The 57,671-nt window shown below is 38.0% G+C and carries 57 protein-coding genes (2 of these 57 running past the window's edge); 22 read left to right on the top strand and 35 right to left on the bottom strand.

The window, feature by feature from the left end; all coding sequences use genetic code 11:
* The 3 genes in view from ACZ5QH_RS09380 to ACZ5QH_RS09370 are tightly spaced (at most 56 nt apart) and all read right to left on the bottom strand, a layout consistent with a single transcriptional unit that may run on beyond the window.
* On the bottom strand, window position 1 holds a 1-nt sliver of the coding sequence (locus tag ACZ5QH_RS09380) for a DUF1427 family protein (RefSeq protein ID WP_081407371.1). Its footprint begins 164 nt before the window's first position; only 1 of the gene's 165 nt is visible here; the start codon is cut by the window's left edge — 1 of its three bases falls inside, at window position 1; the stop codon falls past the left edge of the window.
* A gap of 56 nt (window positions 2–57) precedes the next feature.
* A complete protein-coding gene (locus tag ACZ5QH_RS09375; protein WP_034612928.1) occupies window positions 58–1,932 on the bottom strand; it encodes an amidohydrolase in 1,875 nt (624 codons plus the stop codon).
* A 39-nt stretch (window positions 1,933–1,971) separates the two neighbouring features.
* Entirely contained in the window at window positions 1,972–2,658 is a 687-nt protein-coding gene (locus tag ACZ5QH_RS09370) for a hydrolase (protein WP_004821006.1), read from the bottom strand.
* A 167-nt stretch (window positions 2,659–2,825) separates the two neighbouring features.
* Between ACZ5QH_RS09370 and ACZ5QH_RS09365 the strand changes: the two genes are divergently transcribed.
* Window positions 2,826–3,710: a LysR family transcriptional regulator gene (locus ACZ5QH_RS09365; protein ID WP_034612883.1), complete on the top strand. Its 885-nt coding sequence runs from the start codon at window positions 2,826–2,828 to the stop codon at window positions 3,708–3,710.
* A gap of 118 nt (window positions 3,711–3,828) precedes the next feature.
* Here the strand turns inward: ACZ5QH_RS09365 and ACZ5QH_RS09360 are convergent, their stop codons facing one another.
* Entirely contained in the window at window positions 3,829–4,683 is an 855-nt protein-coding gene (locus ACZ5QH_RS09360; protein ID WP_034612885.1) for a hypothetical protein, read from the bottom strand.
* Window positions 4,684–4,838: 155 nt separating this feature from the next.
* On the opposite strand from ACZ5QH_RS09360, the gene ACZ5QH_RS09355 reads away from it, so the two are divergent.
* Both ACZ5QH_RS09355 and ACZ5QH_RS09350 read left to right on the top strand, forming a co-directional pair.
* A complete protein-coding gene (locus ACZ5QH_RS09355) occupies window positions 4,839–6,242 on the top strand; it encodes an aminotransferase-like domain-containing protein (RefSeq protein WP_303577066.1) in 1,404 nt (467 codons plus the stop codon).
* 129 nt (window positions 6,243–6,371) lie between these two features.
* Window positions 6,372–6,530, top strand: a complete 159-nt coding sequence (locus ACZ5QH_RS09350) for a hypothetical protein (protein ID WP_004721086.1) — start codon at window positions 6,372–6,374, stop codon at window positions 6,528–6,530.
* 42 nt (window positions 6,531–6,572) lie between these two features.
* On the opposite strand, the gene ACZ5QH_RS09345 is transcribed toward ACZ5QH_RS09350, so the two are convergent.
* The 8 genes from ACZ5QH_RS09345 to ACZ5QH_RS09310 form a co-directional block, all read right to left on the bottom strand.
* On the bottom strand, window positions 6,573–7,352 hold the full coding sequence (locus ACZ5QH_RS09345) for a Rossmann-like and DUF2520 domain-containing protein (protein ID WP_303577065.1): 780 nt from the start codon (window positions 7,350–7,352) through the stop codon (window positions 6,573–6,575).
* A 91-nt stretch (window positions 7,353–7,443) separates the two neighbouring features.
* Window positions 7,444–8,478, bottom strand: coding sequence for a hypothetical protein (locus ACZ5QH_RS09340; RefSeq protein WP_004820998.1), 1,035 nt, complete (start codon window positions 8,476–8,478; stop codon window positions 7,444–7,446).
* Between the two features lie 144 nt (window positions 8,479–8,622).
* Window positions 8,623–10,173: an OmpA family protein gene (locus ACZ5QH_RS09335; RefSeq protein WP_464016796.1), complete on the bottom strand. Its 1,551-nt coding sequence runs from the start codon at window positions 10,171–10,173 to the stop codon at window positions 8,623–8,625.
* Between the two features lie 193 nt (window positions 10,174–10,366).
* Entirely contained in the window at window positions 10,367–11,602 is a 1,236-nt protein-coding gene (locus ACZ5QH_RS09330; RefSeq protein ID WP_303577063.1) for a dihydroorotase, read from the bottom strand.
* A gap of 16 nt (window positions 11,603–11,618) precedes the next feature.
* A complete protein-coding gene (locus ACZ5QH_RS09325; protein WP_004721095.1) occupies window positions 11,619–12,635 on the bottom strand; it encodes an aspartate carbamoyltransferase catalytic subunit in 1,017 nt (338 codons plus the stop codon).
* A 94-nt stretch (window positions 12,636–12,729) separates the two neighbouring features.
* Window positions 12,730–13,323 (bottom strand): hypothetical protein, encoded by a 594-nt coding sequence (locus tag ACZ5QH_RS09320; protein ID WP_303577062.1) that lies wholly within the window; start codon window positions 13,321–13,323, stop codon window positions 12,730–12,732.
* Between the two features lie 112 nt (window positions 13,324–13,435).
* Window positions 13,436–13,795: a hypothetical protein gene (locus ACZ5QH_RS09315; protein ID WP_004820990.1), complete on the bottom strand. Its 360-nt coding sequence runs from the start codon at window positions 13,793–13,795 to the stop codon at window positions 13,436–13,438.
* A gap of 347 nt (window positions 13,796–14,142) precedes the next feature.
* Window positions 14,143–14,754 carry a LysE family translocator gene (locus ACZ5QH_RS09310; protein ID WP_303577061.1) on the bottom strand — a complete coding sequence of 204 codons (612 nt, stop codon included), beginning with the start codon at window positions 14,752–14,754 and terminating at the stop codon, window positions 14,143–14,145.
* A 189-nt stretch (window positions 14,755–14,943) separates the two neighbouring features.
* On the opposite strand from ACZ5QH_RS09310, the gene rlmKL reads away from it, so the two are divergent.
* Window positions 14,944–17,148 carry a bifunctional 23S rRNA (guanine(2069)-N(7))-methyltransferase RlmK/23S rRNA (guanine(2445)-N(2))-methyltransferase RlmL gene (gene rlmKL / locus ACZ5QH_RS09305; RefSeq protein ID WP_004721106.1) on the top strand — a complete coding sequence of 735 codons (2,205 nt, stop codon included), beginning with the start codon at window positions 14,944–14,946 and terminating at the stop codon, window positions 17,146–17,148.
* Window positions 17,149–17,166: 18 nt separating this feature from the next.
* Here the strand turns inward: rlmKL and ACZ5QH_RS09300 are convergent, their stop codons facing one another.
* Window positions 17,167–17,631, bottom strand: coding sequence for a hypothetical protein (locus ACZ5QH_RS09300; protein ID WP_224965343.1), 465 nt, complete (start codon window positions 17,629–17,631; stop codon window positions 17,167–17,169).
* A 506-nt stretch (window positions 17,632–18,137) separates the two neighbouring features.
* Window positions 18,138–20,717 carry an ATP-dependent chaperone ClpB gene (gene clpB, locus ACZ5QH_RS09295; RefSeq protein ID WP_004820987.1) on the bottom strand — a complete coding sequence of 860 codons (2,580 nt, stop codon included), beginning with the start codon at window positions 20,715–20,717 and terminating at the stop codon, window positions 18,138–18,140.
* 267 nt (window positions 20,718–20,984) lie between these two features.
* Between clpB and ACZ5QH_RS09290 the strand changes: the two genes are divergently transcribed.
* Entirely contained in the window at window positions 20,985–22,133 is a 1,149-nt protein-coding gene (locus ACZ5QH_RS09290; protein ID WP_303577060.1) for a hypothetical protein, read from the top strand.
* A gap of 57 nt (window positions 22,134–22,190) precedes the next feature.
* Here ACZ5QH_RS09290 and epsC read toward each other — a convergent pair whose 3' ends face one another.
* Window positions 22,191–23,099 carry a serine O-acetyltransferase EpsC gene (gene epsC, locus ACZ5QH_RS09285; protein ID WP_004820985.1) on the bottom strand — a complete coding sequence of 303 codons (909 nt, stop codon included), beginning with the start codon at window positions 23,097–23,099 and terminating at the stop codon, window positions 22,191–22,193.
* Between the two features lie 605 nt (window positions 23,100–23,704).
* Here epsC and ACZ5QH_RS09280 point away from each other — a divergent pair.
* From ACZ5QH_RS09280 to ACZ5QH_RS09270, 3 genes are all read left to right on the top strand, one after another.
* The gene (locus ACZ5QH_RS09280) at window positions 23,705–24,193 is read left to right on the top strand and encodes a rhodanese-like domain-containing protein (RefSeq protein ID WP_004820984.1); all 489 of its coding nucleotides are present in this window, start codon (window positions 23,705–23,707) and stop codon (window positions 24,191–24,193) included.
* Between the two features lie 204 nt (window positions 24,194–24,397).
* Window positions 24,398–25,330: a family 2A encapsulin nanocompartment shell protein gene (locus ACZ5QH_RS09275; protein WP_004721119.1), complete on the top strand. Its 933-nt coding sequence runs from the start codon at window positions 24,398–24,400 to the stop codon at window positions 25,328–25,330.
* Window positions 25,305–27,272, top strand: a complete 1,968-nt coding sequence (locus tag ACZ5QH_RS09270; RefSeq protein WP_303577059.1) for a family 2A encapsulin nanocompartment cargo protein cysteine desulfurase — start codon at window positions 25,305–25,307, stop codon at window positions 27,270–27,272. The genes ACZ5QH_RS09275 and ACZ5QH_RS09270 overlap by 26 nt, the downstream gene beginning before the upstream one ends.
* 312 nt (window positions 27,273–27,584) lie before the next feature.
* Here ACZ5QH_RS09270 and ACZ5QH_RS09265 read toward each other — a convergent pair whose 3' ends face one another.
* The 4 genes from ACZ5QH_RS09265 to ACZ5QH_RS09250 are packed head-to-tail and all read right to left on the bottom strand — an operon-like array spanning window position 27,585 to window position 29,683.
* Window positions 27,585–28,046, bottom strand: a complete 462-nt coding sequence (locus ACZ5QH_RS09265) for a hypothetical protein (protein ID WP_303577058.1) — start codon at window positions 28,044–28,046, stop codon at window positions 27,585–27,587.
* A gap of 10 nt (window positions 28,047–28,056) precedes the next feature.
* Window positions 28,057–28,677 (bottom strand): hypothetical protein, encoded by a 621-nt coding sequence (locus tag ACZ5QH_RS09260; RefSeq protein ID WP_303577057.1) that lies wholly within the window; start codon window positions 28,675–28,677, stop codon window positions 28,057–28,059.
* Window positions 28,678–28,683: 6 nt separating this feature from the next.
* The gene (locus ACZ5QH_RS09255) at window positions 28,684–29,247 is read right to left on the bottom strand and encodes a PAAR domain-containing protein (protein WP_303577056.1); all 564 of its coding nucleotides are present in this window, start codon (window positions 29,245–29,247) and stop codon (window positions 28,684–28,686) included.
* The gene (locus tag ACZ5QH_RS09250; RefSeq protein WP_303577055.1) at window positions 29,240–29,683 is read right to left on the bottom strand and encodes a PAAR domain-containing protein; all 444 of its coding nucleotides are present in this window, start codon (window positions 29,681–29,683) and stop codon (window positions 29,240–29,242) included. Before ACZ5QH_RS09250 ends, ACZ5QH_RS09255 begins: the two co-directional genes overlap by 8 nt.
* A gap of 295 nt (window positions 29,684–29,978) precedes the next feature.
* On the opposite strand from ACZ5QH_RS09250, the gene ACZ5QH_RS09245 reads away from it, so the two are divergent.
* On the top strand, window positions 29,979–30,782 hold the full coding sequence (locus tag ACZ5QH_RS09245; RefSeq protein WP_462934256.1) for a peptidoglycan DD-metalloendopeptidase family protein: 804 nt from the start codon (window positions 29,979–29,981) through the stop codon (window positions 30,780–30,782).
* Between the two features lie 184 nt (window positions 30,783–30,966).
* Here the strand turns inward: ACZ5QH_RS09245 and ACZ5QH_RS09240 are convergent, their stop codons facing one another.
* Entirely contained in the window at window positions 30,967–31,389 is a 423-nt protein-coding gene (locus ACZ5QH_RS09240) for an OsmC family protein (protein WP_004721138.1), read from the bottom strand.
* A gap of 151 nt (window positions 31,390–31,540) precedes the next feature.
* Here ACZ5QH_RS09240 and crp point away from each other — a divergent pair, with 151 nt between their 5' ends.
* Both crp and ACZ5QH_RS09230 read left to right on the top strand, forming a co-directional pair.
* Entirely contained in the window at window positions 31,541–32,251 is a 711-nt protein-coding gene (crp, locus tag ACZ5QH_RS09235; protein ID WP_004721139.1) for a cAMP-activated global transcriptional regulator CRP, read from the top strand.
* 329 nt (window positions 32,252–32,580) lie between these two features.
* Entirely contained in the window at window positions 32,581–33,630 is a 1,050-nt protein-coding gene (locus ACZ5QH_RS09230; RefSeq protein WP_303577053.1) for an NADP(H)-dependent aldo-keto reductase, read from the top strand.
* Between the two features lie 94 nt (window positions 33,631–33,724).
* On the opposite strand, the gene ACZ5QH_RS09225 is transcribed toward ACZ5QH_RS09230, so the two are convergent.
* The 5 genes from ACZ5QH_RS09225 to ACZ5QH_RS09205 all read right to left on the bottom strand — a co-directional run bounded on the left by ACZ5QH_RS09225 (window position 33,725) and on the right by ACZ5QH_RS09205 (window position 38,597).
* The gene (locus ACZ5QH_RS09225) at window positions 33,725–34,510 is read right to left on the bottom strand and encodes a M48 family metallopeptidase (RefSeq protein ID WP_004721143.1); all 786 of its coding nucleotides are present in this window, start codon (window positions 34,508–34,510) and stop codon (window positions 33,725–33,727) included.
* A gap of 111 nt (window positions 34,511–34,621) precedes the next feature.
* On the bottom strand, window positions 34,622–34,927 hold the full coding sequence (locus ACZ5QH_RS09220) for a hypothetical protein (RefSeq protein WP_004820960.1): 306 nt from the start codon (window positions 34,925–34,927) through the stop codon (window positions 34,622–34,624).
* Between the two features lie 140 nt (window positions 34,928–35,067).
* Entirely contained in the window at window positions 35,068–35,859 is a 792-nt protein-coding gene (locus ACZ5QH_RS09215; protein WP_004820958.1) for a M48 family metallopeptidase, read from the bottom strand.
* A 181-nt stretch (window positions 35,860–36,040) separates the two neighbouring features.
* Window positions 36,041–37,360: an adenylosuccinate synthase gene (locus tag ACZ5QH_RS09210; protein WP_004721148.1), complete on the bottom strand. Its 1,320-nt coding sequence runs from the start codon at window positions 37,358–37,360 to the stop codon at window positions 36,041–36,043.
* Between the two features lie 70 nt (window positions 37,361–37,430).
* The gene (locus tag ACZ5QH_RS09205; RefSeq protein WP_004820956.1) at window positions 37,431–38,597 is read right to left on the bottom strand and encodes an ATP phosphoribosyltransferase regulatory subunit; all 1,167 of its coding nucleotides are present in this window, start codon (window positions 38,595–38,597) and stop codon (window positions 37,431–37,433) included.
* A gap of 316 nt (window positions 38,598–38,913) precedes the next feature.
* On the opposite strand from ACZ5QH_RS09205, the gene ACZ5QH_RS09200 reads away from it, so the two are divergent.
* Window positions 38,914–39,423, top strand: a complete 510-nt coding sequence (locus tag ACZ5QH_RS09200) for a hypothetical protein (protein WP_303577052.1) — start codon at window positions 38,914–38,916, stop codon at window positions 39,421–39,423.
* Between the two features lie 71 nt (window positions 39,424–39,494).
* Here the strand turns inward: ACZ5QH_RS09200 and ACZ5QH_RS09195 are convergent, their stop codons facing one another.
* Entirely contained in the window at window positions 39,495–40,037 is a 543-nt protein-coding gene (locus ACZ5QH_RS09195) for a cysteine hydrolase family protein (RefSeq protein WP_303577051.1), read from the bottom strand.
* Window positions 40,038–40,161: 124 nt separating this feature from the next.
* On the opposite strand from ACZ5QH_RS09195, the gene ACZ5QH_RS09190 reads away from it, so the two are divergent.
* Both ACZ5QH_RS09190 and ACZ5QH_RS09185 read left to right on the top strand, forming a co-directional pair.
* Window positions 40,162–40,572, top strand: a complete 411-nt coding sequence (locus ACZ5QH_RS09190; RefSeq protein ID WP_303577050.1) for an Lrp/AsnC family transcriptional regulator — start codon at window positions 40,162–40,164, stop codon at window positions 40,570–40,572.
* Between the two features lie 36 nt (window positions 40,573–40,608).
* Window positions 40,609–41,181: an RNA 2'-phosphotransferase gene (locus ACZ5QH_RS09185; RefSeq protein WP_303577049.1), complete on the top strand. Its 573-nt coding sequence runs from the start codon at window positions 40,609–40,611 to the stop codon at window positions 41,179–41,181.
* Here the strand turns inward: ACZ5QH_RS09185 and ACZ5QH_RS09180 are convergent.
* A complete protein-coding gene (locus ACZ5QH_RS09180) occupies window positions 41,178–41,633 on the bottom strand; it encodes an Lrp/AsnC family transcriptional regulator (RefSeq protein WP_167468978.1) in 456 nt (151 codons plus the stop codon). The two genes, ACZ5QH_RS09185 and ACZ5QH_RS09180, sit on opposite strands and share 4 nt — an antisense overlap.
* 157 nt (window positions 41,634–41,790) lie before the next feature.
* Between ACZ5QH_RS09180 and ACZ5QH_RS09175 the strand changes: the two genes are divergently transcribed.
* Together ACZ5QH_RS09175 and ACZ5QH_RS09170 are read left to right on the top strand one after the other, a co-directional pair.
* The gene (locus tag ACZ5QH_RS09175; protein WP_303577048.1) at window positions 41,791–42,534 is read left to right on the top strand and encodes an AzlC family ABC transporter permease; all 744 of its coding nucleotides are present in this window, start codon (window positions 41,791–41,793) and stop codon (window positions 42,532–42,534) included.
* Window positions 42,531–42,830 carry an AzlD family protein gene (locus ACZ5QH_RS09170; RefSeq protein WP_303577047.1) on the top strand — a complete coding sequence of 100 codons (300 nt, stop codon included), beginning with the start codon at window positions 42,531–42,533 and terminating at the stop codon, window positions 42,828–42,830. Before ACZ5QH_RS09175 ends, ACZ5QH_RS09170 begins: the two co-directional genes overlap by 4 nt.
* Before the next feature lie 50 nt (window positions 42,831–42,880).
* Here the strand turns inward: ACZ5QH_RS09170 and ACZ5QH_RS09165 are convergent, their stop codons facing one another.
* Window positions 42,881–43,177, bottom strand: a complete 297-nt coding sequence (locus ACZ5QH_RS09165) for a hypothetical protein (RefSeq protein ID WP_096733926.1) — start codon at window positions 43,175–43,177, stop codon at window positions 42,881–42,883.
* Window positions 43,178–43,260: 83 nt separating this feature from the next.
* On the bottom strand, window positions 43,261–44,283 hold the full coding sequence (locus ACZ5QH_RS09160) for a type I glyceraldehyde-3-phosphate dehydrogenase (RefSeq protein WP_262085809.1): 1,023 nt from the start codon (window positions 44,281–44,283) through the stop codon (window positions 43,261–43,263).
* A gap of 136 nt (window positions 44,284–44,419) precedes the next feature.
* Here ACZ5QH_RS09160 and ACZ5QH_RS09155 point away from each other — a divergent pair, with 136 nt between their 5' ends.
* The 5 genes from ACZ5QH_RS09155 (at window position 44,420) to csrA (ending at window position 50,804) form a co-directional block, all read left to right on the top strand.
* Window positions 44,420–45,223, top strand: a complete 804-nt coding sequence (locus tag ACZ5QH_RS09155; protein WP_303577046.1) for a PA3715 family protein — start codon at window positions 44,420–44,422, stop codon at window positions 45,221–45,223.
* A gap of 29 nt (window positions 45,224–45,252) precedes the next feature.
* Window positions 45,253–46,029: a PA3715 family protein gene (locus ACZ5QH_RS09150; RefSeq protein ID WP_464016795.1), complete on the top strand. Its 777-nt coding sequence runs from the start codon at window positions 45,253–45,255 to the stop codon at window positions 46,027–46,029.
* A gap of 243 nt (window positions 46,030–46,272) precedes the next feature.
* On the top strand, window positions 46,273–48,966 hold the full coding sequence (gene alaS / locus ACZ5QH_RS09145; RefSeq protein WP_171066878.1) for an alanine--tRNA ligase: 2,694 nt from the start codon (window positions 46,273–46,275) through the stop codon (window positions 48,964–48,966).
* A gap of 63 nt (window positions 48,967–49,029) precedes the next feature.
* The gene (locus tag ACZ5QH_RS09140; protein WP_004721171.1) at window positions 49,030–50,310 is read left to right on the top strand and encodes an aspartate kinase; all 1,281 of its coding nucleotides are present in this window, start codon (window positions 49,030–49,032) and stop codon (window positions 50,308–50,310) included.
* 242 nt (window positions 50,311–50,552) lie between these two features.
* Complete coding sequence (gene csrA, locus ACZ5QH_RS09135) at window positions 50,553–50,804, top strand: carbon storage regulator CsrA (protein WP_004721174.1); 252 nt, start codon at window positions 50,553–50,555, stop codon at window positions 50,802–50,804.
* A gap of 79 nt (window positions 50,805–50,883) precedes the next feature.
* On the opposite strand, the gene rnhB is transcribed toward csrA, so the two are convergent.
* Together rnhB and ACZ5QH_RS09125 are read right to left on the bottom strand one after the other, a co-directional pair.
* Window positions 50,884–51,453 carry a ribonuclease HII gene (gene rnhB / locus ACZ5QH_RS09130; protein ID WP_004820802.1) on the bottom strand — a complete coding sequence of 190 codons (570 nt, stop codon included), beginning with the start codon at window positions 51,451–51,453 and terminating at the stop codon, window positions 50,884–50,886.
* 249 nt (window positions 51,454–51,702) lie between these two features.
* Window positions 51,703–52,080: a hypothetical protein gene (locus tag ACZ5QH_RS09125; protein WP_004820799.1), complete on the bottom strand. Its 378-nt coding sequence runs from the start codon at window positions 52,078–52,080 to the stop codon at window positions 51,703–51,705.
* A gap of 224 nt (window positions 52,081–52,304) precedes the next feature.
* Here ACZ5QH_RS09125 and ACZ5QH_RS09120 point away from each other — a divergent pair, with 224 nt between their 5' ends.
* Complete coding sequence (locus ACZ5QH_RS09120; protein ID WP_004721181.1) at window positions 52,305–52,856, top strand: cytochrome b; 552 nt, start codon at window positions 52,305–52,307, stop codon at window positions 52,854–52,856.
* 99 nt (window positions 52,857–52,955) lie between these two features.
* Here ACZ5QH_RS09120 and ACZ5QH_RS09115 read toward each other — a convergent pair whose 3' ends face one another.
* The 4 genes from ACZ5QH_RS09115 to ACZ5QH_RS09100 all read right to left on the bottom strand — a co-directional run.
* Window positions 52,956–53,309 carry a hypothetical protein gene (locus tag ACZ5QH_RS09115; RefSeq protein WP_303577044.1) on the bottom strand — a complete coding sequence of 118 codons (354 nt, stop codon included), beginning with the start codon at window positions 53,307–53,309 and terminating at the stop codon, window positions 52,956–52,958.
* Between the two features lie 69 nt (window positions 53,310–53,378).
* On the bottom strand, window positions 53,379–54,380 hold the full coding sequence (locus ACZ5QH_RS09110) for an adenosine deaminase (protein WP_234623007.1): 1,002 nt from the start codon (window positions 54,378–54,380) through the stop codon (window positions 53,379–53,381).
* Between the two features lie 121 nt (window positions 54,381–54,501).
* Complete coding sequence (locus ACZ5QH_RS09105; protein ID WP_004820795.1) at window positions 54,502–55,821, bottom strand: NCS2 family permease; 1,320 nt, start codon at window positions 55,819–55,821, stop codon at window positions 54,502–54,504.
* Window positions 55,822–56,705: 884 nt separating this feature from the next.
* Window positions 56,706–57,671, bottom strand: partial view of an efflux transporter outer membrane subunit gene (locus ACZ5QH_RS09100; RefSeq protein WP_303577043.1) — the 3' portion only. The gene runs 432 nt beyond the window's last position; the window shows 966 of its 1,398 coding nt (coding positions 433–1,398); its start codon lies off the right edge, out of view; the stop codon is at window positions 56,706–56,708.

Here is a 57,671-nt window from a genome sequence, read left to right as displayed (position 1 = left end):
TAAATTTCTCCCCAATAAAATTCCACCTAGTTTCAGATGGAATTTTTTAGGTTGGTTTTAAAAAGCAAAACAAGAGCAGCCTAGTGCGCCCCAAAATGATTTTTTATCCTGATCATTGATAGGAACATCAAGCATCCATGCATGCGAATGTCCATGCATGCCACAGCTGCTAGAACATGCACACACTGCTGAATTTTTTTGTAAGGGTTGTAAGGAAGGCGCATTACGATTTTCAGAGTAGCGCCACTGCCCGCCAAATCGCTTGACTGGTGACCAATCAGGCGATGCGGGTGGAATCGGTGGATCTTGTTGCTTAAATTCGGCACCCGCATAAACCACTTTACCGTCCATCACCGTCATGACTGATTCAATAAATTGAATTTCATCGCCCTCAACAGTGAGATAGTCATCTGAAAGTACAACAAGGTCCGCATGTTCACCTGCGACTAAAGCGCCTTTATTACTTTGCTCGCCTGAAAACCAAGCCGATCCTTTGGTCCATAGTCTTAGCGCTGTCTGACGATCAAGTAAGTCTTTCTCATCATATAAAGCAAAGCCACCCACAGTTTTACCTGTGGTTAACCATGCCAAACAGACCCAAGGATTATATGATGCAACACGCGTCGCATCTGTTCCAGCACCCACTGGCACACCCAGCTCAAGCATTTTTTTTACCGGAGGCGTGTCTTTGGCTGCATCGGCACCATAACGCTGAACAAAGATTTCGCCTTGATATGCCATACGGTGTTGAATGGCAATTCCCCCCCCAAGTGCACCGATCCGTTCTATGTTTTTTTCTGAAACCGTCTCTGCATGGTCAATAATAAAACGGGTTTCAAATGGCTTTTTACCATTGACTCGTTCAAAAACATTGAGCAATCGACTAATGCTTTCATCATAGGTGGCGTGAATTCGAAACGGCCATTTCTTATCAGACAAATGTTCAACAATGGCTTCTAATTCGGTTTCCATTTTTTCTGGAAGATCTGGCCGAGGTTCATAAAAATCCTCAAAATCACCAGCTGACCAAGTCAGGTTTTCCCCCGCACCATTCATCATCAATAATGCATCGCCATCACCGGGAAACGTCATTTCTGTCCATCGTTGATAATCTTCTAACTCTTCACCGGCTTTTTGTGCAAAGAGGTTATAAGCAATACGAACGGTCATTTGATCTTTTTCATGCAATTGATTGATCACTGCATAATCATCTGGATAGTTTTGCCCGCCTCCTCCGGCATCAATCGCAGAAGTGACACCGAGTCGATTTAACTCACGCATAAAATGTCGGGTAGAATTCACTTGATCTTCGACAGGTAATTTGGGTGCTTTACCTAGTGTTGAATACAGAATTGCAGCAGAAGGCGTTGCCAATAATAAACCTGTTGGATCGCCTTTTTCATTGCGTTCTATTCTGCCCCCAGGTGGATCAGGAGTATCTTTATTAAAACCTAAGACATCTAATGCTGCTCTGTTCAGCATTGCGCTTGCATATAGATGCAGAATAAAAACTGGGGTATCAGGCGCAGCTTTATTGATTTCAGCTAAAGTTGGTAAACGCTTTTCTGCAAATTGGAATTCAGTCCACCCACCGACAACACGGACCCACTGTGGCGCTGGCGTATTTTCTGCCTGCTCTTTGAGTAAGTTTAAAGCATCTTTAACAGTCGGTACCCCTTCCCAACGCAACTCCATATTATAGTTAAGCCCGCCACGGATAATATGGAGATGGCTGTCATTTAAACCGGGAATAACGCGACGACCATTTAAATCAATCACTTTTGTCAAGTCGTTGGCCAACTTCATGATGCTATTTTCATCACCCGTGGCAAACACTTTTCCATCAGCGATCGCAATTGCATCTACTTCAGGTTGTTTCGGGTCAAGCGTGGTAATTTTGCCGTTCTTAAGAATTAACTGTACATCTGTCATGATCATCTCCATGTAGATGAATATTTATATCCATAAGGTTTATTTTGCTGACACAGGTGCAATAACTTCATGCTGCGTTGTGGTTCTTTCTGGCGCTTTATGTACCATGGTATATGCATAATCTACGCCCATACCGTATGCACCCGAATGTTCACGCACAATGTCCATCACTGCATCATAAGTTTCACGATGTGCCCAATCACGTTGCCACTCAAGTAAAACTTGTTGCCAGGTTACAGGAACCACGCCTGCTTGAATCATCCGTTGCATCGCATAATCATGTGCTTCTTTTGAAGTTCCACCTGAAGCATCGGCAACCATATAAATTTCATAATCACCTTCCAGCATCGCGCCAAAAGCGAATGTAATATTGCAAACTTCAGTCCATAAACCCGATACGATAATTTTTTTACGATGATTGGCTGCCAATGCATCACGAACCTTTTGGTCATCCCATGAGTTCATAGAGGTTCTTTCGAGCAAAGGTGCTTCAGGGAACACATTTAATAATTCTGGAAAAGTGTGTCCCGAAAAACTTTCTGTTTCTACTGTTGTAATAGTGGTTGGAATATTAAAAACCTGAGCAGCTTTAGCCAATCCCACCACATTATTTTTTAAAGTTTGACGATCAATTGACTGTACGCCAAAAGCCATTTGTGGTTGTTGATCAATAAAGATGATTTGACAGTTTTGAGGTGTAAGTTGTTCTAAAAATGCTTTATTCATTTTGATTCGCAACACATTTATAAAGGAATTTATATAAAAGCAAAAATACACGTAAACCACTAGACACTATTTTAAATACAAACTGTATCCTAAAAAGATACAATGATTGATCACTATAGAATGATGCGTTACTTTAATCATTCAAGTGAAGAGTACTTTAAAATTAAATGGATAAATTAGACTGTATCAATACGTTTATTAGTGTCGTTGAATATGGAAATTTCAGCAGCGCATCACGTCACTTAGGCATTACCAGAGATCAAGTTGCGAAAAGAATTTGTCATCTGGAAACTATTTTTAATACAGTCCTGTTCATCCGCAATACTCGCAAAATGGATTTAACTCATTCAGGTGAAAAATTTTATCAACACTCTAAAGTCATTATGAGTGAGTTTGAATGGGCAACCAGTGACTTTACCCATGACCAGAAATATCCCGAGGGTAAACTTAGAATCAATGCACCTCATTCATTTAGACATGCGCATCTTACCGAGATCATTTCTAAATTTATGACACAGTATCCCAACATCAAAATAGACTTGTTTCTTTCAGATAAGTTCTTAAATATCAGTGAAGATCAATATGATATTGTGCTCAGAATCAGTCAAGATATTGATCAGCGTAATGCCCACCTGTTTAGTACCTATCATCGACATTTTTATGCAACTACAGCTTACTTTGAAAAATTTGGCGTACCCAATACAATCGATGAGTTAAAACAGCACAGTCTATTGTTGTATTCACAAACGGATTCAAGCACTAAAATTGTGCTGAGTAAGAATAAAAAAGAAGAAACTATTTACTGTACGCCAAAATTGACATGCAACAGTGGCGATTTCCTTTTAGATTTTTGTAAACAAGATCAAGGCATTATATTTTTACCCGATTTTTTAGCCAAAAAAGATCAAGATGCCGGGAAAATTATGCGTTGTTTAGAGGATTATCATTCAAAGCAACTTTATTTTTATGCAATCACGCCTTCTCAACAAAAGATTCCTAAAAAAGTGAAGCTCTTTTTAGATCATCTCAAAAAACATTTATCTGATCGCTAATATATAAAGCTTTAGACCAGACTTTTACCTAAGAACTAAGTATTCACGGCTCATGTTGTATCTTTATACAATACATAAAGCACTTCAATAAAGCGTTGTGTATGCAAATACTCAGCATCTAAGCTTGCAAACTTGACACAGATTTGAATTTTGGACTAAACACATTGTTCTGTAATCGGGTCTGCATATATTCAGCATAAACCGATAGTTTTTCATAAATATGCTCAGAATAAAACATATCTTCGACTAGGTTTTGCGCTTGGGCTAGATCATAAAGACCTGATAAATTTAAAATTTTAGCATTCATTTCTGAAAATTTACGACATAAAACCACATGAAAATCATCTTTATATTTAAACAAAAGCTTCTGCATGTTTAATTTATGATCATGATGATCTAATTGCAGATTTATACCATCTTGATCATTTTTGGGATTTACCAAGAAAATTCGAACCTTAAAAAAACATTCTATTTCAAACAAATAATCTGGATTGATCGGTTGATCTGTAATTAAAAAGATACGATCAACTTCTGCCTGAGTCAGTGCTTTGAATAACTGAAAATATACGAACTCCTGCGCATCCCATGTTTGATCTTGTAGATCTAAAAATAAGTTTAAACTTTCTAGAACGACATCATCCTTGGTCAAGTTCATGGTTTTTTCAACCTGATAGTAAGGTTTTAAAATATCTTGAACTTGTGCAGTCAGAAGCGTTGAGTAAAGCACTGTTTGATTTAAATTCGCCAAAATAAACGGTGAAAACAAATAAGCCAAACTCAAATGATTTGAAGTAATTGCAGATTGGATAATCGCTGTACTTTTCTTTTTTGAAAATTCACGCAAGACTTTGGCACGCAACAATGTTGCTTCTAAGTTTACAAATCTTTGATTGAGTTGCTCTATCACATTTTCAGAGCAACCATGCTCACATAAAACTTGTGTGAGCACATTCAACTGAGTCGTCACAAACATATCCCTGCCTCATTCTATACTGCATCGCGTGCGACTATTTTGGAAAGAAATCAAAAAGAAATATAGCCACAAAATTTTAGAAAAAATATATAACAGATAGAGCTGTGCTGATTGCTTCTGTTATAGTTATTTTAAATACCCACTTGCATTGACCTATGTATAAATCTGAACAACTGGCCCATAGCCTAAAATTATTGATTGAAAATGGGACGTGGAAAGCACATGAAAAGTTACCCTCACTACGTCAACAGGTTGAACAGTCAGGTTTAAGTCTGATTACGGTGATGAATGCTTATCAAGAGCTCGAAGCGCAAGGCCTGATTTATTCAAAAGAAAAGTCAGGGTATTTTGTTGTAGAACAAAGCTCAGATCACCCCACTACATTACATGTGATTAATGAAACAGTTGAAATTAACTCCGTTGTTTTCAAATATTTAAAATCAACCCAGTCTGAACACATTATCCCTTTAGGTTCTGCCTTTCCCAATAGCCAGTTGCTCTACTCCGCTAAACTGATACAAACACTCGGACAACTTGCTCGACAACGGCGTAGCTATGAACAAACACCCAGTCTACCACCCGGAAATTATCAACTGAGAAAAATTATTGCTCAAAAATATGCTATGCAAGGCATCCCCACGGATCCATCTGATATTGTGATTACGTCTGGAGGTTTAGATGCATTAAATCTTTCATTGCAAGCACTTACACAAGCTGGGGACTATATTTTATTACAGCAGACGATTTTTTATGGGGCATGGCAAGCGGCTGAACGACTTGGATTAAAAGTAATTACCATCCCAGAACATCCTGAACATGGCATTGATTTAGACGCATTCGAACAGGCAATTTTAAAATATCCAATTAAAGTATGTTTGATAATGTTAAACGGTCAGAATCCAATTGGCTTTACTGTGAGTGATGAAATTAAATTAAAATTGGCGAAGTTACTCAACCAATATCAGATTTATTTGATTGAAGATGATGTCTATGAAGAACTTTACTATGATCAGAAAAAACCCCTCTCGATGAAGTATTTTGATCAACAAAATTGGGTACTACATTGTTCTTCTTTTTCAAAAACATTAGGTGCAGGTTTTCGTATCGGTTGGGTCTATGCAGGTAAATTCTCTGAACATATTCAGCACACTCAACTTATGAGCACCCTTTCAGTCAACTCATTTATCCAAAATGCCTTGGTTGAATATCTTTCTCATCGTCATTATGAAAAACATTTAAAAACTTTACGATCTACCTTGCAACGCTATAAAAAACAATATTTTAATTATTTAAAAACCCATTTACCTGAACAATGTCATGTTAATTATTATCCTTCAGGGTACTTTTTATGGATTGAATTGCCTGAACAAGTCGATAGTAATGAGATCTATCAGCACATGTTAGAACACGGTGTTAGTGTCGCACCGAGCAGCTTATTTAATATTAGCAATCAACAAAATCACTTTATTCGGATGAATTGTTCATTTGAAATGAATGAAAAGATTCAAAATGCATTAAACCAATTGATTTATATTATTGGTAAATCAGTGACGACATAAGCTGAATTTTTATAACAGATTCATCATTGCTTACTTATCTGTTATAGTTTTTTTCTAATTTTTTGTATCTACAGTGTGAACACATTTCTATCCATAATGAACCTATATTAAGCAGAAAGAGATTTTGCGATGAATGATGACAAAAGCCCTAAAAAACCACAATATGCTGATAGCTCGATTTCAGACAAAGCCTTTAAACGCATGATCATCTGGTTTTTTATCTACTGTAGCCTGTTTTGTATTGGTGTTATTGTCACAATCGGTGCAGATCACGCTGCTTTAAACTAGATCTCAATTGATTTAAAAAGATACGATTGATAAAACACTCACTTAATCAAGTGAGTGTTTTTTCTGTATCTGTTGGCTTAAAAGTGTATAGGCATCTTTAAGATCTTCCCGCCCCATATCCTGTAACATGTGTTGATGCATATCTAAAATATTCACATCTCCACGTCTTGCAGGACCCGTCTGCATTGTTTCAGGATCATTTTGAGTGGCTTTTTTTGCTGTTTCCAAAATTAATGGATACAGTAAATTAAAATCGACCTGCTGTGCATCGACCACTTGTTTAGCCATGTCATAACAATAATTGGTAAAATTACAGGCAAATACCCCTGCTAAATGTAAGCTCAGCCGCTGCGCTGAATTATATGGATAAACCTGATTACTTAGACTATTTGCTAGCGTCATTAAAGTAGACAAATCATCTTGCAAAGCCGTTTCAATAAACAATGGGGTATTCTGCCAATCCACTTCACGTTCAAAGCTAAAAGTTTGTAAGGGATAAAAAACCCCAGATTTTACATGGTGTTCAGTCAATATATTGAGATTGGTACTGCCAGAAGTATGAACAATCAAAACATCCGAAAGTTGTGAATGAATCGTTTGGATGACTTGAGCAATGGCTTGGTCACTTACCGCAATAATCAATAAATCAATTTCAGGTTCTATACAATGCACAGCATCAATTGCCTGAGCATTCACCTGCTGGGCTAAGCATTGTGCATTGTTTAAATCACGACTATAAATCTGAACAATATGATGTTGTTTTGACAATGCTTTTGCAAAATGTGTAGCAACCCGACCTGAACCAACAATACTAATACGCATATCAACATCTAAAACTTTAAATATATGTACAGCATGCCAATAAAAAAGGGATGAATCAATTCATCCCTCTCAGATTATTTTGATGACTACATCAATTTAAGGCATTGTTTAAGTAAATAATTCGCTCAGCGGTACGTTTATTAAAACACTTGGTATATTGCATCTCTTTATTTTGTTGAGACATCGCATCATCCCAATATTGACGTTGTTGCTGATAGGTTTCAATTTCACTGTCTGGAATATCACCAAAACTTTTCTGTGAAATGACTTTACAATCAACATCACGTTTTTCAAACCATTCTGTTTGATCTTGCTTAAATTGTGCTTTTTGTTCATCACTCAAACTGTCCCAAGTCTGGTTTAAACGATCAACTTGTTTGAGCTTTTCTTCATCTAGCTCTTTTTTACGGATATCCATGGCTTTTTGTGCAAGCGCTGTTTGCTCTGCATTTTCAATTTGGTTGACCTGCTCGCGTTCACGCATATCTTTATTTTCTTTCATATAGGCTGCGTATTGCACCGCTTTTACCGTAACAAAAGTTACCCCTTGAATAACTGCATCCTGATTAAGCACATCAAGGGTTAAACCATCTTTATCTGTTTTCACAACATTATAGTTAAACTTGCCTTTTAGCTGATCATTGGCTAGTACCAATTTAGATTCACCAGCTTCGATATACTCACGTATGCTGCGATAGCCATCACCTTCACATCCCTCCTCACAATCTTGCCCAAATTCTGCATATGAATTTTCAGCACGCTGTTGTAAGCCTTTCGGGAATTGAACCACTAACTGACTTTCACATTCCAGTTGATTGGTTTTAGACGAGTCTTCAGTGATCGTACGAACATTCTTCACTTCAAACTTTAAAGCATTGTTAATTTTCTGAAGTAGTGCTTGGTCAGCTTCATAACCAGAATTTTTAATATTGTCTGCGACTTCACGCAAATACTCATCTTTCAAATATTTTTGAATTTGATTGATATTATCTTGATTGGTACAACTCCACTCTGCAAGTTCAGCATTACCTTCATCTTTTTTCTTTTTGAAGTAATCACAGCCTGACAGCATCAAGGTACTAGAAATCGCAGCAATCATAAATAATGGGTTTAATGATTTATTCATTGTTTATCCGATCATATTTTTATGTGGCTCATTTAACCAAATAATTGAAGAATTTTCGAGTAAAAAATAAAAAGCTTCTGGATATTCAGAAGCTTTTTATACAATTTATGCCTGTTTTAACACCGAACATACCGCTCAAAAAGATTATGGCGTCGTTGCACCAAGTACTTCAAACTCGATACGGCGGTTTTTAAATTGCCCTTCTTTGGTTGAATTATCTGCAATTGGATTGTCTTGACCATGTCCTTCAGCAGTTAACTGTGAGGTATGTACGCCCTTTTCAACCAAATATGCAACAACCGATTTTGCACGTTTTTCAGATAATTTTTTGTTTGAATCCGCATTCCCAACATTATCGGTATAGCCTTTAACCACGAGTTTTGCATCTGGTAGTTGTTTTAACAAATTCGCTGCCTTATCCAAAATCGCTTTATTGGCTTCTGGAATACCTGAAGAACCTGTCGCAAAATTAATTACCTGTAAATTCAATGCAGCTGCAATATCATTTACATTGGCTTTATCTGCCTGAATGCTTGACAGTGCTTGGTCTGCTTGTGAGTTACTTGTATCTACATTTGCAGCACTGCTTGTTGCAGCTGCATTTGCATCGGCTGTTTGCTCTACAGAAATATGTAGATTAGGAGCAATAGCTTTTAACTCATCTGCCAATTTTTGTGCTTGCGCTAAATCTGCTGTTTGAATGGTAAGTTGATCACCGATCCAAGCCAATGAAATGTTTGGAATACCTTTAATTTTAGCCAACACCTGATCTACAGCATTTTGATCTGGCAAATCAGCGGCATAAGCACTGCTGGCTGTAAGTTGACAATGATCGGTTTGACCAAACACAGAGGCAATACTGGTTTTTAAACTGTCCAATAAAGATTGACTGCTCGATTGTGCCTGACAACTTGCTAATTTACCTTCAGCATCTGTTGAAATTTGCAGTTCAGCGGCTTGCACATCAGCAACAGCTTGTGAAGCTCCACTGCTTACTGGATCACCCCCTACAGGTGGCTTGCTACTGCACTGTTTAAATAACAATGCGGCCAATCCAGCAATCACCAACAAAGCAATAATTGGCAATAACCAATTGGATTTTTTAGGTTCATCTTGGATCGAATTTGTTGTGATTGTAGACGTATCAAGGGGTACTGGTGTTGGAGATACACTTTGTACAGGTATCGGTGCCACAGGTTCTACAGGCGGGATAACTGCCTCAGCCACGGGTGCAGCTTGCGTTGTGGCTGCGAAACCAAGACCACCTACACTTAAACCCAATGTAGCAAATAATCCTGTTGCCCAAGCTGGCAAAGCATCTTGAATATTGTTCCATTGCGCTTTGATAAAATCAAAAATTTCATGCTTATCATCTGAACCTGCTTGATCTGCAAGCAATGATAAAGTTGGAGCAATAGAGTGGTTTAATGTGGTTTCAATTTCTTGGGTTGGTGCATTGCCCGCAACCAGTCCTAAAAAATCTGTGACTGTTTCTGGTTGATGACTGAAAATATCGCCTAAGCGAGGATTTAGATTTTGTTGAAGTGTATTAATAAGTTCTGGTTTTGATTTTAAAACAGAGAGGAGAATGGGATAAAAGGCACTTAAAGCACCGATTTTTTCATCTTGAAACTGAAGATCACCCTGTAAAACTTTTGTGGTCACCCGTTCTTTTAGAAGCTCAATAATATTCATAATTTTGGACACTCCGATTTCATTGTTGTATTTGTCACATTAAAAATCATTTTATTGATCATTTTTTATTCTAGTGATTAAATTCTAATAGTTATAATAGCTTTTTGTAGCACAGCGTGTTCAATATCTATTTGAAAAGCCAGCTTATGCTGGCTTTTTGTTTCAATTTTTGCGCTTATGTAAATTTTACAGCTTAGGCAGTAAACGTTTGCAGTACTTTACCGACCATTTTTTGATTGATTAATGGCGTATTTTTTCCATGAGATAAAATACTGTCATTGTTAACAACCCATTCTAGATCTGGATCAACCAAAGCCCAACCCGACTCTTTGACCCAACGATCCGTCATATTGGCCACTTTTGCAGGAGCAAACGTAACTTTTTCAACCCATTCTAAAGGTTCAAACAAACCTTCACGAACCAATTGCACCCCAAAAGACACATAGGTATCAAATGCGCTAATACCGGGTAAAGTCTCAGCAAAAGGCGCTAATTTCGCAGAACCACTCAAAGGTTCATGATGGGTACAAATCGCATCAATCACACCGTCTTTGACACCTTGGCGCAGTAATTCTTTGTCTTTTTCAGCACGCAATGGTGGGCGCACATGTGCCAAAGAATTAAAACCATCAATCAAATGTTCTGTTAAATGCAATTGATGCATTGCAACATCTGCCGTCACAGGCAAACCTTTGCTTTTTGCAATTTTAATCAACTCTACAGATGCACCACTTGAAAGCAAACCAAAGTGCGCTTGGACACCTGTTGCTTCAATCATCAATAGATATTTCGCAATAGCAACTGTTTCAGCCAGTGCTGGAATCATCGGTAGTCCCTGACGTGAGGCAATAAACCCCTCATGTACACAACCATCTTTTGCGATCTGGTGCTCTTCTGGATAAAACACCACGGTCATGTCTAAACCAGCTGCATATTCCAGAGTACGCAGAACCACATCATCATCTTTAAAAGTAGCATAGGCGTTTGAAACAGCAGTACAACCACCCTTTTTTAAACCTGCCATATTTGCGGGTTGTTTACCATTTAAACCTTGGGTTTGCGCACCAATCACTTGTAAATGAATACCACCATCTAACATGGCTTTTTCTACAAGTCCATGAATCAAAGCACCATTGTCTTGCACGATCGGCTTTGAATCAGGTGGGGTAAATACATGCAAAATACCATTTTCACGTGCCGCTTTACCTTCTGACTTCAAGGTACCATGCTGTTGCTGACCTGGCTCACGTAATCGTGCACACAAATCAACCATGGTCGGTATCAACCATTTGCCTTGTCCGTCTATTGTATCTACGACATTGGCAGATGATTCGACTATTTTTCCATGTTCAACATAAACCGTTTGTACAGTGTCAGTTTTTTTAATTGGGTCTAAGACACGTACATTTTCAATTTTTACACTACTCATGACTTTATCCTTAACCTTAAACCGCAATTGCTTCTAACAAACCTTTCTCTTGCAACTGACCTTGCATTGCCAAAGCCAAAACAGCCATTCGCACCGCAATACCATTGGTCACTTGATGCAAAATTACCGACTGTGCACCATCAGCAATACTAGAATCAATCTCTACACCGCGGTTCATCGGTCCCGGATGCATAACAATACAATCAGGTTTAGCCATGGCAAGACGATCTTTATTTAAACCATACATTTTGTAAAATTCAGCTTGTGACGACAAAGCTGGTGAATCAATACGTTCATTTTGAATACGTAAAGTAATGATGACGTCACAGTCTTTAATGCCTTCATCCATTTTATTGAACAAGCGAACGCCTTCACCATATTCATCAAAACCACACGGAAGCAAAGTGTTTGGTGCAATTACACGGATATCTTTACAACCTAAAGTTTGTAACGCTGCGATATCTGAACGTGCAACACGCGAATGCTTAATATCACCAATAATCGCCAGACTAATGTCTTCAAAATTCTTTTTCGTTTCACGGCGAATGGTTAACATATCTAACATTGCTTGTGTGGGATGAGCATGACGACCATCTCCAGCATTGATGATTGCAACGTGTGGACAAACTGTTTCAGCAATAAAATGTGCTGCGCCTGATGAAGAGTGGCGCACAACAAAAATATCTGCTGCCATCGCTTCGAGGTTCCATAGCGTATCGCGCAATGTTTCCCCTTTTGAAGTACTTGATCGTGCGATATCAATATTCAATACATTTGCAGATAAGCGTTTTGCAGCCGCTTCAAAAGTAGTTCGTGTACGTGTCGAATTTTCAAAGAATAAGTTCATCACTGTACGACCTTCTAAAAGTGGTGTCGTTATCAGTTGATTTTGATCATTTATAAAGGAATGGGCTGTATCTAGAATCTTGGTGAGGGTTGCTTTAGAAAGACCTTCGATGGTCAGGAAATGCTTTAAGTTTCCGTCATTATTGAGTTGAATCTGACTCGGTGTATGCAATGCCGCCAAGTGCATGAGAGATTCCTTAGAGGTTAAGTTAACGTATTATACAGATTTTCTTTTTCTTTGGCAGTTGAAGTTTTGGACAAATAGTCATAAAAGTCAGCGATCAAATTTTAAATTTGATCTGCTTTAAGTCTGCAAGTTTGAGTGTTAAGTTTATCAATTTTTCTCGAAGTTGCTGAATCATATTGAGGTAGTCAATATCTGATTGATCTTTTAACAGCTCAATATAAGCATCTATTCGCAGCAAGGCTTGATTACGCCATTTAAGTAATTCTGCTATTGGATGGTACTTTTGTGGATCAAAATCATGCAGTTGATATTCCGATATTTGTATATTGGTTAATGTCACATCATATTCTTTTACACGTTTTAAGCACTTTAAGGTATCTTCTAAACGAAAGCGGATCTCGTGTTCACAAAGAAATTTTAAATGTGGCAAATCCTGTTGAGCAGCAAAATATTGTGCCAATGGCAGAGTAAAATCCTCATAAGGATACCAACGCCCGTGCGCACAGGAGATCAATTCTTTATATTTTTTCTGTTCAATCCACAGTTTAAACACAACAGCCCTTGCCTGATGATAATGACTTAATCGCAGTTCAGTTTGCTGTTCCGACTCATCAGCCGTACCCACGTAAATCATTTGGTTGTTTTTTAAATATTTGCTAATTTCTGCATTGAATTTCGTATAACTCAAGTGATTGTCTCACAGCTTATCCTCAGCTTAACAACACTATAAATGAGTTTTAATTTTAATCACACTGTATCAATTAAGCTCTAACGCTATAGTTAGAGCTTATTGCCCCGACTTATCTCAATGCACCAATATAGTGATGTGAGACTTGCGCTCGATAAATTTCTTCTTCTGTTGCACCAGAAACATATGCTTCCTCGCTTTGTTCAACTTGCGTTGTCGTTACTGTATTCACAGAGGAAGCTGGTTGTTCCTGTTCTAATAAATGCTGTAAGCGCAAGGCATGACGGTTTAATTCTGGATCTTGAGTCGCCAATGACATATCAATCACATACTGTGCATAGCTTTTATTATCCACTAAATACATCACATCAATCACACGCCCTGTCACACGTCTTAATCGCGTTAAGATTAATGCCCCAATGGAAAACGCATCTGCATGTGCAATAAATCTGCTGTTGTTAAGATCTTGCATAGAAATCCCCGTATTTATTAATTCATTAAAAATTCAATTAAATTTCTGAGCCAATACGATGGATAATTAAGCAAATTGTGTACCAAAATCACGCCATAAAATGAATTAATAATGCATACACATTATTCTCTATTTAATATCCTATCTACTAGAACTCGCCCCACACATTGAGGACCTTTAAATAGATCTAGAAATTGCCCCGTATGCACTTTGCGTTCATCATCATGAATCAAGAACTACATGTGTGTTTTATTCATAGATGACTCATCTATTTAAATTGCAATAATTCATGCCAATTTTTCTTGGTCTTAAATGATTTCAGTAATAAAAGAATTTTAAATCAAATTTTAATGATAAAAATAGCGCCAACACATTTCCAATGAAATCAAAATTAATAACACACCCATCACGATATTAAAAAGACGTGCTCGATTTCCTGTATTTAAAAAGCTTGCTAACTTTTCACCAGCAATCCCCCACAGTAATAAAGATAGATAACAGACGACAAAATAAATCACTACAAAAACCAATAAAACAGCATGGATATGCCCCGTTGAAAATAGCCCTGTACCCGCCACTGAGGCAATCCATGCTTTAGGATTTAGCCATTGCATCAATGCCCCTTGTATAAAGGTTGGTATTTTTGCTTCATCATGGGGTTGACTTGAGATAACGGTCCCTTTTGCACGTAGAATATTGAGCCCAATCCACAACAATAAAACTGTACCCAAGATCGTGATCACATCAAGAAGTACAGGATAGATCACAATCATTTGATACAAACCAAAACAGACTGATGCCAATAACAAGGTAAAACCAATGGTCGCCCCTGAAATAAATGCAAAAGTTGCTTTTACACCATAATTCATACTGCTGGTTAAAATGGTCAAATTCACAGGTCCGGGTGAAATCGACATAGACAGCGAAAAAATAAACATTGGAACAATAAGACTGAGCATTTTTTAAATTCGTTGTTTGATCTTATCTACATATTGATATTTGAATATATTTCAAGCAATAAACCCAAATTTTTAACTGAATTTGGTACTTTTTATAAAATTTCGGACTTAAAAGGCCATTCTATAAGTTTTCGTCATCAAAATACGCTAAAATACGCGATTGCTTTTTTAATGTCTTTGGAAATATTCATGAATTCGAAACCACGTCTTTCTACATATTGGGTTACCTGTGCAGATGGACTAGAAACCTTACTGCAAGAAGAAATTCAAGGTTTAGGGATTCAAGATATTGAAAAATTTCCTGGACGTTTGATCTTTAAAGGCAAACTCGAAGATGCATACCGTGTTTGTATGTGGTCACGTTTGGCTTCTCGTGTACTAACACCGATTCATGTTCATGAACTTGAATTTACCCATGACGCACGTGACGTTGCAGAAGAACTTTATGAAGGTGCGATCAATTTTGATTGGTCACTTATTTTTGCACCACAAAGTACTTTCGCAATTCGTCTTCACGTAGAACGTGATATTAAAGTCAACACACAGTTTGCGACTTTACGTGTTAAAGATGGTGTGGTTGATTCTTTCATGGAAGCTGTAGGTAAACGTCCAAGTATCGACATTAAACAGCCTGAAATTACCCTGTATGTGCTTGCTGGAAAAACTGAACACACCTATTGTTTAGATTTATCTGGGGATTCTTTACATAAGCGTGGCTATCGTCGTTTTATGACAGATGCCCCAATAAAAGAAAACCTAGCAGCCGCTATCCTACAAAAAGCACAGCTTAAACAACGCAATCCAGAAATTATTCTTGACCCAATGTGTGGTTCAGGAACCTTTATTATTGAATCATTGATGATCCTAACTGATCGTGCACCTGGTTTAGTGCGCCGTTTCGGCTTTAATGGCTGGAATGGACATGATCATGAGTTATGGATGTCGATTAAAGCTGAAGCAGCTGAACGTCATAAAGTTGCCCTAGAACAACCTTTACCTAAATTCTATGCCTATGATGCAGATTGGGAAGCAGTAAAAGCAACCAAACAAAATATTATTGCTGCTGGATTTGAGCAACAACTGGATCAAATTCAAATTGAAGAGCGTACTTTAGCAGATTGGCCTGATTTCCAAGCAGAAGGCAAAACTTCATTTATTGTCACCAACCCACCTTATGGTGAGCGTTTAGGGGAAAAAGCCTCTAACCGAGCTTTATATCTGGGTCTGTCAGCACTTCTACAAAAGAATTTCCCGAATCAGCATGCTGCCGTTATCGCAGCGGCTGTTGAACAAGCTGATGTATTGGCATTTAACAATCCACAAATCTTACGTTTAATGAATGGTAAATTGCCAATTTATATTCGTTTTGGTGATATTAAGCCAGCAGCTGTGGTTAAACCTTTCCTTGCAGATTGGCAACCTCAACAATTTGAAAAAATTGAAGGTGCAGAAGACTTTACCAATCGTTTGCAAAAAAATATGCAAGCTTTGAAAAAATGGGCTGTAAAAGAAGATATTTATTGTTTACGTCTCTATGATGCAGATTTACCAGACTTTAATGTCGCTGTAGATTTGTATGGTGATCGTTTACATGTTCAAGAATATGCACCACCAAAAACCATTGACCCAGAAAAAGCCAAAAAACGTTTTAACCTTGCTTTGGCTTCAATCCGTGCAGTAACAGGTCTAGGTCGTGATGCGATCTTTATCAAAACTCGTGCCCGTCAAGAAGGTAAAACCCAGTACGCAAAACAAAGTACTGCATCTAAACGTTTTATCGTACAAGAAGGTAAAGCCAAAATTTTAATCAACTTGACTGATTATTTGGATACTGGATTATTCCTAGATCACCGTCAAATGCGTCTACGCATTGCAGCTGAAGCTAAAGGAAAACATTTCCTGAACCTGTATAGTTATACCTCTACAGCAAGTCTACACGCTGCTTTAGGTGGTGCTGCAAGTACGACAAGTGTTGACTTATCCAATACTTATCTAAATTGGTCTAAAGAAAACTTTGTATTGAATGGCTTAACGGTTGATCATCCTGATGAACAGCATCAATTCTTCTCAAGTGATTGTTTTGAATGGTTAAAAGAAGGTCATGAACAATATGACATGATTTTTATTGACCCACCAACCTTCTCAAACTCAAAGAAATTCTATGGTACTTTTGACGTGCAACGTGACCATATTTCTTTACTTAAGCGTGCAATGAACCGTCTAACCACAGAGGGAACGTTGTATTTCTCAAATAACTACCGTGGTTTTGAGATGGATGAAGAAATCGATGCAATGTTTGATGTACAAGAGATCACCAATGAAACGATTGGCTTAGATTTCAAACGTAATCAAAAAATCCATAGAGCATGGAAAATTAAACACTTCCCTGTTTAATCATACTAGACCTCGGGCTTATTTATAAGCCACGGGGTCAATTTCATGTCCTATATAAAGTGTAACGCGATCTTGGGTTGTTATTCGCACATCATGGCGTTGATATGGATTATAGCCAACCTCAATTATTCTATATTTTTCAAGTGGCTTTAAATATTTATCCCCAGGTTGATTTGGATCTGGGTCTTTTTTCTGCCACTCGAAATCAGTTAACACGGTAGAATAAATTTCATCTTTTTTAGCATCGTCTGACCTTTCCTGAGCAACTTGTTTATGCAGGTTATTTTGCTCTTCGACAGGTTGTTGTGCATTTTCCTTGACAGCTTTAATAATAATGGGTGACAGTTTAACCACACCTACAGATTGCTCTGCAAGATCTTGATCATCTAATTTATCTGCCAATGCCTCTATCGAACTAAATGCCATCAAGAGAAAACCGAGTATTTTTAAATAATCAGATTTGTCCTTATCTTTGATCATCATGATCAACTTTTCCTTTCTTATTATTCCTCATTGAAAAACTATCAATTTTTGACCGTTTTTTCAATAAATTCATGAAAAACCCGATAATAGGTAAAACCTAAATAAACACGCATAAATATCTGATGATTAAAATAATATGATGAAGAGCCAAGGCTATGCCGATTGCTGGTTTGGGATGGTTTATAAATCTATGCATCCCTAATAGCTCTGGATGCTTGATTGGGGGAATTAAACAGGCACTAAACCTTTGCATCAATTCTATGATGTGTAGTGTTTTCCCTATTATGCGAAAGTCTTAATGTGGCATTCTGCTGCTCAATCAACCTCATTTCCCCTTCACAAGTGCTATCCATCAATATTACTTCCCCTTGCACCAATGCTTACACTTATGTAGAACGCGAAAGTCCTACTGATCGGAATCTGTAACACGCAAGAATATAAATGCGTATCCAATAAAAAAGCCAACCACCTTACGGTAGTTGGCTTCGGTTATACTGCTAGATAAATTAACTTAATTTTAATTTACCAAAATCAAGTTGACCATTTTCAGCACTGATTAAGATGGTATCACCTGCTGTAAATTGACCAGCAAGGATTTGCTGAGCCAATGGATTTTCAACCTGTTGTTGAATTGCACGTTTAAGTGGACGCGCACCATATACAGGATCAAAACCAGCATCAATCAGAATATCAAAGGCCTGATCATCGACTTTCAATCCAATGTCTCGTTCAGATAAACGTGAACGTAAACGATCCAATTGAATATCCGCAATGCCACGAATTTGTGATTTTTTCAACGAGTGGAACACCACCAATTCATCGATACGGTTAATAAACTCAGGACGGAAATGTTGTGATACGGCATTCATCACCGTTAAACGAACATCTTCATCACTGGCACCTTCACCGAGTTCACGTACATCACTTGAACCTAAGTTCGATGTCATCACAATCACGGTATTTTTAAAGTCAATCACACGGCCTTGTGAGTCTGTTAATCGACCATCATCCAACACTTGTAATAAGATGTTGAATACATCTGGATGGGCTTTTTCAACTTCATCAAATAACACCACACTGTACGGTTTGCGGCGTACTGCTTCAGTTAAAACACCACCTTCTTCATAACCCACATAACCTGGAGGCGCACCCACCAAGCGACTCACCGAATGCTTTTCCATAAACTCTGACATATCTATACGAATAATCGCATCATCACTGTCAAATAAGAAGTTACCTAAAGCCTTGGTTAACTCAGTTTTACCCACCCCTGTTGGTCCAAGGAATAAGAACGAACCACTTGGACGATTTGGATCAGATAAGCCCGCACGTGAACGGCGAACTGCATTTGAAACAGCTACTACAGCTTCATCCTGTCCCACCACACGGTTGTGTAAGAAATCTTCCATATGGAGTAATTTCTCACGCTCACCTTGTAGCATTTTTGACACAGGAATACCGGTTGCAGCACTGACCACTTCTGCAATTTCATTTTCAGTCACTTTGGTACGAATCAGTTTTGGTTCTTCATTGACTTCCGCAACCTCTTCTTCATTTAAGCGTTTTTGCAACTCTGGAATCACCCCATATTGCAAACGACTTGCTTCTGCCAAATCACCTTCACGTTGTGCTTTTTCAAATGCAGTACGTGCTTTATCAAGTTCGATTTGCGCCTGATTTGTACCATCGACTAGACGCTTTTCTGCAATCCAAATTTCTTCCAAATCACTATATTCTTTTTCAACATCTGCAATTTGTTTTTCCAAATGCTCAACTTCAGCTTTACTGACTGAATCTGCATCTTTTTTCACCGCTTCCAATTGCATTTTTAACTGGATCAAACGGCGGTCTAAACGGTCAAGTGGCTCAGGTTTTGAGTCAATTTCCATTTTGATACGTGATGCTGCTTCATCAATCAAATCAATCGCCTTATCTGGCAATTGACGGTCTGTAATGTAGCGATGTGACATTTTCGCGGCTGCAATGATTGCAGAATCGAGAATTTGCACACCATGATGCGTTGCATATTTGTCTTTTAGACCACGTAAAATTGCAATGGTGTCTTCAACACTTGGTTCATCCACCAGAACTTTTTGGAAACGACGTTCCAAAGCTGCATCTTTTTCAATAAATTGGCGATACTCATCCAGTGTTGTTGCACCCACACAACGTAATTCACCACGTGCCAATGCAGGTTTTAACATATTACCTGCATCCATTGCGCCATCACCTTTACCCGCACCAACAAGCGTATGTAGCTCATCAATAAACAGGATGATTTCGCCATCAAATTTAGCTAAATCTTTGAGTACTGCTTTTAAACGTTCTTCAAACTCACCACGGTATTTTGCACCAGCCAACAACGAGCCTAAGTCTAACGATAAAACACGTTTACCCTTTAAGCCTTCAGGCACTTCACCATTGATAATACGCTGTGCCAAACCTTCCACAATCGCTGTTTTACCGACACCCGGTTCACCAATCAATACAGGATTATTTTTAGTTCGACGTGACAACACTTGGATGGTACGACGAATTTCTTCATCACGGCCAATTACAGGGTCGAGTTTGCCTTCCGCAGCACGTGCCGTAAGATCTACAGTATATTTATTGAGTGAATCTCGCTGATCTTCATGGTTATTTGCCATAACTTGTTCGCCACCTCGAATATTTTCAATTGCTTTGCGTAGTTTGTCAGTTGTTACACCTACACTGGTTAACAATGTTTTGGTTGCACCTGTTTCAGCAAGTGCCAAGATCACCCAATCCGTAGATAAAAATTCATCTCCGGCTTTTTGAGCAAAACTGTCTGCCAAATTAAGCGCACGCACAGCTTCAGGATTTAAATTGATATCCCCAGTTGGTGTTCCAATTTTTGGCGCGTCTGTTAAGGCTTTTTGCAGTTTTGTTTTTAACTCAGGTAGATTGGCGCCTGACTGTTGCAACAGGCTAAGATTGGATGGTTCTTCCAATAAAACAGAAAGAATATGAATACCCTCAATTGCGGTATTATCATTACCCATTGCCTGAGATTGTGCATCAGATAAGGCTTGCTGCAGGCGGTTCGTAAATTTTTCAAATCGCATTCTTGTTATTCCTCACAACAAATTTTGTACTTGAATAATAAATGGGAACGTTTTTTTCGATTTCAATAGCAATAGTGAATTAATTTATATATTTTTCAAAAGCTTACCAAAACACTTGGAATAGATTTCAGTATTAATATCTGTGCTGAAACGTTATTTTTCAAGTAAGATGATGGAAAAATATAGAAGATTAGTTTTTTAAGCGTTTGTATTTTCAACGATATGCTTTTAGAGTAAGGAGTATTGAGAGATTTTAGTATAAGAACAATGTTGACTTTCGGTAAATCATTATCTGTATTAATTGCAGCATCTGCACTGTATGCCTGTGGCTACAAATCGCCAAATAGTGAAAAATTTCCGCACCAACATATCCAGCAATTAACACCGAATATATCAGGCATAGAATTCACATGGTTTAAAACCTCTGATGATATGAATAGAAAAGCCATCAATGAAAATTTTATTGTCTACAATTGCCCTGAAAGTCATATAAAACAAAATCCTGTAAAGAATTTTAAAATATGTACTTACGATCTAAATCATGATCAACAGATTCAGCCTCATTTCATTGCTGCACAAACAAATCAATTGATCGATCAAATTGTCGCCTTAAATCACAATCACTTTCTCATCACTATAAAAACATTTCAATCTGGTGTGAATGATCCAATGCAAGCTTATTTGTTCAATGCACAGACACAAAATTCAACGGCCATGACTTCATTTTCCTATACTGCATTTGCTCAGACAATTTTAGAGCAAATGGTGCAAGAAAAAACATATCAAAAGAAAGTCTTAGAATATGGCACAACGGTTTATTTTGATCCTCAATATATTTCGGCCAAAGCAGCCGCAGAAGCTCAAAAAGAACATAAACAACAGCAGCAATCTGTAATCGAAAATTTCAAAGATATTTTTAGAGACAAGCCTGAACAACCAAAACGTGATTTTTCACCAGATGATTATCGTGTTCAACCTGCCGAACCATTTAATTTAAAGCTCATTCAACAGTTAAAGCTTTATCTACAACAGCACCAAGCAGAATGCTATTTAATTCTTGATCACGAAACACAGCTCTTAAAAACACCACAAAGTTATCTCTATAGTCGTGATTTTTCCAAATTTCTGCCACAGTTAGCAGATGAAATAAGACTGCCTGAATGCAAAAAGCCAGTAGAGTTATCCACTGTAAATGCCAAATATCTAAAATATCAAAGTATTGATGACGTTCAAGGTTCAGGAAATCATTATATATTCTGGTTTACACCGATTGGCTATGATGTATTTGAAATCAAACAACATGGGCAAAATAAACAATTTAAGCTGCCCATTGACACTGCTTGGATATATCAAATTAGAAATAAACTGATCATCTCGGTTGATCAAACTTACTACATCATTCCACTTTCTGAATGAAGCATTTTAACCGCATAAAAATTTTAAGCTACGCAACCTATTAAGCTTTCAATGCATTTACACTTCTGACTTGGTTGCAGAACTTTGAGAAACTGCACTATTTGCTGCAACACTTTGGGTAATCCATACATTTCCACCGATTACAGCGCCTTGACCAATAGTAATACGCCCAAGAATAGTTGCACCTGCATAGATCACCACATTGTCTTCTACGATTGGGTGACGTGCATATTCTTTCTGTAAACGCCCAGAATCATCAATTTCAAAACGTTTAGCACCAAGCGTTACGGCTTGGTAAATCCGCACATTTTTACCAATAATACAGGTTTCACCAATCACCACACCTGTACCATGATCAATAAAGAAACCTTGATCGACTTGTGCGCCTGGGTGTATATCAATGCCAGTTTTTGAATGTGCAATCTCAGCAATTAAACGTGCCAACAGTGACAAGTCTTTTTTATAAAACTCATGTGCAATTCGGTGGTAAATAATTGCCAAAATACCCGGATAACACAATAAAACCTCATCAACACTTCGTGCAGCTGGATCACCATCATAGGCCGCAATCACATCTGTATCTAAAATACGGCGTAGATCTGGTAATTTTTGTGCAAACTCACTGACGATACTTTGTGCCAATACCTCAATCACATCGGCATTTTCGTTATGCTTTTTATATTTATAATCATAAGTTAGATTAAGTTTGACTTGCTCCAATAATGAATGCAAAGTTTTCTCAAGTGCATGTGCAATATAAAAATTTTCACTTTGTTGACGTAGGTCAGGTGGCCCCAGTCGCATGGGGAACAAGATGCCACACAGATCATTCATGATTTTCTTAATTTCATCTTTTGAAGGTAATTCCCTACCGCCAAAGTCTTTTAAGCTTTTACGTTGAGTACGCCATTCATTTCGAGCTTGTTGTAGCTCATCCACAATATTGGGGATATTCCATTGGGTCATATATTTACCTACTGAAATGACTTTTCACAATCCATGCGCTTAACATGAAATTTTATTATTCACTTTGAATGAACAGGGTCTGTTGGCAATTCGTTTATGTTTGCGACGACGAGTGTTTTTTAGGCGATCCGAGGCACGAAATACGAAATTTAGTCATCTAAACTAGTAGTTCGTAACGAAGTAGCGGCAAAAAACACTCTAGTCCCTCAACTACACTTTAGACTGCAAACAAAGCAGTGCTTTGTTCTTACTCTGGGTTATCGTTAAAATTATCTCAGCCTACATTATAAAACGCAGAAATAAGCTGGCTATTCTCCTTATCCCATGCGTTACGACATATACGCTCATGCTCAATTTTAACCTACAACGCAAACTATAATATGAAATGCTAGCAGACCCTTGATACTATTTTATTAGCAATCTTGTAGATAAACATTCTTCGTATAAAGATATCTTTAAAAATCATTTAAACCTTATTTCAAAATAAGAATAAGCAATTCAATTTTTATTAATTTATTGAATATATAAAATCATTATAGTTGTTATCAATACATCTGATACATGATGACTTAGACGTGATTTAAGTCTCAAAAAAGGCAAATGAAATGACAAGTTTAAATCAACAACACTTTACCGAATTAACAACGGCTCAAATTGAAAATATCTTTGAACAAGCAAAACAACGTGTTGAAGATCATTATCTAGAATTTACGGGAACGATTTTGCCTCATGAAGCATGGGCTTTGTTTAAAGCAGGACATGTGGTGATTGTCGACGTACGCACCAACGAAGAACGTAAATTTGTCGGCTATGTAGAAGATACCGTGCATATCCCTTGGGCAACAGGAACTGCGCTGAACCGCAATCCACGCTTTGCCAAAGAACTTGAAACTAAAATTGGAAAAGACAAAATCATTCTACTGCTTTGCCGTAGTGGTAAACGTTCCGCTGCTGCTGCAAATGTAGCTTTTAATGCAGGTTTTGAAAATATTTACAATATCGAACAAGGCTTTGAAGGCGACCTTGATGAAAATGATCATCGTGGTTCTTTTAATGGATGGCGTTTCCACAATTTACCTTGGCGTCAGGAATAAGGCTTTTGCTTTATTCCCCTTATAAATTTTTCCTCGAAAATGGCAATAAAACGCACGCAATAAACCTCAAATTAATCCAATAAATATACAGCGCAATTAAACCCCAAGAGCAAAATTTTTACTTTATTGGAGAAGATAACAACAGCATTTTTAAATCAAACCAGTAATCAATAATTAATTTCCAATACCACCAAGGATTAAAACATGGCTAAGAACCAAGAAGTCACACGCCAAGCGTTGAATGATCAAGCAGCTCGTCAACTTGCCAATGCGACAAAAACAGTACCACAACTCTCCACCATTACACCACGTTGGCTAACACATTTATTGCAATGGACCCCTGTTGAAGCGGGTATTTACCGTGTCAACAAAGTCAGCAATACCGATGACATTCAGGTGGCGTGTACCCAACGTGATGAAGCAACACTTCCACAAACTTTTGTCGACTATGAAGTTAATCCACGTGAATACTTTTTAAATGGTGTTTCCACTGTACTGGATATTCATACCCGTGTTTCTGACTTATATAGTAGTCCTCACGATCAAATCAAAGAACAGTTACGCTTAACCATTGAAACTATTAAAGAACGTCAAGAAAGTGAATTGATCAATAATCCTGAATACGGCTTATTGGCAAGTGTTGCAGATGAACAACGTATTTCCACTTTGACAGGTGCACCCACACCAGATGATTTTGATGATTTACTGCGCAAAGTTTGGAAAGAACCGGGCTTCTTCTTAGCACATCCCGATGCGATAGCGGCTTTTGGACGTGAATGTACCCGTCGTGGTGTTCCACCACCAACTGTGAGTCTATTTGGTTCACAGTTCATCACTTGGCGCGGTATTCCACTGATTCCTTCAAATAAAATTCCAGTTGAAGATGGCAAAACCAAAATTATCTTGTTACGTGTCGGTGAAAAGCGTCAAGGTGTTGTTGGCTTATTCCAACCAGGTCTTGCAGGTGAACAGGCACCGGGCCTATCTGTACGCTTTATGGGCATCAATCGTAATGCAATCGCCTCTTACTTAATCTCCTTATATTGTTCTCTTGCTGTGTTGACAGATGATGCACTCGCTGTGCTCGAAGATGTGGAGGTAGACAAGTACCATGACTATCCAACAACTTACAAATAATCAAGCTACTCCAGATATTTCTTCTGATCATATTGCTGATGCACCCATCAGTGAATCTGTCATTGCACAATTGGCTGCTGAATTTTTTTCGGCTGTGCCCAAACAAAACCCACAAGGTTTTAACTTTGATCTACCCGATCAACGACCTCAAGGTGTTAGCCATCAACCACAGCCTAAAGACCCAATTACTGCATTGTCTGGGCGTATACCTGCCATTGTGCAACAGGCAAATTTAAATCCAGATTCTACACATCACTATGTAGAACCGACCGCCGACCATCCTGAGCGTAGAATTCTATCTTCCTCGCCCATTGTTGGGGGTGCAAATACTCCTGATCCATTTGCGGTCGGACAAAAGCTAGATTTGTCATTGAATCCTACACAAATCACACAACACACTGCACCATCAAACCTAACAACGACTGCGCCACATCAGGCGCAATCGAGTTATTACTTTTTAGATCTGCCTCACCCTGACGTTGCCAGCGCCCAAACAGTAAATACAAATGTGGCTCAAACTGATGTGCTTAAAAATCCATATGCGTTTGATGATTATCATGTGACTGATGACCAGCAATTAAAAAGTGTATTACAAGATCGTAATGACAAACCTGCAACCGCAGCGTCTGGTTATTATTTTCTTCAATCACCTTCCATTGAAGCTGTTCGTCCGCATTCAGATGTGCAAATACCAGCGAATACTCAGAACTATCAACCCATTGATATTTTGCAAATCCGTCGGGATTTTCCCATCCTACAAGAACGTGTAAATGGTAAGCAATTGGTTTGGTTGGATAATGCAGCCACCACCCATAAACCTCAGGCGGTCATCGATCGAATTTCATATTTCTATCAACATGAAAATTCGAATATTCACCGTGCAGCACATGAACTTGCAGCACGGGCCAGTGACGCTTATGAGCACGCACGTGATGTTGTGGCTCGCTTTATTGGGGCTGCTTCAGCAAAAAATATCGTCTTTGTTCGAGGTACAACAGAAGGCATTAACTTAATCGCAAAATCGTGGGGTACGCAGAATATTCAAGCGGGAGACGAAATCATTGTGTCCCATCTTGAGCATCATGCCAATATTGTACCTTGGTACCAACTCAGTAAAGAAACTGGTGCAAAACTCCGTGTGATTCCTGTAGATGATACTGGTCAGATTCAGATTGAGGAATTTGTAAAATTGCTCAATCCTAGAACCAAACTGGTTTCGATTACACAGGTTTCTAATGCCTTGGGTACTGTAACGCCTACTCAAGAAATTATTGCATTGGCGCATGCAGCAGGTGTGCGAGTTTTGATTGATGGTGCTCAGTCTGTTTCGCACATGCCCACCAATGTTACTGCCTTAGATGCCGATTTCTTTGTGTTTTCTGGGCATAAAGTTTTTGGCCCAACGGGTATTGGCGCTGTTTATGCCAAGTCTGAATTACTTGATAGCATGCCTGTATGGGAAGGCGGCGGGAATATGATTCAGGATGTGACGTTTGAGAATGTGGTCTATCAACCTGCACCAAATAAATTTGAAGCAGGTACGGGGAATATTGCAGATGCTGTTGGCTTAGGTGCTGCTTTAGAATACGTAGAAAGTATTGGAATCCATAACATTGCACGTTATGAACATGACTTGCTTGAATATGGTCAACATGCGCTACAAAGTGTTTCTGGTCTACGTCTGATAGGTACTGCATTAAATAAAGCCAGTGTGATGTCTTTTACACTAGCAGGCTATGAAACGGAAGAGGTCGGGAAAGTACTCAACCAGTATGGTATCGCTGTGCGTACTGGGCATCATTGTGCTCAACCGATCTTACGCCGTTTCGGTGTTGAACGTACGGTACGCCCTTCTCTTGCGTTTTATAATACCACTGAGGAAATTGATTTATTGGTTTCAGTATTACATCAGCTGCGCCGTGCTAAACCTTATAAATCCTAATTTTAAACTTTAGCGTTTAATTTTTAGTTCTTAATGATTTTATTGATCGATCATAATCACATGCTTAATTAATTAGGCATGCGATTTTTCGAGGTGGTGATTGTATGATCTATTTTTGAATGGAATGTGTAATTCATCCAATGACTAAAAATATCCTCTCAATTCGATAAAACGCTACACTCCAACAAACTAATTAAGTCGCTATTTAGCTTAAATCAGATTGATTTACCATTATTTTTATCAACCTATTTTTGCAACATTTTTAAGACTATATTACTCATAACTTTAAAATAAATATATCGGCTGTACCTGTTAGTAAGGGCAGTAATTTTTCACGGATGTATTCTTGCTAAAATTTTTACTAATATGCTGGCTCCATATAGCGCGCTTTTTATCAAGCCACTGCAATGCTTCAACATCAGCTAAAGAGGGTTTCGGAGCAAATGGTTTGTAATCTGTCACAAATTTCCCCATCCAACAATAACCAAAAAAATTCTTAGGATCCGTATGGTCTTCTACAACATACTTTTCAGGAAATTGTTGTTCATACGCATACATTGAAAACAGTTTTGCTAATGAGGATTTATATATTGCATCAGAAACTACATTTTTTTTGGTTACATCAGCAGCTCGATATACTGGAATATCGTAACTAATAAACACTTCACTTGTTTCAATATATTTTTGTACAAAGTCCACTTCTGACTCATTTGCAGAACAACCCAAAGTAATAAAAGGTAGTAAAGCAAAGAGAGTTAATTGTCTAAAAATCATATTATTCTATTCATCTCTTATCATATTCTTGCAATTGGGATACTGAACCCTCACCTCGATACGTCCCATCCAAAGTTAATTGCTTAAGCATAGCTGGGTGATAATCAGTGTTAAAAATAGACTTAAAGGTTGCCCTATTTACATAAAGTGGAGAATAACCATTTTCTGCTAATTGCTGAATATTACTCATAGCTTCAGGTAATTTCAGGTTATTTTTAACACCTAAAGCTTTAAATATATCCATTAAGCCAAATGGCGGAACTTTCAAACGCAAAGAAAAAGTAGCTTTTTCAAACTGCATTACAAGCTTGGTCGCATCTTTCAAAGCATGTTTTCGCACATATTGTTGAAACTTTATATACATCATGGTGTTGAATGAAAGCTTATTAATCATTCCATCACCAAATTTATTTATGTCATATTCCAAGCCAAAGCGCAAAGCTAAGAAAAATTCTACCTTATTTATTTCTTGAAGTGCTTTCCAATGATCTTCGTCAAAGAAAAAATTGTAAGGTGCAGCAATGTAGTAATTACCAACTTTAAACGCTGGATTACACGTTACAGTGGGATAGTTACAAACTTCAATACCCTTAGGAAACATACCCTTATCAGTTACAATAACGTCAGCCATAATTTTTTACCCTAAGTCATCATCTAGTGGAGGCATTGGTTTAGAAAGGTCATAAATAATTAGCTCTACTTGTTCCTCTTGATCACCTGAATCAATATGAACTGTATTTCCATCTTCATCAGTTTTCCCCTCAATAACTTCACCGTTTGCACGTTTCAATTGGTATGGAAAATCAACCAACGGTTTCTGAGTAGCTTTATCTAATAATTGATACTGCAAACCAAAATTTGTTGAGATTACTTTATCTATAAAGCTATTTTGTAAAGGCTCTTTTGAGCCTGAAGAACGAATATAAAGAGAACCTTGACTTGTTCCAACAACATGATCTTGTTTAGGTAAAATTTTAGCTCCACAACTTAATAGATCGTCAACGTAAGCGACTGGTTTTCCGTCCATAATAATATGGTTATGACTCGGTTGTATTGTCGACCAGCATTTACACTTAGGACAAAAGTGACCATCCCCTGCACATAGAAATAGATTTCCCATTTGGGATGTTAGCTGTTGAGTTGCTTGAATGATGCCTCCATGATTTGTCATAGAGTTATGAATTGCAAAACCTTTAGCCATGATTAACACCTTCTTGGCACAAAAAGCCTTCAGGGGTCTTATCACCAATAAAGATATTTATAGCTACAGAGATGTTAGGGCTATCTACAATCTCATCACCATTCTCTAAGGAGCTTCCCACCAATGCAGCGGACTGACCATTTATAAGGCAACCCTTGCCAGCTCCTGAAATGATTTTAGAAATTGTCCCATCTGCGTAAATAACATCGTCACCAACTAAAGCAATAGGCAATCCACCTATTCGGCTTTGCAATGCACTCGCTTTAACTAACCCACCATTTTTAGTTTTAGCCCCATTTACCGCAAGGTAATAGATTTTTTTGGGCCTATGTCGAAAATAAAGCTGCTCTGCTTTTATTGTTTGCTTTATGTCTTCTTGAGACATCTGTTTTAACTGTTCAATTGGTAATTCATGTAAAAATTTAGGTTTCGTCATACTTAGTCCAATTATTGTTATTCAATGAAGGCATAAAGATTAAAACATAAGATCAAACATTAAGACAAATTTAATAGAATTGTTAATTGTATTAAATAATGTAAAATTATTTACTCAAATTAATCACAGTCTTTTATCATGCTCATTTTCTAATTATCTGGCTTATTATGTTTATGGCCAATCGCTTTAAGTAATTCACTTACATCTGTCTTGTCTTATAATTTAACAATCACATGCTTGAGCATCTGAATAAAAAAGCGAGATACTACAAAAAATTAAACCTTGTATGTTATTTATGCCTTCAATCAAAAAACTTTTCCTACTATCTAGCTTAATTATAGCAACTCAAGCCTTCGCCTTACCTCAAGACTCACGTCGTGCAGGTGGCATAGCGGTTATTCCTGTTGCTAAAACTGTGTTAAATATCACTTACCAAGATAAACCTGTCTTGATCGTGGATGGTGAAAATGCAGTAAATCATATTGTTTTTGGTATTCCGCTTTCAGCACCATTGGGTACACTGCAATTACAAAGCTCTACAGGCCCAATTAATATTGAAGTGAAGCCATTTAAATATGCTGAGCAACGCCTCAATGTAAAAAATCAGGATTACGTCAATCCAAATCAGGAACAACTTGATCGTTATAGCCAAGAAGCGAAAGAACAAAACAGTGTTTACAGCTCATTTAGCCCTGCACAATGGAAAGACTTTCCAAAATTCATCAGACCTACAGCAGGAAAATTTAGTAATTCATTTGGTCGTAAACGCTTTTTTAATGGTGAAGAGCGTGCCCCACATTCTGGTTTAGATATCCCTGCCCCCATCGGACAAAAAGTGATTGCGCCAGCTGCGGGAACGGTGGTTGCGACAGGCAATTATTTCTTTAATGGAAATACCGTCATGATTGATCACGGACAAGGTCTGATCAGTATGTTTTGCCACCTCAGTAAAATCAATGTAGAAAAAGGGCAAATTTTGAAACAAGGAGATTTATTGGGATTGGTGGGTAAAACAGGACGAGTAACAGGCCCACATTTACACTGGGGAATGAGCTTAAATAATTCCAGAGTTGACCCACAATTATTTTTATCACCTTAATTTAGCAAGAAAAATGCTAAGAAACCTTTGAACGCTTGTTTCAAAAATGCTTATTTTTGAACAAATACACATTTTGTAATAATTTATTTTTTTTAATTTTGATCGGATAAGTCACCAACTTAAGCAGCCAAAACACATTAAAAAAAAGCCAATCTTTTGATTGGCTTTTTTAAAATTAATTCCGTTATTCCGCGGAAATAATTTCAAAATCATGGGTGATTTCAACACCGCCATCGGACAGCATTTTACTTGCTGAGCAATACTTTTCGGCTGATAATTCAACAGCTTTAGCTACTTGCTTCTCTTTTACATCATGCCCTGTTACTACAAAATGTAAATGTATCTTCGTGAATACAGCGGGAATCGTGTCTGCACGATCCGCTTTGAGCTGACAAACAACATTTGTTACATTTTGCCTAGATTTCTTTAAAATGGTCACAATATCGAATGAAGCACACCCACCAAGTCCCATTAATATGAGTTCCATAGGACGTGGTCCACGGTTTTCACCACCATATTCAGCAGAACCATCCATCACAATTTGATGACCACTTTCTGATTTTGCTTCGAAAGCAACATTCTCTAACCAATGAACGCTAGTTTGCATTGCAACTACCTAAAAAAAGCTATAAATTTACGGGGTACCTGTACACTAGCATAAAATGAGTTGATAAGGAATTTCATCTCTACTGCTTCTACGTGACGAGTTCAATTTAGATCAACAGATCTAGTTATTATCCAATTCGGAATTTTTAAGCATGTCTTCTAATTTTGCACAACTTAGTACAGATGCTTTGTCTCCTGGTCAACTACCTGAGTCAGTCAAAGCTTTGCTCAAAAGAGCTCACATCAATCGTTTTCCAAAACGCTCAACGATTATTGATGCAGGTTCAGAGTCAAAATCACTGTATTTAATTTTAAAAGGTTCAGTTTCAATTATTTTACGTGAAGATGATGAGCGTGAAATTGTTGTTGCATATTTGAACCCTGGGGACTTTTTCGGGGAAATGGGATTATTTGAGCAAAATCCACAACGTACTGCGGAAGTAAGAACCCGTGACGTATGTGAAATTGCTGAAATTTCATATGATAATTTCCACGAAATTAGTAAACAATATCCTGACTTAAGTTATGCCGTATTTGCACAACTTGTTCGTCGTTTAAAAAATACAACACGCAAAGTAACTGACCTTGCATTTATTGATGTATCTGGTCGTATTGCACGTTGTTTAATTGATCTTTCAGCACAGCCTGAAGCGATGATCTTGCCAAACGGCCGTCAAATCCGCATTACTCGCCAAGAAATTGGTCGTATCGTGGGTTGTTCCCGTGAAATGGTTGGTCGTGTTCTAAAAACACTTGAAGAACAAGGCATGATCGAAACCGACGGTAAAGCCATCCTTATATTTGATGTATCTTTGGAAGAATCTAATTTTTCTGAAGACGAACTAAGCACAGATGATGAATAAAGCTTGAGAACAAATTTGAGAATTTAATTCCTTAAAGAATTATGTTGAATGGGATAAATATCAAATATTGTCAAAAAGTTAAAATATAGTTTAAAAGCAAACTCCCGAGTTTGCTTTTTTCATGTTGCGATAAATACACAGAGAATTACTGTGAGCTGGGCTCATGACCATGTTATAAAACAAGACCAAGCTAAAATGAGCATTTTATAAAAGAATCAGATAACTTTATCTTATTTTGATAATTAGAAACATTCTTTCACTTAGTTATCAAATTTAAATTACGTTATTATTCTCATAAGATACTGAATATTAATTTTGAAGGACATAAAATGAAGTCAAATCGTTTAGGGCATTCTGATCTTGTGGTCCCTGAAATTTGTTTAGGTACCATGACCTTTGGTGAACAAAATAATCAGAATGAAGCATTTGAACAACTTGCTTATGCACTCGATCAAAATATTCATTTCTGGGATACTGCTGAAATGTATCCCGTACCCCCTAAACCAGAAACACAGGGATCGACTGAAAGCATCATTGGGAATTGGATTGCTCAAAACGGTCAGCGTGACAAACTTATCATTGCCACAAAAATTGCAGGCCCCCAACAAGGTGGCAGTCAAATTCGTGATGGGCATACCAAGTTTATAGAAGCAGAGATCAGTAGTGCTATTGATAGCTCGCTCAAGCGTTTACAAACAGACTATATAGATCTTTACCAACTGCATTGGCCACAACGCCCTGTTAACTTCTTTGGCACGTTGGGTTACAGCAATCAACTCGCAGCACGTACACAAGAGATTACCCCGCTTGCTGAAACCTTAGAAGCACTCTCAAAAGAAGTGAAAAAAGGACGTATTCGTCATATTGGCTTATCCAATGAGACGCCTTGGGGTACCTTAAAGTTTTTACATTTAGCTGAACAATTGGGCTTAGAAAAAATTGTGAGTGTACAAAACCCTTATAGTTTGCTCAATCGTACTTATGAAATTGGGATGTCTGAGATCGCACAACATGAGGGCGTGGGCTTACTCGCGTACTCCCCCTTGGCCTTTGGTTACTTAACTGGAAAGTATCGCCACGGCGCACGCCCTGAAAAAGGACGTATTACGCTTTTTTCTCGCTTTAGCCGCTATAGCAATCCACAGAGCGATTGGGCGACAGAACAATATGCACAGCTTGCAGAAAAACATGGTTTAACACTTACCCAATTAGCTTTAGCATTTATTAAACAACAATTTTTTGTGAGTAGTACCATTATTGGTGCGACTACGCTCGACCAACTAAAAGAGAATATTCAGGCCTTTGATACCCAATTGTCTGAAGAAATCTTATCGGAAATAGATGCGATTCATCAGCAGCAGCCAAACCCCGCACCTTAAGTACTGGTTTTAAAACACGTGTTGTTCTACATTGTTTTCAATAAAAAAGGATGCATAAGCATCCTTTTCTATTCGATAGGTTTTATCAAAAAACTTATCTTCCGCCTCGTGCAGTATAAACTGCCATTGCAGCAGGTAAATTCTTTTTCATTGCATTGATACGATTGACATCAGATGGATGTGTTGACAGTAATGCAGAACCTTTTCCTCCACCCTGTTTCGCCATTTTTTCCCACAAGGTAATTGCCGCTTGAGGATTATAGCCAGCTTTCGCCATCATCATTAAGCCGCCCTCATCTGCACGACTTTCTAAACTACGTGAGTACGGTAAGCCTACCCCGACTTGGCTTCCCAAATCGAGCGCTGCATTACCTAATTCACCAATTTGGCTGCCTGCATAAGATTTACCAATACCAACTGCAAGATTGGTCAACGCTTGCGCACCTAATTTTTGTTTAGAATGTTCCTCTAAAGCATGGGTCATTTCGTGGCCCATCACCGCAGCAACTTCAGCTTCAGATAAATTCAGTCGATTTACAATCCCTGTGTAAAAAACCACTTTACCACCGGGTGCAACATAAGCATTGATTTCATCTGACTTAAGTACTGCCAATTGCCAGTCAAATCTTTGACCCGTTTGGTTCATTTGATCAGCAAAAGGTTTTAATCGAATAAATGCTGCATTCACTTTTTTATAAGTTGCAGAAGTTGTATCTAGAGTCTTATTCAAACGTGCTTCTTGCACTGTTTTATTAAAGCCTTGTGTTGCATTTAAATTAAGCGTTGCAGAATCAGCACCTGCCATATCCGCGATAGTTGAGCACCCTGAAATTGAAATGGCAGTCGCCGCACAAAGACTAAGCATTAATTTATTGTTCATTATAATCAACTCCATGGAGAACAAATAAAAGCATTGTGGATTATATGCAAATGTTACATAAGGATAAATCAATAAAATCCATTAATTCATATTAATTATGTAAGTGAAATATCACAAAAATTGAATCGCCAACCAATATATGAGACAAATTACATTCAGCGTCAAATATATGTTTTTCAATGGAATAATCTTTTGTTCTAAATGTTGATCATTTCTTTTGATCAACAAAAATGCATTCTGGATCAAAATAATAGGAACCAGTACACATGCAACCATCACACTCAGACCAAGCAATGCATTATTGATGATATTCAGATCATTGGTTTGAGCCTGAATAATCAGCATTGCGATCGTTGGAGCACCGCCCATAGCAAAAATCAGAGAATAAAATATCGTGCTCGATATATTCTTTTGCATCCTACAAACTCAATGTGTATCTAAAAATACATTTTAACAAGCTAAACTTGAAAACCTAGTCTAATTGATATCGACTTTAGTCTTTTTTAGCTGTAAATAAAAAGCCCGATTTACATCGGGCTTAGCGTTCTACAATCAAATTACTTTTTAATCACAGATTGATAGATTTGCTTTGCTTCAACCATGTTTTTGTTTAAATCTGAAATACGGTCGTTATTTGATGGGTGTGTTGAAGTGAACTTCTGTACTCCATTATTACTGCCGCCATCGATCTTGTTCATTTTTTGCCAAACACTGATTGCCGCTTCAGGATTATAGCCAGCTTTCGCCATAAGCATTAATCCACCACGGTCAGCAGATGACTCTAAACTACGTGAATATGGCAAACCTACACCATATTTACTTCCGATATCTAAAGCTTGAGTGCCGACTGAGCCCAATTTATCGCCCGCATAAGTTTTGCCCATTTTCACAGCAAAATCTGTAATTGCAGTTGCGCCAGCACCACGTTTAGAATGCTCTTCTAAGGCATGGGTCATTTCATGTCCCATAATGGCAGCAATTTCAGCATCAGTCAGTTTCAATTGATTGACAATACCTGTGAAGAACACAACCTTACCGCCAGGCATGACAAATGCATTGAGTTCATTGGATTTAAGCACACTCAATTGCCAGTCAAATTTTTGACCCGTTTGATTTGCTTGATCTGCAAAAGGTTTCATCTTTAAGAAAACAGCATTAACTCGTTTATATGTTGCAGATGTTGTATCAAGTGCTTTTTGTGCCTTTGCATCTTCAACAAGAAGTTTATAATCTGCTGCTGCATTGAGGTTTAAAGTCGCAGAATCATTACCCGTTAATTCAGCAACAGTGGTACACCCTGTTAAGCCTATAGCCAACCCTAAGCCAAGTAATAGTTTCTTGTTAATCATTATTTTCACCAAATTTCATAGATCTTATTGCAAGCTTCAAAACGAAGCTCAGCTCTTAGCGGCTGAATTATGTTGTATTTTACAAAAAAAATCAAAATATAATCACACTTTATTTAAAACACCTAAAAAGAATAACAATAAAAAAAGCTCCCGTAGGAGCTTTTTTTAAAGATTGAATCAATTAAGCATCAAATGGATGACGCATCACAATTGTTTCGTCACGATCTGGACCTGTTGAAATGATGTCGATAGGACATTCAATCAACTGTTCAATACGTTTTACATAGTTAATTGCATTTTGTGGCAATTGATCCAATGATTTCGCACCAAACGTAGACTCAGACCAACCTGGCATAGTTTCATAAATTGGTTTTAATGTTTCAAATGCAAGCGCATCTGTAGAACCCACACAACCTGAATCCGCAGCTTCATAACCGATACAGATTTTTACTTCTTCCAAACCATCTAAAACATCAAGTTTAGTTAAGCAAATACCTGATAATGAGTTTACATCTACAGAACGACGTAAGATTTCAGCATCAAACCAACCACAACGACGCTGACGACCAGTCGACGCACCGAATTCTGAACCCACAGTACCCAAATGTTTACCAACTGCATCGCCAACATCATTGGCAGCATCATAAACAAGCTCAGTTGGGAATGGACCCGCACCTACACGAGTTGTATAGGCTTTGGTGATTCCCAAAACATAGTCAAGATGCAATGGACCAAGACCTGAACCAGAACTTACCCCACCAGCGGTAGTGTTCGATGAAGTTACATATGGATATGTACCATGATCGACATCAAGAAGTGAGCCTTGCGCACCTTCAAACATGATGTTTGCACCATCTTTACGATAGTCATGCAATGTTGTAATCACATCTAAAACTAATGGCTTAACCACTTCGCGCCATTGATCACAAAGTGCCAATACATCTTCAACTTTAACGGCTTCAACACCGAAGAATTGAGTCAATTGGAAGTTATGGTATTCAAGAAGCTCTTCAAGCTGTGCTTTAAGATGTTCACCACCACGTACTAAATCCGCAACACGGATCGCACGACGAGCAACTTTATCTTCATAAGCAGGACCAATACCACGACCCGTTGTACCGATTTTGGCATTACCACGTTTTTTCTCACGCGCTTGATCAAGTGCAATATGGTGAGGAAGAATCAACGGACAGTTTGGAGAAATACGCAGACGTTCACGAACGGGTACGCCTTCTTTCTCAAGAATATCCATCTCTTTGATCAATGCTTCAGGTGAAAGTACAACACCATTGCCAATTAAGCAAAGTACGTTTTCACGTAAAATACCTGATGGAATGAGGTGAAGAACTGTTTTCTTACCACCAACGACGAGCGTATGCCCTGCGTTATGTCCGCCTTGATAACGTACTACCGCAGCTGCTTGATCTGTGAGCAGGTCAACGATTTTACCTTTACCTTCGTCGCCCCATTGGGTACCGAGTACCACAACACTTTTGCCCATAATAGCCTCATTACATCATGCTGTTAAAATAGAAAACCAAATCGAATGACATGAACATTCAATCTGATACTTAAATTGTTTCGATTTTCCACTCACCAGCAACATTCACCATCTGGTGGGTTGCATTTGGAACTGAGTTTAAATCGTCATTACCCAATAACTGAATTACACTTAAACCTTGTTGACGTGCTACGGCAATCGCATCCAGCAACGTGGATTCGGTACCTTTCGGTGCAACTACTTTTTCAATCTGTTGACGTTGACCCGCACTTAAGGAATACAAGTCACAAGAAAATCCCGTTGCAGGACGCGCGCGTCCAAAGTGTTCACCAATACCATCATAACGACCACCTTGTGCCAACGGTGCAGCACGATTTGGTGCATACACGGCATACATTAACCCAGTGTGATAATGGTATGAACGAAGCTCTACAACATCGATACCAATATTGAGTTTTGGCCAACGTGCTTGAATTTCTGTATATGTTGTTTTAAGTACCTCAAAAGCATTTTTAAATGCTTCATCAGCAAAAATTTCTGCGCTAATATTCGCTTGCAATGCATCCAGATCACTTGCATAACGACCTAAAGCATAAAAATCAGAACCAAACTCTAAATCTTGAGTGAATTCAGCAAGTTCTGGTAGTGCTTTGCGCTGATACAAATCAGATAAGTGGCTTTCTGTTGATTTGTTTAAACCCACATGTTTTACCAGACTTCTAAACAGTCCTACATGCCCTAAATCAAGATGGATACCATCAGCTAAACCCGCAGTATTAAGCAGATTGAGCATCACGTCGATCATTTCAACGTCTGCGTCAATACTGTCTGAACCAAATAACTCTGCACCTAACTGAAGTGGTGCACGCGTGGTATTAAAACCTTGTGGTTTAGTATGAAGTACCGTTCCTGCATAGCAGTAACGCGCCACACCTTGTACTTGATGTACATGGGCATCAATACGAGCCACTTGTGGTGTCATATCGGCACGCACACCAAGTAAACGACCTGAAAGTTGGTCGATGACTTTAAAAGTGGCTAAGTCTAAATCTTGATTCGATTCGGAGAGAGAAGAAAGAGATTCGATGTATTCGATGAATGGCGTATACACCAGCTGATAACCTCGTGATGCGAGGAAATCTAAAGCTTCACGGCGCAATTTTTCAATTACTTGCGCTTGCTCTGGTAATACATCAGCTACACCATCAGGTAATAACCATGTCTCTGAAATGGGCATGTTGTAAACCTAAATCCTGTCAGCGCGGAAGTAATCCGCATAAAAAAATCGGGAACACACCCGATTTCTGTTATTTTAGCACGATCATCTGCGCCATGCATTAATAAAATAACTTTTGATGCCTAGATAATTTGACGACCTATGCATAATTTAGGCAAAAAACTATCTATTACACATTATCCCACTTCAATTCTTTGTATTTATTTAACTTTTCACACAAGTGTTGATTGCTATTTGCGTTGTTGAAAATATAATTTATTCGTTTAGAAAAACAGCATCTATTTAAAGCAACTGAAATACTAAAAACTGGGGAAGTATGGAACTACATAGCAACTTATATTACACGCATCCAAATACGGAAATCATGCAAAAGCTAGGCCGTTTATTTCAAGAGCATCGCGGTGAACAAGACAAATTTATTGCTGTTGCAGTTGAGCTAAATTCACTATTGGGCCAAGAACTTGCAGAAGATCTTTTAAACACAGTTGACAATATTGAGTTTGATTTGGGTCCTGAATCATTACACGCTATTGCAGGCTATTCAGTTGTCCATTTTGTGCATGGTTCTTCAGGCGATGAGTTTATCGAAGCAATCCTACTTTTCTTAAAAGCATTACTCCCTGAAATTCACACTCTGGCTTGGGGTTGTGGGGATGATGACCCGTGGGAATTCTGGTTTAAATTTGAAGGCGATGAGTTGATTCGTGAAGATGATGAACCTTTCAATGATCCTGAACAAGATGACGAAATAAAATCCTCCATTTATACATGGTGGCATACAGGCTTACCTGAAAAAATCAAAGAAGGTTTCTTAAACCAAGCATAAATTTTTATTCAGATTTAAAGGGAAGTACAAAATCGAATCGCTGTACTTCCCTGTTATTTTGACTCTTTCAACTATTTTAAATAGTCCTCAATACTGACCACTTGTGAAAACATTTGGAAGGCTGACAAACAGGCTGTTTGTACATCTTCTGCTTCAACTGTTCTGCCCGAATAGCTCAATTGACGCGTCGCTGTAGCGTCTGCAATGATCGTCGGTTGATAAGCAAATTCTGCTGCTGCACGTGACGTCGCATCAATACACATATGCGTCATCATGCCACTAATCACCAATTTATCAACATTCAGTCGCTCTAATTCTGCTTTTAGAGTGGTTTGAAAAAAGCTATTGGGATAGTGTTTTTCAATCACAATTGAATCAGTCTTAACGCGTAAATCCGTATGCAATGCTACACCCTGCGTTCCTGCTTCAAAAAATGTAGCATTGGGTTGATTGGCAATATGCTGAATATAAATAATCGGCTGCTCACGCTTTATAAACAGATCTTCTAATCGATTGATGTGTTTTAAAGCCTGTTCCGCACAGAACAACTCCATCTTCCCTTGAGGAAAATAATCGTTTTGGACATCTATTACTAATAATGCAGTTTGGCTCATGGTGTTTTCCTAACTCTTGTGTTGATGTTTTTATAAGATTAATCAAAACAACTGGCGATTTGCAGTCACTCATGAAAGAATAATAGATTAGAAACTTTCAAACTGAAAATTTGTTCAATTCACTATGTTGCCAAATGACCCAATTGACCTCAAAATTTTAAAAATACTAAAAACTGATTCTCGGTTAAGCAATAAAGAGATCGGAAAATTAGTACACCGTACAGGCCAAGCTGTAGGAAGTCGCATTGCTCGAATGCAAGATGAAGGCACAATTCAGAAATATACGATTACGCTACAGAACCAATCAACACAATTTATACGTGTGATGATGCAGAATAATGAATTTGAACAGTTTGAAGCATTTATCGCTCAATTTGAGTCAATTGAAAGTTGCTATAAAGTCTGTGGTTCCGCTTGCTATATGCTGGTTGCGCATTTTGATAGTCATGCAATCAATCTATTTATCGAGCAACTCTCTGAATGGGGACAATATTCAGTAGATAGTGTCGTAAGAGCAATTGAAACTCAGCCTTAATTTTATATCCAAATCCATATCATGTAAGAATAACAAATGAAATCTTCAGAAAAAACATTACGCGAACATAGTAAATTTCTAAGTTTAGTACTTCGACATCAACCAGAAACCATTGCAATCCAACTCGATTCTGAAGGCTGGACGGATGTACACATCCTTTTACAGCAAATGATCAAACACAGAAGACCACTTAAACTCGTAGAGTTGATTGAGGTCGTTGAAAGCAGTGATAAAAAACGCTTCCAACTTTCCCCTGATCAAAACAAAATCCGCGCAGTACAAGGTCACTCTAGTGCTCAGGTTCAACGTGAGTATGTTGCTATTACGCCACCCGATACACTTTTTCATGGAACAGCAACTCGCTTTGTCGACAGTATTTTAGAAAAAGGCTTAATTTCAGGTGAACGTCATCATGTGCATTTATCTGCTGATTTAGTCACAGCACAAAAAGTGGGACAACGACATGGCAAAGTCATCATTTTCATACTAGACACCAAACAGATGCACCAAGATGGTTTCCAGTTTTATTGTGCTGAAAATGGGGTTTGGTTGACTGAACAAGTGCCGATAAAATATTTAAAGTTATTCGAAAGCGAATCAAAAAACTAATCTAGCGGTAAGGCTGTGGTCTGTTTGATCTTCTGTAAAGGGATTTCAGTTTTGACATTCTGGATCCCTGGAATTTTATTTAAATGATTAATTTGAAATTTACGATATGCCTCTAAATCAGAAACCACAATACGTAAGAAAAAATCACAATCACCTGCCATAAGTTGACATTCAACAATTTCAGAAATATTCATAATGCTTTCGATAAATTGATTGACTGCTTGTTCATCCTGACTCTTTAACCAAATTCGTGCAAAGACTGTCAAACTGAGATCTACTTTGTGTGGATTGACCAATGCAACATACTGGTCAATGATCCCCTCATCCTCCAGTTGCTTTACTCGTCTTAAACAAGGTGAAGCGGATAAACCTATCTGTTCTGCCAATTCATTATTTTGTAGTTTTCCATTACGTTGTAATGCACACAGAATACGCCGATCTATCTGATCCAATTTCATAAAATTATTTCTAGTAGATAAAACCAAAAAATAACATATTCCAGCAATAATATTGCAAAAATTATTTTACAGGCAGCAAGTTTAGCGAAATATAGCGAATCATTTGGCATAAAATAAAAATCACCTTGTTTTAGCGACCATTGAGCGACTCATGTTAAGTTTTAAGAACACTACGACTGAACTAACCTATTCAATTGAATTTAGAGAGTTTGTACGTGGGCTTAAAACCTCTATTCCAATGCTACTGGGTATTATCCCTTTTGCACTGGTTTTAGGAACACAAGCAGCGCAAAAAGGATTTTCTGCCTTAGAAGTTCCATTGTTAACAGGACTCAATTTTGCTGGTGGTTCTGAGTTCGCCATTATTGAAGTCTGGACGCAGCCACCTCAATTGTTGTTTTTAATTCTGATCACTTTTCTGGTCAACAGCCGCCATATTTTAATGGGTGCAAGTTTAGCACCCTATATTCGACATTTGCCCAATCGTAAAGCCCTTCCATTATTATTTTTTATGTGTGATGAGAGTTGGGCCCTTAGCATTACGGATTCACACAAACAAAACCCTCGCAATCCCTATGCAGGATTTAGTGTGTTTTTTTATATTGGCCTTTGTTTCGCGTTATATGTCATGTGGGTGGTTTTTACCACGATGGGAGTCGGCATTGGTTCTTTTCTTGGCGATGTCACAAAGTTTGGTTTTGACATGGCATTCCCTGCAGTTTTTCTGGTGCTTTTACGCGGAATGTGGAAGGGCTTTAAACCCGCACTACCTTGGCTGATAAGTCTGATCGCGGCCGCATTGGCCTATTATTATCTACCTAAAGGCTGGTATGTATTGATTGGTTCTATTTCAGGCATTATTGCTGCGTTCTTACTAATTGGAGATGAAGAATGATTCATATGACAACATTCATCGCCATCCTATGTGTGGGATTAACAACCTACTTAACTCGAATTTTAGGCTATTTACTGTTAAAGAATAGACATCTCAGCAAAAGAACCACGCGAATTTTACAGGTGATCCCCGGCTGTGTTTTGATTTCAGTGATTGCACCCTACTTTGTTACGGATCAACCAGCCAACTTGATTGCAATTATCATCACACTGTTCGCAGCTTGTTATTTTTCATTATTGCCCACTGTACTGATCAGTATTATTGCAACAGGGATCTTGAGAAACTTTATGCTTTAAACGTTCTCAATAGCCTATCACTCCTGACTTGATGCAATTCAAAACCTCAATTAAGGTTTTGAATTTTGCTGTAATATTTTAATTAATTCAGCGTTTTGAAACTCAACTTGAGTCAAACGTGTTGAGGTATTGTCTAAAACTTGCTGCTGTACATGCATTTTTTTAGCCAAATCTTGCATAATTTGTAAGGCCTGTTTGAGATGTTGCTCTTGTGCATGGATCTGTTGCTCATGATTCTGCACATGCTTAAGCCATTCAAGGTTTTCTTTCTTTAACTTTCCCATTTGCCAAATCACAAACATCATGGCCAGATAAAGAATCACAATAACCAAATATATATAAAACATCATTCACCCCCAACAAAACACGTCAATCTTCGTCTTGATTAAACTCAAGTCATTAAAGTTATTTTAAAGTGATAAATATTAGATTAATAAAATGATTCACACAAATCTAACAAGCGATTTGCATAACCCCATTCGTTATCATACCAAGCAAACACTTTCGCCTGTTGACCTACGACCATAGTTTGAGTCAGATCAACAATCAGTGAATAAGGTGAATGATTAAAATCACTTGAAACCAATTGCTCATCTGTGACAGACATAATTTCAGCATAATCATATTTTGCTGCTTGAATTAAGGTTTGGTTAATTAAATGAGCTGTTACTGGCGCTTTAGCAATAAATGTTAAATCAATGGCGGCAACATTAATTGTTGGTACACGGATTGAAAAACCATCAATACGGTTTTCCATTTTGGGCATGACTTGTTTTAATGCACCCAAAGCAGAAGATGTAGTTGGAATAATATTTTGTCCTGAAGCACGTGCGCGGCGTAAATCTCGATGTGCGTGGTCCAATACAGATTGATCCGCAGTGACCGCATGGATTTCAGTCATTAATGCACTGTCAATTCCAAATGCATCATCAATAATTTTGACCAAAGGGACTAAAGCTTGTGTGGTACATGACACACCCGAAATAATTTGATCACTAGCTTTAACATCATGATGATTTACCCCATAAACAATGGCAGCATCAACAGTATCAAAAGGTGCTGCACCAATAATGACGCGTTTTGCACCTGCTGTTATATGTTGTGTTGCAGCTGCTCGTGATCGAAACAGTCCTGTACATTCTAAAACAACATCAATATTTAAATCTTTCCAAGGCAATAATTCAGGATTGGCTTGTCTTAAAATTTGCACTTTCTGTTTAATTTGCCGTGCGTCAATCGACATATAAAGCTGTCCATGTTCTTGTACGATATTCACTGCACCGTCAAAGCGGCCATGGGTAGTATCGTATTTAAATAAATGAACCAGCGTTTCAACATCTGCAATATCGTTAATGGCAACAATTTCAAAATGGAAGTTTTTCGGATTTTCAAACCAAGCGCGTAATACATTCCGTCCAATTCGCCCGAATCCGTTTATTGCCACACGTTGCATCAGATGTCCTTTTACAGCCAAACTACTTTATGCGCTATATGTTATAAGATTTAGCGTGTCTACTGTTAGAATATGCTTTATTTAGTCATAAAAATTTCTCAAAAATAATTTTTTGATTCAGCTAGGATAAAAATAAATGTATCCACCCATTAAAAATATTTTTAAATTCAATCAATTATTTTATCTTTACTGCATGATTTTACTAGCCTTTCTATATACACAACCAACACATGCACAAAATCTCTATTCAAACTGCTCAGAAACACTGACTCAACAACTCATTCAAAAATTCAACTTAAACACACAACAAAATTTAGATGCACGTTATCCTGTATTCCAAACCTGCTTAACGATCAGTAAACACCAACAGATTATTGCAATCAGCAATCCTGTTGCTATGCAATCTGACTTTGCGGATTATGATTTAAATTTATATTTGATCGATACCGCATCTTCAAAAATTTTAAATCATTATACTTATCCAAAAACCATCTCTGCCGATGCCAGTCAGTTTGAAAATTTAAAATTTGATATCAATCCTTACGCTAAAACTCCTCATACTCATGTTATTGGATTGGCCTTAACTTATGGGCATTTAGGTAGAATTGACTATACAATACGTGAAATAAAGTTATTCAAAATCAGCAATCAACAAATGCAATTGGTTTTAGATAAATTTATGACGAATTACTCAGCTGGCGAAAGACCGTCTCTATGTGAAAATAATGCACAAACTGAGACTCAAATTTTGCTTAATCCCTTAAAACAGCAAAATCATGGTTTAGCAGATATTCAATTAACTGAAAAATCCGAACGTATAACGCTTGATGAGAAAAACTGTAAAACACACCGTATCGTCAAAAAACAAAGCCATATTATGAAATTCGATGGGAAAAAATATCGTTTTAAACATCTTAATTTTTTAGACTTTGGAATTTGATTAAATTTTGCAATTAAAAAGGTTAAATCATGAAAACATTACAAATTGTATTGAACACTGCACTGCTTTTGATTGCTGGAAATAGTTTTGCAGTACCTTATCAGCGTTGCTCAGACCAACAGCAACAGCAATTGATTCAACAATTTAAATTGGTCAATCAGCGTTTTACCAATACTGAAGCCAAAACATATCAAAGCTGTATCCATTTAGACAATCAACAAAAAATTCAGCTTATTGCGATCAGTCAACCGATTGCTTATAAATCTTATGATGATATGGAACATGATCTAAATTTATACTTAATTGACTCTTCTCAGCATAAAATTCTGCAAAAGTATAAAGCACCAGAAACTTTTTACTCAGATGCAGATCATTATGATGGTGCACAACTCCATACGACCCGTTTTTCAACATTAACTGATATTGATGTCGTGGGTATTGAAACTTCATCGTCGCATCAAGGTGGTTTCACTTATAGTCACAGTAATTTAACTTTATTTAAAGTTAATCCTAAACAACCCATCAAAGAAATTGGCGGTATCAGTATGAATGATAGCGGCGATGAACGAATTGGAAACTGTCCAGAGAATAGTAATTCAGAGGTTAGAAGTATCCTCATTTTATCAAATAAAACGACACATGGCTTACAGGACATGATTTTAAAAGAAACCAAAAACCAGACCAAAACCAACTATAAAACCTGCACTTCGGTGAAAAAACAATATAAGCAACAACAAACGCTTAAATTTAATGGTCAAGTATATAAATTTCAGCATCATAACTTTTTAAGTATTGATCCTTTTTAAGCAAGCTTAAATCCGATAATGGCAATGTGGCTATGTTTTAAATTTATACAACCAAAATTTACCCCAGATGAAAGTTGAAAATGTATAGAAATACCAATAATTCACCTTAAAATCATTGGTGGACACTACATTTTCCGTTATACTTTGGCGTTTTTAAAAATAAGCCCGTGTGGTGACTGAGCGCAAAAATCAGACTCAGCAACGCACTTTTAGCCAATACGAAAATTAAGGAGTGACTTGGTTGTGAGTACTCGTTTTATGACAACTGCTGAAATACGTGAAGCATTTTTGCGCTACTTTGAATCGCAAGGACATACACGTGTCGCGTCAAGTTCACTTGTACCTGCCAATGACCCTACTCTGCTTTTTACCAACGCAGGGATGAACCAGTTTAAAGACTGTTTCCTTGGATTAGAAAAACGTGACTATGTTCGTGCAACGACGTCGCAAAAATGTGTCCGTGCAGGCGGTAAGCACAACGACTTAGATAATGTCGGTTATACAGCACGTCACCATACATTTTTTGAAATGTTAGGTAACTTCTCTTTTGGTGATTACTTTAAGCGTGACGCGATTCGTTTTGCTTGGGATTTCCTTACTGGTGAAGAATGGTTAGCACTCCCTAAAGATAAATTATACGCCACTGTTTATCATACAGATGATGAAGCGTTTGACATTTGGAACAAAGAAATTGGCTTAGCTGCAGATCGTATTATCCGTATTGGTGACAATAAGGGCGAAAAATACGCTTCTGATAACTTCTGGGCAATGGGTGATACTGGCCCATGTGGTCCTTGTTCTGAAATTTTCTTTGACCATGGCGATCATATTTGGGGTGGCTTACCGGGCACACCAGAAGAAGATGGCGACCGTTTTATTGAAATCTGGAACAACGTTTTCATGCAGTTTAACCGTACTGCTGATGGCGTACTGCATAATCTTCCTGCACCATCTGTAGATACAGGCATGGGCTTGGAACGTATTTCTGCTGTTTTACAGCATGTCAATTCAAACTATGAAATTGACCTGTTCCAAGACCTATTAAAGTCTGCTGCTGAAATTATTGGTGTTGATACATCTGAAGCGGTTGCAACTGCACAAGCAAACAATAAACCTATTGAATACCCTGCTTCACTTAAAGTGGTGGCAGACCATGCACGTTCATGCTGCTTCCTGATCGCAGATGGCGTTAACCCTTCAAATGAAGGTCGTGGTTATGTATTGCGTCGTATTATCCGTCGTGCAGTACGTCATGGTAATAAAATGGGCGCAACGGGTACGTTCTTCTACAAAATGTTGCAACCATTAATCGATGCCATGGGCACTGCTTATCCTGAGCTTGAACAACGCCGTAATGTGATTGAAGCGGCTTTGATTCGTGAAGAAGAATTATTTGCCAAAACGCTTGAACAAGGTTTAAAGCTGCTTGAAGGTGAGTTAGCCAACCTCAAAGGTAAAACCATTCCGGGCGAAACCGTCTTTAAACTTTACGACACTTATGGCTTCCCTGCTGATTTAACCGCAGATATCGCACGTGAACGTGAACTGGAAATTGACGAAGCTGGTTTTGAAGTTGAAATGGCTGCACAACGTCAACGTGCACGTGATGCAGGTAAGTTTGCTGTTGACTATAACAGTATTGTGAAAGTAGATAGCGAAACTCAATTTGATGGCTATGAAGCAACTCAAGGTCAAGGTCAAATTATTGCGATCTATAAAGATGGCGTACAAGTTGATGAAGTCGTTGAAGGCGATGAAGCACTAATCGTATTGAACCAAACACCGTTCTATGCAGAAAGCGGTGGTCAGATTGGTGATACAGGTCTGTTCAAAAACGATACTGGTATTTTTGAAGTTCAAGATACTAAAAAATCTGGTGGCGCTTTTGTCCACCAAGGTATCGTGACAATGGGAAGCCTAAAAGCGACTCAAAATGTTGAAGCAATTGTAAAAGCAGATCTTCGTGAAGCAACTGCACGCAACCACTCTGCAACTCACCTTTTACATGCCGCTTTACGTCAAGTATTGGGCGAGCACGTACAACAAAAAGGTTCTTTGGTCGCTTCTGACATTTTACGTTTTGACTTTGCCAATGACCAACCGGTGACATTTGAACAAATTCAACAGGTTGAACGTATTGTAAACCGCGAAGTGATTGCAAACACCGCCGTTTCTACTGAACTTTTAGACATCGATGCTGCCAAAGAAAAAGGTGCAATGATGTTGTTCGGTGAAAAATATGGTGATGAAGTTCGTGTACTTTCTATGGGTTCAATCCAAGATGAGAAAAATTTCTCTATCGAACTTTGTGGTGGTATCCATGTAAAACGTACTGGCGATATTGGTCTGTTTAAAATCACCTCTGAAAGTGGTGTTGCAGCAGGTGTTCGCCGTATTGAAGCTGTTACAGGTACCAAAGCGCTTGAAATCGTTCAAAAATTTGATGCAGATATTTTGCATATCAACGATTTATTAAAAGCACAGAAAGATCAAACTGTTGAAAAAGTTCAATCAACGCTAGAAACAGCACATCAATTGCAAAAACAAATTGAGCAATTGAATCAAAAATTGGCGAATTTCCAAGCCTCTGATTTAATCAATCAAGTGACCGAAATTGCGGGTCGCCAAACACTTATTGCCACAGTTCAAGGACAAGATGCGAAATCTGTTCGTCATCTTCATGACAGTGTCAAATCAAAATTAGATAATGCAGTGATTGTGCTTGCGGCTGTAGAAGGTGACAAAGTTAGTCTTATCGCATCTGTAGCTAAAGATTTCACTGCAAATCTAAAAGCGGGTGACATCATCAAACACTTAGCAACTGAGCTTGGTGGTAAAGGTGGTGGTAAACCTGACTTAGCACAAGGTGGCGCGCCACTAAACGAGAAGTTTGAACAAGTGATGGCAGATTTAACTGCTTGGCTTGCTCAAAAATAATACTTCACCTTTTGTGTAACTGACCCTAATGCCGATTAGGGTCATGGCTTATATGGAACAACTATGGCATTAATCGTTCAAAAATATGGCGGTACTTCTATGGGTACTCCCGAGCGCATTTTAAATGTTGCTCGTCGTGTAAAGCGTTGGCATGACCACGGCCACAAGGTTGTAGTGGTTGTATCCGCAATGAGTGGTGAAACAAACCGCTTATTGGCTTTAGCGAAAGCCATTACCGAAACCCCTGATCCTCGTGAACTAGACCAAATGGTGTCTACGGGTGAACAGGTAACGATTTCAATGTTAGCAATGGCGCTCAATTCAATTGGTGTTGAAGCTAAGTCACTCACAGGTCGCCAAGTTGGTATCAAAACTGACAGCGCGTTTACCAAAGCCCGTATCGAATCTATTGATACAGATGTGATGACAAATCATTTGGATGCAGGTCGTGTCATTGTTGTTGCAGGCTTCCAAGGTTTCGACATTGATGGCAATACAACAACTTTAGGCCGTGGCGGTTCTGATACTTCTGGTGTTGCACTTGCTGCGGCATTAAAAGCAGATGAATGTCAGATTTATACAGATGTGGATGGGGTTTATACCACTGATCCTCGTGTTGCACCTAAAGCGAAAAAAGTTGATCGTATTTCATTTGAAGAAATGCTTGAAATGGCATCTCTCGGTTCTAAAGTATTGCAAATTCGTTCTGTTGAGTTTGCAGGAAAATACCAAGTGCCTTTACGCGTATTATCAAGTTTTGATAATGACAATGATGGCGCATTCGACGAAGATTTCAAAAACAATGTCGGAACACTAATCACTACTGAAGCGGAAGACAATATGGAACAGCCAATTATTTCTGGTATCGCATTTAACCGTGACGAAGCTAAATTAACAATTTTAGGTGTACCTGATGAACCAGGTATTGCGTCTAAAATCTTATCACCTATTGGTGCTGCAAACGTTGAAGTGGATATGATCATCCAAAACGTTGAAGAAGATGGCACAACTGACTTCACTTTTACCGTGAATCGTGGTGAACTTAAAAAAGCCAAAGCAATCCTAGAAGAAACGGCTACAGCGATTGGTGCGCGTGAAGTTGCTACGCGTGATGACATTGTTAAAGTGTCAATTGTTGGCGTAGGTATGCGTTCTCATGCAGGTGTTGCAAGTAAAATGTTTACTGCACTTGCAGATGAAGGGATTAATATCCTGATGATCTCAACTTCTGAAATCAAAATTTCTGTGATTATTGAAGAAAATTACCTAGAACTTGCGGTTCGTTCACTCCATACAGCCTTCGGTTTAGACCGTGAACATGGCGAATCGAGTGCGCGTGCATAATTTTTGATCAAATATAGCTACTTATTCGCTGTTTTGACCAAGAAAAAATCAGAGCCACTATAGTGTTTTCTATAGTGGCTCTGTTATATTAGTTTTGAGGTTTTAGAGAAATTTCAATAGAGCAATGTGAAAATGAAAAACTTGTCACATTATTCTGTTAAAATTATCGGTGCTATTTAAAGTTGTGTTTTCTAGTTTTTAGAAATTCATCGCAGGTTTAGCGTTTAAGCAAGGAGATAAACATGCTGATTCTGACCCGCCGTGTCGGAGAAACTTTGATGATTGGGGATCAAGTCAGTGTTACTGTGCTTGGTGTTAAAGGCAACCAAGTTCGTATTGGTGTAAATGCCCCAAAAGAAGTTTCTGTGCATCGCGAAGAAATTTATCAACGTATTCAACATGAGCGTGCTATGCACGAGCATTTGCAACATATTGATCAAGATTATCAGCCTTCTTTTGAAGATGATAATTCGCAAAACACCTATAATCGTTAAGATTATAGTGGTTTTGGAAACTAAAGCGGCTTTTAAGCCGCTTTAAATTTTTATTGATCAGTAAAAAACATCATCCGTTTTATTCAAGACCTAGTGCTTTTCTGACTGGTGAATAGCTACGACGATGTTGATCAATCACACCATGTTCAGCAATGGCTTCAAAGTGTGCTTTGGTTGGATAACCTTTATGTTTTGCAAAACCAAATTGCGGATATTGCTTGTCTAATTCAACCATTTCATGATCACGCGTTACTTTGGCCAAAATACTTGCCGCACTGATCTCAGCATGTAAAGCATCCCCGCCTACCACCGCATCACAGCTCATGCTTAAGCCTTTAGGAACTTTATTGCCATCTACAAGCACATGCTCTGGTACAGTTTTGAGTGCCTCTACAGCACGTCGCATCGCCAATAATGAAGCTTGTAAAATATTCAGTTCATCAATTTCTTGATGTGTTGCTTCAGCAATTGCCCAAGCAATCGCTTTTTCCTGAATTTCAATGAATAACTTTTCACGTTTTTTTTCAGTTAATTTTTTAGAATCATTTAAGCCTTGAATTGGCTTGTTTGGATCTAAAATTACTGCAGCCGCGACCACAGAGCCAACCAATGGACCTCGTCCTGCTTCATCTACACCAGCAACTAACATTTTCTTTCCTATCATAAAAGAAGCTCAACAGGTTTTATCTGAGTTTATACATCATCATCTTGAAATGATGACAGATTGAAAGCCCTTTTCTTTGTACATAAATTCAATCGGCTGATCAAAATTTAGAATATTTTGCTTCGCGTGAATGACGCCATATAAAGAAAACAGCATCACTCCTAAGACCATGAATTTATCAATATAGAAAAATCTGTAGCAATAAATTCATATGCCTTTGATGCTTTAATGCAATTATCTCATCGCTTCCGCAACACATGCATTAATTGTTTTTGTCACCACATTTGAAACAATCGTAGCACGCGCTTGAGGGTCTAAAGCAGCTGTTGCCAAATCTACAGTGCTGACACTTTGTGGTGCTTTTTCACTGACACAACCACAAATTTCACTTTGTACATTGTTTTTTTGATCTGCAGTCATGACTTTTGTTGCAGTCTTCCAAGCAGGTAAATTATTCAGTTCAGTTGTGCATTTCGCATTGATCGCAATTTTAAGCGCAACACCACCTAACTGCTGAGTTGTTGACGCTGCTGCAGCACCTGTTGGGTCATTGGTCGCGCAAGCCGATAGAGCTAAAGCGATTGAAGCAAGAAAGACAACGCGTTTTTTCACAATTTTTTCCTTTTTATGAGATAAAGCTGGGCTATTTTGCCTAAACTTATACTTGGATTAAACTAAAAATTTGAATAATCACCTCATTAGACGCTAAATGGATAAATATTTCACAATTATTGCTTTAAGCGTTGCAAATTTAAAACAATACGTTGAGTTTTTAGAACTGATTTCTTTTAATAAAATCCATATTATAAGCACTAAATTAAATCGGAATCTGTGTCATGCAACAAAAATCACAATACTATACAAGGACAGCACAATGGTTGCATTGGATTATGGCAATCATCTTTATTACCGCTTGGGTCATTGGTTTTTATAGTGGCAATTTTTTAAGCTATGATGTCGATGGGCCGTTTAAAGGTGATGTCATTACCTTACATAAGAATATTGCATCGGTGATTATCTTTTTGGTGATTATCCGTATCTTTTGGCGTTACACCCACCCTGCACCTGAACTACCTGAAACCATGTCACCATTGATGAAAACTTTGGCTCATTTAGGTCATTTGGGTTTATATTTCATGTTATTGGCATTGCCAATCACAGGATGTTTATTTAGCTGGAGTGCTGGTCATCCCGTGCCTGTATTGTACTTATTTGAGATTCCAAGACTTGTACAAGATAACCCCGATTTAACAGCGATTGTAAAACCTTTACATATTTATATTTCATGGGCTGCAGGCTTACTTCTTGTCGGACATGTTCTGGCTGCGCTCAAACACCATTTCATTGATAAAGACAATGTATTGAAAAGTATGACACGACAAGGTTAGTCGAACATAAATTAAAAAATCTAGCAAAGCACATCAAAACGGTGTGCTTTTTTATATTTTTATTGTGGTTTAAATTTATGCTGCTTAAATTCTAGATCTTTACTTTAATGCTTCTTTTGCACAACCTTTTAAACTATTCATCACCGCTTGTTGAATCAGCTTATTTTTTGCAGCTTCATTAAACGTTGCCATAACCAGCTGTTTAGCAGGGACATCATTCAAAGCATTCTCACTAACACAGCTACAGATTTTTTGCTGTGCATGTTGCTGTTGTGTAGCTGTCCATAAAAATGAGGATACTTGCCAAATCTTTGACGCTTTTAATTCACTTGCACACTGCTGTTCGATTAAAGGTTTTAACATCTTATGTGTAATCGTTTCTGTGCTTGAGTCTGCACATGCAACAGTCACAGGTAAAATAATGAATAAGGTTAGACTTGTTAAAAATTTCATTCTATTTTCCTCATGAAAAAAAGCAGTGTTCACACACTGCTTTTATAGGCTTAAAGAATATAGCTTGATTTAAGCCAATTGATCAATTTGATTGTTCCATTTTTGCTTTTCTTCATTTGAAATAAATGACGCTTCAAATGAATTTTTTGCCAATTGCTTTAACTCTGTATTGGAAAGATCTAGCGCTTCAGCAATCGAAATAAAATTATCATTCATATAGCCACCAAAATAAGATGGGTCATCTGAATTGACAGTCACATGTACACCTTTTTGCAATAAACGGTGAATATTATGTTGTGCCATATCATCCACCACACATAATTTTAAATTGCTCAGTGGGCAAACAGTCAAAGGCATCTTTTCTGCAATTAAACGTTGCATCAGTGCTGGGTCTTCTTCTGAACGCACCCCGTGGTCAATACGGTTTACTTTTAATAAATCTAAAGCTTCCCATACATATTCAGCAGGCCCTTCTTCTCCCGCATGTGCAACCACCAAGAAACCTTCTTTACGTGCTTGCGCAAAAACTCGTTCAAATTTAGCTGGTGGATGCCCAACTTCGCTTGAATCTAAACCTACAGCAATAATTTGATCTTTATATGGCAAGGCTTGCTTTAACGTTTCAAATGCTGCTTCTTCACTTAAGTGACGTAGGAAACACATGATCAAATGAGAGCTTATAGCCAACTTTGTTTGAGCATCATCGCATGCACGCTGTAGGCCATTGATCACCGTTTCAAAGGCAACCCCACGGTCGGTATGTGTTTGTGGATCAAAGAACATTTCAGTATGTACAACTTTATCCTCTGCACATTTTTCAAAATATGCCCAAGCTAAATCATAAAAGTCTTGTTCATTGATCAGTACATTGGCACCTGCATAATAAATATCAAGGAAAGACTGTAGATTATGAAAGTTATATGCTTGTTTGACTTCTTCTACAGATTTATACGGGATATCAATTTGATTACGCTGAGCTATCGCAAACATCAGCTCAGGCTCAAACGTGCCTTCGATATGTACATGGAGTTCTGCCTTGGGTAAGGCACGAATAAGTTCTAATCTATTCACGTTTTTCCTCAAACTTATTAAATTAAATTTCAATCATCCAAATCGCTTGGATTCATTTCAATCTGATTAAAACAAAAAAGGGTGCAAACTTGAGTTTACACCCTTTTCTTATTTAAATTTATTAACCACCAAATGCAACGAATTTAATCACCCAGAGCACAGCAATGATCCAAACCATATATGGAACTGTTTTTGCTTTACCTGTAAATAATTTAACCAATGCATAGCTGATAAAGCCCATTGCAATACCGTCCGCAATAGAATAAGCAAATGGCATAAATACAATGGTTAAAAATGCTGGAACTGCCTCGGTAATATCATCCCATTCAATATTGATGATGCCTTGAATCATCAACACACCAACAAATAATAATGCTGGAGCAGTCGCAAATCCAGGAACAGATTGTGCCAGTGGTGCTAAAAATAAACACGCTAAAAATAAAATACCGACAACAACTGCAGTTAAGCCTGTACGACCGCCTGCAGCAACACCCGCCGATGACTCAATATAAGGCGTTGTTGATGATGTGCCCAAAGCAGCCCCGGCAACAATCGCAGTTGAATCAGCAAATAGCGCTTTTTTCAAACGTGGTAATTTACCGTCTTTCAATAAACCAGCACGATGTGAAACCCCGACCAATGTTCCAGTTGAGTCAAATAAATCAACCAAGAAAAATACGAAAATCACACCCACTAAACTTACCGTAAATAAGTTTTCAAAATTCATTTGCATGAATGTTGGTGCAATAGAAGGGATTGAACCAACAACCCCTTTAAATTCATTTAAACCTAAAGCTGTTGCAATACCAGTGACCGCTAAAATACTGATAATAATTGCGCCACGAATTTTATAGTGGTGCATAATCACGATCAGGAAAAAACCCAGTAATGTCAGTAAAACTGTAGGTTGTTTTAAATCGCCCAAACCCACCAAAGTTGCTTGATTTGCAACAATAATGCCTGAGTTTTTCAATGCAACCAGTGCAAGGAATAATCCAATACCGCCACCGATTGCAAATTTCAATGACATTGGAATCGCATTGACAATGGCTTCACGGATTTTAAACATGCTAATTGCGATGAAGACAAGTCCGGAAACAAATACAGCAGCCAAAGCGGTTTGCCATTCAACGCCCATACCTAAACAAACGGAATAGGTAAAATAAGCATTCAGCCCCATACCTGGTGCAAGTGCAATCGGATAGTTTGCAACAACCCCCATGACCAAACAACCAATCGCAGCGGCCAAACACGTTGCCACAAATACGGCGCCATGATCCATACCTGTTTCTGAAAGAATCAATGGGTTAACAATGATGATGTAGCACATTGTTAAAAATGTCGTTAAACCTGCCAGTATTTCGGTTCTAAACGTTGTTTTGTTTTCGCTCAGTTTAAATAAGCGTTCAAGCAAACCCGCTGAAGGATTTGGATTCGTCATTGTTGAGCCCCTGTTAAGTTTGAGCTATTCGTTGATAAAATCGAGTTCATTTAAAAAAATGCTAAATGCCGTCAATTAAGGCCATAATTCAGCATTCAATAAACATACCAAAATGACATTTCCGATAAAAAACTTGAATTAAAAAAGCTGCAGATTAGCAGCTTTCGTTTTCTAGAAGGTTTAACGGTCGTTATCGATTACATATTACAAATTATAACATACAGTTTAAATAATTTTATCAATCTGACGCTTTTAGTCATCCAATTCATGTGAACTCAGAAGTTTAATGCTTTAAGGATATACAGTGCCTAAATCAAATCACAGTATTACTTACTTTGAGATGATTGTGATTATTAGGATTAGACTCAATTTTCCGAATGGTTAAATTCGCATCTTTGATAATATCTTGCATTTCTTGTTGTTTTTTTTGTTGCGAATCGACATAAGAAAAATAGCCTAGAAATATCACACTACTCAACACGAAAAAAGTTACAAGCTTTACCATTTCAAAATCAAATCAAGGTATAAATTTCGCTGATTATACACATAAACGTGACATGAATAACACTTTCACAATAAAATTGTCTGACAAATCACAAGTATTAACTTGCGCTTTCATAGTGCATACTAAATTTTAGAGCCTGCTATACATCTAAAATGGTGCTATTTATTTTAAATAATGATTAAAAAACAACATTAAACTTGATCAAGCAAACACAGCTTTTAAATACATAAAGTTTTCAATAACAAGAGTTTAGACGGCTTAGCTTACACACTTTAAAATGCATGTAAGCTTTTAAAGTGTGTAAGCTTTTAAATCAGTAATGCTTAAATACGCTATTCAAAGATTTAAGCCAAGTCACTTAAGTTTTTACATCGTGCCTTCAACTTATATTGCCACCTAAGGCTGCAATCAGTTGGGCTGTATTTTTTAACTGCAACTGCTTGAGCTGTAAAGTTGCCTGTTCCGCCTGTAAGGTTAAATTTTGTGCTGTAACCACTTCTAAATAACTGACTAAGCCTACATTATAGCGACGAGTTACAACTTGTTCATTTTCTAAAGCAAGTTTAAATAGTTGAGCCTGCTCAGATTGTTGCTGTTTAAAACTGGATGACTGTAAAAGCGCGTCTTCCACCTCTTTCCAACCTGTTAAAACAGCCTGTCTATACGTTGCTGCTTTTTCAGCATAACTCGCTTGCGCTTGTGCAATCTCAGCCTTACGTTTTCCACCGTCAAATATCAATGCCGTTGTTTGTAGGCCCGTCGACCACAAATACTGTGGTGCTTGAAACAGTTGACTCAACACGCGGCTATTTAATTCACCAGTTAAACCAATACTGAGATCAGGTAACCATGCTGTTTGAGCCAAGCCCAATTGGGCATGTGTTGCCGCCAATTCACGTTCAGCACGGATTACATCAGGACGCTGGATCAGCATCCGACTTGGTAACTGAGTGGGTAATAGTGGAACTTTAAAGTGCTGTTCCTGTTTGGCCAATTGAAATTGAGCAACTGTTTTACCTTGTACCACAGCTAAAATATTTTCTTGTAAATCACGTTGCCGCTGGATTTCTATCTGCTGGATTTGCACTTGTTTGAGCTGTGTTTCAGCCTGTATCACATCCGCGCGCGCGATCATTCCAGCAATATATTGGTTATTTAAAATTTTGACGGAACGCTGATAACTGTGTTGGGTTTGTCGTAAAACATCCAACTGTGCATCCAGTATTCGGATATTCCAATAGGTTTCTGTGCCCAATAATTGTTGATTAAGTTTAATTGCGGCTAAGTCAGCCTGTGAAGCCTCTAAATTTGCCTGTTGCCCTTCAATCGCTTTAGCGACTCTGCC

This window comes from Acinetobacter sp. Ac8 (assembly GCF_055392545.1).
Note: the sequence above shows the minus strand (reverse complement) of the source record. Positions and strands in the feature narration are given on the sequence as shown.

Bases quoted from the DNA above. Each gene is read 5' to 3' on its own strand.
- ACZ5QH_RS09160 (WP_262085809.1), bottom strand. From the start codon at position 44,283: ATGCAACGTGTGGCAATAAACGGATTCGGGCGAATTGGACGGAATGTA.
- clpB (WP_004820987.1), bottom strand. From the start codon at position 20,717: ATGCGATTTGAAAAATTTACGAACCGCCTGCAGCAAGCCTTATCTGAT.
- ACZ5QH_RS09190 (WP_303577050.1), top strand. From the start codon at position 40,162: ATGTTGCCAAATGACCCAATTGACCTCAAAATTTTAAAAATACTAAAA.
- ACZ5QH_RS09195 (WP_303577051.1), bottom strand. From the start codon at position 40,037: ATGAGCCAAACTGCATTATTAGTAATAGATGTCCAAAACGATTATTTT.
- ACZ5QH_RS09165 (WP_096733926.1), bottom strand. From the start codon at position 43,177: ATGTTTTATATATATTTGGTTATTGTGATTCTTTATCTGGCCATGATG.
- ACZ5QH_RS09340 (WP_004820998.1), bottom strand. From the start codon at position 8,478: ATGAATAAATCATTAAACCCATTATTTATGATTGCTGCGATTTCTAGT.
- ACZ5QH_RS09335 (WP_464016796.1), bottom strand. From the start codon at position 10,173: ATGAATATTATTGAGCTTCTAAAAGAACGGGTGACCACAAAAGTTTTA.
- ACZ5QH_RS09150 (WP_464016795.1), top strand. From the start codon at position 45,253: ATGAAAACATTACAAATTGTATTGAACACTGCACTGCTTTTGATTGCT.
- ACZ5QH_RS09120 (WP_004721181.1), top strand. From the start codon at position 52,305: ATGCAACAAAAATCACAATACTATACAAGGACAGCACAATGGTTGCAT.
- ACZ5QH_RS09265 (WP_303577058.1), bottom strand. From the start codon at position 28,046: ATGATTTTTAGACAATTAACTCTCTTTGCTTTACTACCTTTTATTACT.
- ACZ5QH_RS09215 (WP_004820958.1), bottom strand. From the start codon at position 35,859: ATGATTAACAAGAAACTATTACTTGGCTTAGGGTTGGCTATAGGCTTA.
- csrA (WP_004721174.1), top strand. From the start codon at position 50,553: ATGCTGATTCTGACCCGCCGTGTCGGAGAAACTTTGATGATTGGGGAT.
- crp (WP_004721139.1), top strand. From the start codon at position 31,541: ATGTCTTCTAATTTTGCACAACTTAGTACAGATGCTTTGTCTCCTGGT.
- ACZ5QH_RS09210 (WP_004721148.1), bottom strand. From the start codon at position 37,360: ATGGGCAAAAGTGTTGTGGTACTCGGTACCCAATGGGGCGACGAAGGT.
- ACZ5QH_RS09240 (WP_004721138.1), bottom strand. From the start codon at position 31,389: ATGCAAACTAGCGTTCATTGGTTAGAGAATGTTGCTTTCGAAGCAAAA.
- ACZ5QH_RS09105 (WP_004820795.1), bottom strand. From the start codon at position 55,821: ATGACGAATCCAAATCCTTCAGCGGGTTTGCTTGAACGCTTATTTAAA.
- ACZ5QH_RS09360 (WP_034612885.1), bottom strand. From the start codon at position 4,683: ATGTTTGTGACGACTCAGTTGAATGTGCTCACACAAGTTTTATGTGAG.
- ACZ5QH_RS09245 (WP_462934256.1), top strand. From the start codon at position 29,979: ATGCCTTCAATCAAAAAACTTTTCCTACTATCTAGCTTAATTATAGCA.
- ACZ5QH_RS09325 (WP_004721095.1), bottom strand. From the start codon at position 12,635: ATGCACTTGGCGGCATTGCATACACCGAGTCAGATTCAACTCAATAAT.
- ACZ5QH_RS09185 (WP_303577049.1), top strand. From the start codon at position 40,609: ATGAAATCTTCAGAAAAAACATTACGCGAACATAGTAAATTTCTAAGT.
- rlmKL (WP_004721106.1), top strand. From the start codon at position 14,944: ATGAATTCGAAACCACGTCTTTCTACATATTGGGTTACCTGTGCAGAT.
- ACZ5QH_RS09290 (WP_303577060.1), top strand. From the start codon at position 20,985: ATGTTGACTTTCGGTAAATCATTATCTGTATTAATTGCAGCATCTGCA.
- ACZ5QH_RS09350 (WP_004721086.1), top strand. From the start codon at position 6,372: ATGAATGATGACAAAAGCCCTAAAAAACCACAATATGCTGATAGCTCG.
- ACZ5QH_RS09205 (WP_004820956.1), bottom strand. From the start codon at position 38,597: ATGCCCATTTCAGAGACATGGTTATTACCTGATGGTGTAGCTGATGTA.
- ACZ5QH_RS09330 (WP_303577063.1), bottom strand. From the start codon at position 11,602: ATGAGTAGTGTAAAAATTGAAAATGTACGTGTCTTAGACCCAATTAAA.
- ACZ5QH_RS09230 (WP_303577053.1), top strand. From the start codon at position 32,581: ATGAAGTCAAATCGTTTAGGGCATTCTGATCTTGTGGTCCCTGAAATT.
- epsC (WP_004820985.1), bottom strand. From the start codon at position 23,099: ATGACCCAATGGAATATCCCCAATATTGTGGATGAGCTACAACAAGCT.
- ACZ5QH_RS09140 (WP_004721171.1), top strand. From the start codon at position 49,030: ATGGCATTAATCGTTCAAAAATATGGCGGTACTTCTATGGGTACTCCC.
- ACZ5QH_RS09310 (WP_303577061.1), bottom strand. From the start codon at position 14,754: ATGCTCAGTCTTATTGTTCCAATGTTTATTTTTTCGCTGTCTATGTCG.
- ACZ5QH_RS09225 (WP_004721143.1), bottom strand. From the start codon at position 34,510: ATGAACAATAAATTAATGCTTAGTCTTTGTGCGGCGACTGCCATTTCA.
- ACZ5QH_RS09270 (WP_303577059.1), top strand. From the start codon at position 25,305: ATGACTATCCAACAACTTACAAATAATCAAGCTACTCCAGATATTTCT.
- ACZ5QH_RS09355 (WP_303577066.1), top strand. From the start codon at position 4,839: ATGTATAAATCTGAACAACTGGCCCATAGCCTAAAATTATTGATTGAA.
- ACZ5QH_RS09220 (WP_004820960.1), bottom strand. From the start codon at position 34,927: ATGCAAAAGAATATATCGAGCACGATATTTTATTCTCTGATTTTTGCT.
- ACZ5QH_RS09155 (WP_303577046.1), top strand. From the start codon at position 44,420: ATGTATCCACCCATTAAAAATATTTTTAAATTCAATCAATTATTTTAT.
- ACZ5QH_RS09200 (WP_303577052.1), top strand. From the start codon at position 38,914: ATGGAACTACATAGCAACTTATATTACACGCATCCAAATACGGAAATC.
- ACZ5QH_RS09250 (WP_303577055.1), bottom strand. From the start codon at position 29,683: ATGACGAAACCTAAATTTTTACATGAATTACCAATTGAACAGTTAAAA.
- ACZ5QH_RS09345 (WP_303577065.1), bottom strand. From the start codon at position 7,352: ATGCGTATTAGTATTGTTGGTTCAGGTCGGGTTGCTACACATTTTGCA.
- ACZ5QH_RS09365 (WP_034612883.1), top strand. From the start codon at position 2,826: ATGGATAAATTAGACTGTATCAATACGTTTATTAGTGTCGTTGAATAT.
- ACZ5QH_RS09275 (WP_004721119.1), top strand. From the start codon at position 24,398: ATGGCTAAGAACCAAGAAGTCACACGCCAAGCGTTGAATGATCAAGCA.
- ACZ5QH_RS09315 (WP_004820990.1), bottom strand. From the start codon at position 13,795: ATGCAAGATCTTAACAACAGCAGATTTATTGCACATGCAGATGCGTTT.
- ACZ5QH_RS09115 (WP_303577044.1), bottom strand. From the start codon at position 53,309: ATGAAATTTTTAACAAGTCTAACCTTATTCATTATTTTACCTGTGACT.
- ACZ5QH_RS09175 (WP_303577048.1), top strand. From the start codon at position 41,791: ATGTTAAGTTTTAAGAACACTACGACTGAACTAACCTATTCAATTGAA.
- ACZ5QH_RS09280 (WP_004820984.1), top strand. From the start codon at position 23,705: ATGACAAGTTTAAATCAACAACACTTTACCGAATTAACAACGGCTCAA.
- ACZ5QH_RS09260 (WP_303577057.1), bottom strand. From the start codon at position 28,677: ATGGCTGACGTTATTGTAACTGATAAGGGTATGTTTCCTAAGGGTATT.
- ACZ5QH_RS09300 (WP_224965343.1), bottom strand. From the start codon at position 17,631: ATGATGATCAAAGATAAGGACAAATCTGATTATTTAAAAATACTCGGT.
- rnhB (WP_004820802.1), bottom strand. From the start codon at position 51,453: ATGTTAGTTGCTGGTGTAGATGAAGCAGGACGAGGTCCATTGGTTGGC.
- ACZ5QH_RS09170 (WP_303577047.1), top strand. From the start codon at position 42,531: ATGATTCATATGACAACATTCATCGCCATCCTATGTGTGGGATTAACA.
- ACZ5QH_RS09370 (WP_004821006.1), bottom strand. From the start codon at position 2,658: ATGAATAAAGCATTTTTAGAACAACTTACACCTCAAAACTGTCAAATC.
- ACZ5QH_RS09375 (WP_034612928.1), bottom strand. From the start codon at position 1,932: ATGACAGATGTACAGTTAATTCTTAAGAACGGCAAAATTACCACGCTT.
- ACZ5QH_RS09255 (WP_303577056.1), bottom strand. From the start codon at position 29,247: ATGGCTAAAGGTTTTGCAATTCATAACTCTATGACAAATCATGGAGGC.